Below are 47886 nucleotides of genomic sequence, written 5' to 3'. Positions count from 1 at the left end.
ACCGCCCCCCACCACCAGATCCGGGTCCGGGCCCCCCCGGCCCGGCGCCCCCTGCGCCAACAGCTCACCCCCCCCCCCCCCCCCGGGGCCCCGGGCCCCCGCGCCGGGGCCCGCCGGTCGTCCGACCGGTGTTCCACCAGCACCAACTCGATTCCTCTCCCAAGGAGTTCAGCATGTCCCGTACTTCCGCCCGGCTGCTGGCCGGCAGCGTCGCGGTCGCCCTCGCCGTGACCGGCCTGAGTGGTGCGGCCGCCGCCGACACCGCGCCGGCCGCGCCCACCGGCAACGCCGTGGCGACCGTGAGCACCGCCTTCGTGTCCTCCGCGGCGCAGAACGGTGTGGTGGTCCTCCCGCTTCCGGACGCGGGTGTCTCCTACAGCTCGGCCGACGGCCTCAAGGTCTCCTTCCCGGTGACCGGCGGTTCGGTCAACCTCGTGGGCTACTACGGCGAGGTGCAGCTGGGCGGCAGCCTGCTGTTCATCGACTACTTCACTGGCAAGAGCGTGCGCTTCAAGCAGCTCGCGTTCAGTGCCGACAGCTGGCGGCTCACCGGTGTGCCGGAGGGCGGCACCGCGCCGGTCGAGCTGCTGGCGCCGGCCGGCGTGCTGCAGACCGCGAAGACCGGAACCACCCAGACGCTCAACGCGTCGGACTTCACGGTGGACGCCGTGGGCGCCCAGTACCTGGACACCAAGCTGAACACCAAGTTCTTCACCGACGGCCAGTCCGTGGGCTCCTTCTCCCTGACGGTCAACGGCTGACGCCGTCCGACCCCGAGAGGCCCGCGCCGTCAGGTGCGGGCCTCCCCGTGTGGATCGCCCAATTCCGCCACGGAGTCGCCGCGTTGTGCCCTCGTACACGTGGGCGACCGGATCCGGCCATGTGCGGCGGGCCGAATGGACGTGTACCGGAATCGCCGGTCGCGCCCGCAGCCCGATCCCCCTCGCGCCGCGCACCCGGCGGCGCGGATCCGCACGGAGGTGCCCGTCATGAGAGTCCGATTGCCCGTCCGGAGAGGACCGGGGGGGTGGAGACGCCGACTGCCGGCGATCGCGTCGGTGTGGTCGGTGGTGGTCGCGCTCGGCGTGGTGCCGATCGGCCTGGGCGCGGTGGCACCGGCCTCCGCGGCGACCGGGTCCGCCAAGACGGTGAAGGGCCCGAAGATCTGGATCCCGGCGACCCAGTCGAAGGGGGACAACGGCAGCATCACCGTCTCCCAGACGAAGAACCTGACCAACCAGGTCGTCCAGGTGTCCTGGACCGGGTTCACCCCGACCGTGGACCCCTACGGCTCACCGGTGACGCTGACGCCCGTACTCGACCCCAACGCCAGTTACCCGGTCCGGGTCTACCAGTGCCGGGGTGACGACCCCAGGATCACGGACTGCTACGGGAGCACGCTGTACAACGCGGACCCGGCGAAGGGCTTCAACCAGAAGAAGCCGGAGGCGGGTCTGACCACGCCGGACTTCTCCGTGAGCAACATGGTCATCGCCCCGACCGGCACGGACGGTTCGGGGGTCGCGAACATCGAGGTCTGGACGTCGGTGCAGAGCCCGACGCTGGGCTGCGACGCCGACCACAAGTGTTCGATCGTGGTCGTGCCGAACTACGGCGGGGACAGCATCGCGACCTGGAACCCGGCGGGCGACGTCGACTGCAACAACCACGACTCCGACGTGTACAGCGACTTCGCCCCCACGGCGAGCGACAACGTCAACGCCAGGCTCAACGTCTGGAACAACATGGCGACCAGCGAGCAGTGCGCGTGGGACAACCACATCGCCATCCCGCTGGAGTTCGCGCCCACGCCGGCCGCGTGCAAGGAGCGGACCGCCGACATGACGCTGGCCGGTCTGGAGATGGCGAACCGGGCCGTGCAGCAGTGGCGGGCCGGCCTCTGCCTGGGCGAGGCGCCGCTCGCACTGCAGTACAGCTCGGCCGGTGGTGAACCGCAGGCCAGGGAGGACTTCCTCGGCGGCCGGAAGGACATCGCACTGACCGCCAGGCCGGACCGGCAGGCACCGCCGAGGCCGTACGTCTACGCGCCCCTGGCGACGAGCGGCATCTCGGTGGTCTTCGTGGTGGACGATCCGAAGTCGGGTCGGCAGATCCGTGACATGAGGCTCAACGCCCGGCTGCTGGCCAAGATGCTCACCCAGTCCTACGCCCCGGACGGCGCTGACATCGCCTCCGTGCGGGGCAATCCGGTCTGCGTCTTCGCGGACCCGGAGTTCCAGAAGCTGAACCCCCTGCCCCCGGCTTCCGGCCTGGCCTGGCCGGGTTTCTGCAACACCGGCAACTCCAGCCCGACGGTGGTCGGCGGTACCACGGACCTGGTGTACCAGCTGACCTCGTGGATCGCGTCGGATCCGGACGCCGTGCGGTTCCTGGACGGCGAGGCGGACCCGTGGGGCATGCACGTGAACACCTACTACCTGCGTCCCGCCTTCTCCGGGTACCCGGTCGAGTCCTTCATCCGGCAGGACTCCTCGGGCATCGTCGGGGCCACCAAGGACCCGTTCGACCGGTGGAAGCAGTACGAGTGGAACCCGAACACGATGGGGCTGGGCGACATGGCGCGCAAGCTCCTGCAGAACACGCCCAACTGCACCGTCGCGACGGTCTCCGGTGACGGCACCCACGCCGCCTGCCCCGCCATGCAGAAGGGCGAGCGGACGCTGTTCACCGTCATGGACTCCGGCCAGGCGAAGGCCTTCTCCCTGCCCGAGGCCCAACTGCTCAACCCGGCCGGGCAGTTCGTCTCGCCGGACACCACCGGCTTCCAGGCCGCGGTGACGGACATGCCGACCGACCCGGCCACCGGCGTGCAGCAGCTGCCGTACGGCGCGGCCGACACGGCGTTCTCGCGGGACCAGCGGGCCTACCCGCTGACCACCGTGCAGTATGCGATGGTGCCCACCCAGGGCCTGTCGCCGGCCAAGGCGGGGGCGGTCTCCCAGTTCCTGAGGACGGTGACGACCAGCGGCCAGGTGTACGGCTTCGAGGCCGGCAAGCTGGCGGCGGGCTTCCTCGCGCTGACCGGCGCCCAGCGCCAGCAGGCGCAGGACGCCGCCAAACACGTGGAGACGCAGGACGGCAAGCTGCCCGGCAACCAGGTCGCCCCGACGACCCCGCCGGCCGAGGGCGGCGAGGGTACGAACGGCAACGGGGGCACCACGTCCTCCGGTTCCGGCGAGGGCACCGGCACCACGGGTGACGGCACGACCGGCGACTCCTCGTCCGGGTCCGGCCTCACCGGCGGCTCCTCCGGCGGTCTGACCGGCGGTTCCGACAGCACCGGCGGTACCGGTACCGGGGCGGTCGCAGCCGCCGCGCCCGGCGCGAAGCCCGCCGCCACGCCGTCCGCGAGCGGCAGCCCGCTGGCCGTCGCCCCGGTGGCGGCCGGGACGCCCGCCGCGGACCGCTCGGGCACGGCCCGGTTGCTGCTCCCGGTGGCGCTGATCGGCGGCCTGGTGCTGCTGGTCGGCGGTCCGGCGGCGCTGATCCTCGGCGGCACGCCGGCCGGTGAGCGGGCGCTGAACGGGCTGCGCAAGGGCTGGTCGCGGGTGCGCCGCCGCCCGTGACGCGCACGCCGTCGTACGACCCGGCGGGGCCGCCGTTCCGGCCCCGCCGGGCCACCCTCAGGGCCTGGGCTCCGCCCGGGCCTCCGTACCCGAGCACGGAGATGCAGCCATGACAGCCGCCGCCGAGCCCGCGGCAACGCCCGCCGGGGCGCCGGGCCGACCCGACCGCGCACCCGACACCGACGTCCCCCGCGTCATCACCGCCCCTGCCACCCCGGCCGACCGGGTGTTCCGCGGCGTGCTGCGGGTGGCCGGGCTCTCGGTGTTCGCGATCATGGGCCTGATCGCCTTCTTCCTGGTCCTGCGCGGCACGGACGCCTTCCGGGCGGTCGGCTGGTCCTTCCTGACCGAGCAGAAGTGGCAGACCGCCGCGCACAACTTCGGCATCGCCGCCGTCCTGCCCAACGGCCTGCTGATCGCCGTCATCGCGCTGGTCATCGCCGTCCCGGTGGCGCTGTCCACCGCGATCTTCATCTCCGAGTACGCGCCCCCGCGGCTGCGCGGCGCGCTGATCTCGCTGATCGACCTGATGGCGGCGATCCCCAGCATCGTCTACGGCCTGTGGGGCCTGTTCTTCCTCCAGCCGCGGATCGTCGGCTTCGTCCGCTGGCTGGCCAACCACCTGGGGGAGTACATCCCCTTCCTCAAGGTCCGCACCGGCGACATCGGGACCTCCTACACCTCCTCGACCTTCATCGCCGGCGTGGTGGTCTCCCTGATGATCATCCCGATCATCACCTCGCTCAGCCGGGAGGTCTTCTCCCAGGCCCCGCAGGGGGAACGGGAGGGCGCGTACGCGCTGGGCTCGACCCGCTGGGGGATGGTGCGCACGGTCGTCCTGCCGTTCGGCAAGGGCGGCGTCATCGGCGCGGTGATGCTGGGCTTCGGCCGGGCGATGGGCGAGACCATCGCCGTGGCGCTGATCATCTCGCCGAGCTTCAAGACCATCACGCACGTCCTGGAGAACGGCGCCAACTCGATCTCGGCGCTGATCGCGCTGCGGTTCGGCGAGTCGGACAAGCTCTCGCTCTCCGCGCTGATGGCGGCCGGCCTGGTGCTGTTCGCGCTCACCCTGGTGGTCAACGTGGCGGCCGGCTTCGTGATCAACCGGTCCCGTTCCGGCGCCTCGACGGCGGACTGAGCATGACGGACCGTCCGACCGACCGCCGTCAGACCCACCGCCGTCCGAACCACCGCCGTCCGAACCACCGTGAAGGGACCACCCGATGACCACGCTCGACCTGCCGCCGGTCGCGGCGTCCGGGCCCGCCGCCGGTCCGGAACCGGCCGCGACAGCCGAACCCCGCCCCGAGAAGAAGGTCCGACTCGGCGGCGTCACCTCCGAGGACGTCTTCACCGTGGCCGGCGCCCTGGCCGGCTCGCTCGGGCTGGACTGGCTGCTGTACGAGCGCGTGCTGCCGTTCAGCGGCGCGTCCGGCTTCCTGCTCTGCTGGTACGCGCTGTTCCTGGCGGGCTACTTCGCGCTGGGCCGGCTCCAGTGGGGCCCCCTGATGGTGCGCGAGCGCCTGGTGTCCGTGGTGGCGTGGAGCGCCGGCATCCTGGTCATCGCGCTGATCGCCGACCAGATCGGCTTCGTGACGAGCAAGGGCATGGATGCCGCGCGTCATCTGAACTTCTTCACCGAGTCGATGGAGCGCACCGGCCCGCTCTCCCCGATCGACTCCGGCGGTGCGCTCGGCGCGATCGTCGGCTCGCTCGAACAGCTGGGCCTGGCAACGCTGTTCGCCGTCCCGCTGGGCATCGCCGCGGCGGTCTTCATGTCCGAGGTCGGCGGCCGGATGGCCCGGCCGGTGCGGACGCTGGTGGAGGCGATGACGGCGCTGCCGTCCATCGTGGCCGGGCTCTTCGTGTTCGGCATCGTGATCATCACCTTCGGCTTCGAGAAGAGCGGCTTCGCGGCCTCGCTCGCGCTCACCGTGATGATGATGCCGATCGTCACCCGGGCCGCCGAGGTGGTCATCCGGCTGGTGCCCGGCACCCTGCGCGAGGCCTCGTACGCACTCGGCGGCAGCCAGTGGCGCACGGTGTGGAACGTGGTGCTGCCCACCGCCCGGCCCGGCCTGATGACGGCCGTGGTGCTCGGCATGGCACGCGGCGTCGGCGAGACCTCGCCGGTGCTGCTCACCGCCGGCTTCACCTCGCAGTTCAACGGCAACCCGTTCGCCGAGCACCAGGTGTCACTGCCGCTGTACATCTGGAACTACGTCAAGCAGCCCTACGACGGAATGATCGCGCGCGGCTTCGCCGCCGGCCTGACGCTGATGGTCGTGGTGCTGATCCTCTTCGTCACCGCCCGCGTGCTCGGCGGCCGGCAGCCCGGCCAGCTGACGCGGGCCCAGAAGCGCCGCCTCGACCGCGACGCCCGCCGTCTTGAGGCCACCGCCGCGGCGGCCGCCGCCCGTCCGTTCGCCATCCAGCCGAAGAAGCAGTGATGTTCCGTACAACCACCCTCGGAACCAGAGGAGTTCACATGTCCCGGGAGGCCGCAAGGCGCTCCGTGGCCCGACTGGCGGCAGGGCTGCTGTCCCTGCTGCTCGCCGCGGCCTCCCTGCTGCTGGGGCAGACCGTCCCGGCGTACGCGGCCTCGGTCGCGCTGAACGCGGACGGCTCCAGCTGGGCCGGTCCGGCCATCGACCAGTGGCGCCAGGACGTCGGCCCGCAGGGCATCCAGATCAACTTCAACCCGATCGGCTCGGCGGCCGGCCGCAACGCCTGGAGCCTCGGGCAGGACGACTTCACCGCCTCGGACGTGCCGTTCCGCACGCAGGACGACACCGGCCTCAGCGGCGAGCGCCGCAGCGGCGGTCAGGGCACCCGGGAGAACCCGGTCTACGGCTTCTCGTACGTGCCGATCACGGCCGGCGGGACGACCTTCATGTACAACCTGGTGATCGGCGGCAAGCAGGTCCGCGACCTGCGGCTCGCCCCGCAGACGATCGTGGACATCTTCACCAACAAGATCACCAACTGGAACGACCCGAAGATCGCCGCCGACTACGGCAAGGCCCTGCCGAACCTGCCGATCACCCCGGTGGTCCGCTCGGACGGCTCCGGTGCCACCGCGCAGTTCACCCGGTGGATGCAGCACACCCACCAGGGCCAGTGGGAGGCCTACTGCAAGGGGGTCAACGGCACCACCTGCGGCGACTACACCGAGTTCTTCCCGGCCTCCGGCCGGATGACCGCGCAGAGCAGCTCCGACACCGTCGCCGGCTACATCAAGGACCCGAACAACCAGGGCACCATCGGCTACGACGAGTACGCCTTCGCCAAGCGCAGCAACTGGCCGGTCGTGAAGGTGCTCAACTCGGCGGGCTACTACTCCCTGCCGACCGCCTCGAACGTCGCGGTGGCGCTCACCGCGGCGAAGATCCGCGGCGTCGACGACAACACCCCGGTGACCGACCCGAACTACCTCCAGCAGAACCTCGACGGCGTCTACACCATGGACGACCCGCGCTCCTACCCGATCTCCAGCTACAGCTACGTGATCGTGCCGCGGGCCGGGGCCGCCCAGCCGGTGCCGCCTCGGTTCAACAACGACAAGGGTTCCGCGCTCAGCCGCTTCCTGTCCTACGTGCTCTGCGAGGGCCAGGGCGAGGCGGACGGCCTCGGCTACTCGCCGATCCCGCGCGGCCTGGTCAAGGGCGGTCTGCTCCAGACCAAGAGCATCCCGGGCAACGCCAGCCCGGTGAACCCGGACACCCTCTCCAACTGCGCCAACCCGACCTTCAACTCGGCCGGTGAGCTCACCGTCCTCAAGAACGCGCCGATGCCGAGCCCGTGCGACAAGAAGGACGCGCCGGTGCCCTGCACCGTGCAGGGCGGCCAGGCGGTGAAGAGCGGTTCGGGCGACGGCGGCTCCGGCGGCTCGGGTGGCGCCGGGGGCAACGGCGGCGGCAAGGCCGGCAACGGGGCGGGGGGCAACGGCGCGGGCGGTGCCGGTGCGGCCGCCGGTGACCCGAACGCGGCCGGCGGTGCCGGCGACCCGAACGCCGCCGGCGGCGCGGCCGGCGGTGACCCGAACGCGCCCGGCGCCGGCGACGGCACCGGGGACGTGATCGACCCGCAGACCGGCCAGGTGGTCGCCCGCGGCCGCGGCGGCACCACCGAGGTGGCGGCCAACGTGGTCGAGGTCAGCGGCAAGCCCGAGGACTGGATGCTGTCCTCCCTCACCGCGCTGGAACTGCTCGCCGTGGTGCTCGTCCCGCCGCTGCTCGGCCGCCGTCTGCTGCGCCGCCGCAACCGCCCGGGCGGCACCTCGTGACCGCCCCGGTGCTGGAGAAGCCGGTCACCCGGAGCGCGCCGGCGCAGCCGGCCGCCCCCGCCGCGCCCACCGCCCCGGCCCGGCCCGCGGTCTCCCCCGGGCGGCGGCGGTTCCTCCAGGGCGCCTGGGCGGTCAGCCTGGCGGCCGCGCTGGTGCTCGGCTTCGTCGGGTACCTGTTCACGCTCTCGCACGTCCAGCAGAAGCACTACCAGTCCACCGCGTACAAGACCTTCCGCGACCAGCTGGCCCGGGCGGTCGCCCCGACCGGCGCGGCCGCCGACGGCGACCCGGTGGCACTGCTGGACATCCCGGCGATCGGCCTGCACCAGGCCGTGGTGGTCGAGGGCACCACCGGCCGGGACCTCATGCGCGGCCCCGGCCACCGGCGGGACACCGCGCTGCCCGGACAGCGCGGGGTCGCCGTGGTCTTCGGCCGCGGCGCCACCTTCGGCGCGCCGTTCGCCGAGCTGTCCAAACTGCGGGTCGGCGACAAGATCGAAGCCACCACCGGCCAGGGCAAGTTCACCTACACCGTCAACGTGTACGGCGACGGCGACCACCCGATCGCCGACCCGGCGCGCAACCGGCTGGTGCTGGTCACCGGGGACTCCGACTGGATCCCCGGCTCCACCGTGCTGATCGGCGCCCGGCTGGAGGGCGACCCGGAGCAGAACCCCGGCGGCCGGCCCGCGACCGTCCGGTACGACAAGGCGCTGGCCGCGGACAAGGGCGCGCTGGCCGCGCTCCAGCTGTGGTCGCTCGGCCTGCTCGGGGCGGTGGCCGGCGCCCTGGTGCTGGCCCGGTACTGGCGGCGCTCGGCCGCGTACCTGAGCCTCGCGCCGGTGGTCGGCGCGCTGCTCTGGGCGGTCTACGAGAACGCCGCCGCCCTGCTGCCCAACCTCTACTGACGCGCGCCCGGAGGACCGTTCCGATGACCGACGCACCACTGACCGACACCCCACTGGCCGACCCCTCGCCGGCCGACCCGGTCGCCGACACCATCACCCTGCCCCCGGTCGCCCCCGCCCCGTACGCCGGCCGGCAGTACCCGGACGGCCGGCCCGACGGCGAGCCGCTCGCCGGGCTGGAGACCCGGGAGGTCTCCGCCTGGTTCGGCAGCCGCAAGGTGCTGGAACGGGTCTCGCTGGCGATGCCGGCCGGCGAGGTCACCGCGCTGATCGGCCCGTCCGGCTGCGGCAAGTCCACCTACCTGCGCATCCTCAACCGGATGCACGAGATGGTGCGCGGCGCCGCCCTCTCCGGCGAGGTGCTGCTGGAGGGGGACGACGTCTACCGGCCCGGCCGCCGGCCCGCCGAGGTGCGGCGCCGGATCGGCATGGTGTTCCAGCGGCCCAACCCGTTCCCGGCGATGTCCATCCAGGACAACGTCTCCAGCGGGCTCAAGCTGGCCGGGATCAAGGTGTCCAGGGAGGAGCGCCAACACCTGGTGGAGACCAGCCTGCGCCGGGCCGGGCTCTGGGACGAGGTGTCCACCCGGCTGCACACCCCGGGCGGGGCGCTCTCCGGCGGACAGCAGCAACGCCTGTGCATCGCACGGTCGTTGGCCGTCTCGCCGGACATCCTGCTGATGGACGAGCCGTGTTCCGCACTCGACCCGACCTCCACCCGGCGGGTCGAGGAGACCATCGCCGAACTGCGCGGGCGGCTCACCATCGTGATCGTCACCCACAACATGCAGCAGGCCCAACGCGTCTCGCAGACCTGCGCGTTCTTCCTGGCCACCCACGACACCCCGGGGCGGATCGTCGAGGCCGGGCCGACCGAGCAGGTCTTCGGCAGCCCGCGCGACCAGCGGACCTCGGACTACGTCAACGGCCGCTTCGGCTAGGCCGGTCCGGCGGGCCGGCCCGCTACAGGCCGAGGAGCCGCTCCAGCACCGCCGCGACGCCGTCCTGCTCGTTGCTCACGGTGTGCAGCGCCACCGCCGCCAGCACCTGCGGGTGCGCGTTGGCGACGGCGTACGCGGTGCCGGCCCAGGCCAGCATCTCCAGGTCGTTCGGCATGTCGCCGAAGGCCACCACCTCGCTCCGGTCGATCCCGCGCCCGGCGCACCAGCGGGCCAGTGTGCTGGCCTTGGTGACGCCGGGCGCGCTGATCTCCAGCAGCGGGATCGACGCGGAGCGGGTGATCTCGGCCAGGTGCCCGGCCGCCTCCCGGGCCTCGGCGAGGAACTTGTCCGGGTCGAGGTCCGGGTGCTTGGCCAGCAGCTTGAACAGGCCCCGGACCGGCCCGCCGGCCCCCAGCAGCTCCTCCGCCGGGCCGATTTCGTGCTCGATCTCGTCGCCCCACATCGGCACCGCGTACCCGGCCTCGCGGGCCCAGCCGCCCGGGTGCTCGAAGGCGAACGCGGTGCCGGGCAGCTTGGCCCGCAGCGCGTCGACCACCGCCAGGGTGGTCTCCACCGGCAGCGGGAAGGTCTCCAGCAGCTCGCCGCGCCGCACGTCCACCACCGCGCCGCCGTTGGAACAGATCGCCACCCCGTGACCGCCGATGTGCGGGCTCACCTGCTGCATCCAGCGCGGCGGGCGCCCGGTCACGAACACCACCTGCACCCCGGCCGCCTCGGCCGCCGCCAGGGCCGCGGCGGTGCGGTCGGTGACGGTGCCGCCGGAGCAGAGCAGGGTGCCGTCCAGGTCGGTGGCGATGAGGCGGGGCGCGGTGCGGGGTTCGGTCACCGGACCATCTTCGCCCATCGGCGCGGCCGGGTCACCGCCGCGGGGACGCGGCCACGGGCCGTCCGTGCCGTGATCAAGCCCTTCATGCGCCGTTTCCGGCCGATCCCCCCGCACCCGGGGTGTCCGGTCGGCTACGGCGGGCATGACTGCCCACGGCAACCCCGTCGGCAGGAAGAGCCATGCCCACACGCCAGCTCCGCGACCAGCCGCCCCCGACCGCCCGCCCCGACACCCGTGACCCGCAGGCGCCCGACGCCTCGCGCGACCCGGTCCTGCTCGGCGACGTCCTCTTCCACACCCTCGCCGAGCTCGCCCGCCGCACCTGCGCCCCGTCCCTCCCCGCCCAACGCACCCGCCCGCACCCTTAGCCCCGCCCGTACCGCGGCCGGGCCGGCTCGCTCCGGTTCCTCGCGCGCCGGCTACGAGTGACCGGGCCTGCGGGGCGCGCGCCGCGCTCTGGTGAGTTTCGGCCGCCGGCCGCCGGCGACGAGTTCGCCGAGGCGCTCGCCGATCACGGAGACGCCAGGGCGGGGCTCGCTCTCGTAGTACCAGGGCTTGCGCCGGCGAAGCAGCTCGTCGCCGTGTTCGGTCCAGGTGAATCCGGGCTTCCGCAGCAGCTTCCGGAACACCTCGTCGACGGTCTCCGGGTGGGCGGCGGCCAGCCGGCGGATCGGCAGTGGCGCGATCGACTCCTCGCGCAGGTACACGCGCAGTAGGTCCTGGTGCTGCTTGCGGCCCGGGAGGGCCGGGTCGGCGAAGAGGTCCCGCAGCATCCCGTAGTCCAGGTAGAAGTTGAGCCCGTCGACGTCGTCGTAGATGACGCCTACCGTGTCCGACGCCGCGAGTCCTTGCGGTAGTTCGAAGGCCGGGAAGTCCAGGCCCGGGAGCTGCCTGCCCCGGACTCGGTCAGGATGCCCGGCGACGGCGGCCTGCTGCCGGTGCCGGTAGTAGGAGTCGAGCAGCTCCTCGGCTTCGGCAGGGGGAAGGACCAGTTCGTCGCTGCCGCAGAACTCGATGAACGCGGCCCGGTCCTCCCGCATCGAGTGCCATCCCTGCTCGATCTTCGCGGGGTTGCGGAAGACCAACGAGGGGTGGCTGGTGGCCAGCTGGAGCGCGGCCCGGGCGATCCCGGTGGCACTGGACTTCGGGTAGTGCGACATCATTCCGGAGATCAGCCATGCCCCGTCGGCCGAGTGGACGGGCACCAGGCAGGTGTGCAGGAATCCCCCCTTGGACACTCCGCGGAAGGCCTCCCGCCCGACGTTCGAGTACGTGCGGTATTCGAGGTCGTCGACCAGGTTCAGCAGGACGACGGCGTCCCCGTCCTTGCGCCGGACCTCGAAGATGCCCTCGACCGGGTCACGCCAGCCGAGCAGCATCGCCCGGTCGGCCCCGGTCAGGTCCCGCCGCCCTGCGACGAACCGGTCCACCACGGTCGAACCGTCCGGCAGACGGAACCGCAGGATGAAGTGATCGATGATCCGGATCGCCTCATCCTCGTCCAGCCGTCGCTCAGGGCCTGCTGCTTCCAGTAGGAGTGGGGTCAGCCACCGGTCGAACCGCGTGCTCTGGGCGAACTCGACCAGTTCGCCTTTCAGTTCGGCACAGCGCTCGATCAGGCCTCGCAACGACGCCTCGTCCTCGCTCCCTACAACGACAGTCATGCGAGTCCTCCCGTTCTCGAAGGTTCCGACGCTCACTGCGCCCAGTAGTGGCGATATGCCTCGACCCACTCCGCTCCGTCCGGAGCCGGTTCCGGCAACGGAAGGTCCAGTAGCCCGATCCTCTGCCGGTACCCACCGCGGGTGCACAGGGCGACGATCCTTCCGTCCCGTGAGAGGTCGACGCCGCGCACGGTCACCTCGACGCCCAGCACCGAGGTGTCGAACGGCACCGCCAGGTTCTCCTCGACGGCGACGAACAGAGCCGCCACCTCCTCGTGCTCGTCGTAGGTGTCGACCGTCGCCTCCTCGACCAACGCGGTCAGTTCCCGCCTGCTCAGCGTGCCCATGGCGCCACGCTAGCCGACCTCCCCTCACCGCTGCGCGAGCGGTCCGGAGGTGCGCCGAATGCGCGCGTATCGTCGTTGCATGCGCTTGAGTAGCGTTATCCTCCCCATCCACCGGTGGAGCGAGGGACAGAAGATCTGGCGGCGGGCCGAGGAGCTCGGCTTCCACGCCGCGTACCACCGCGGTCTCGGCCTCCTCCGCCAGGGCACGCAGGACCTCCTCCCGGCGGTCGAGCGGGTCAACGGCACCCTCGTGTTCCACCGGCGCCTCGCCCGCGACCGCGACCACCGGCCCGACCATGCCGCCTCCCGTGTCCACTGGGCACCCACCGCGGGCATGCTCCGCCGCCTCGCCGCTGTGGCACGGCTGTGACAGTCGGCGCACGAAGCCGTGGATCTTCGCGGGATACAACTGGTGCGGAAGATTCACGAACAAGAGCGATATGGACCGGCAGGGAAGCCCTGCCCTTGGGGGGATACACACATGCGCACCACGTCACGCCTGATCGCCGCCGCTGCCGTTACGCTGACCGCCAGCCTCGCGCTGACCGCCTGCGACGGGTCCGGCACCGGCTCGTCCTCGGCGGCGGGCTCCGCATCCTCGGCGCCGGCCCCGGTCGCGTCTGGAACGACGGCCGCGGCGAGTTCGAGCGCCGGCACGACCTCGGGCGCGGCGAGTTCGAGCGCCGGCACGACCTCGGGCGCGGCGAGTTCGAGCGCCGGCACGACCTCGGGCGCGGCGAGTTCGACGACGGGCAGCGGGTCCGGCGGCTCCGGCGCCGCCGCAGGCTCCAAGAACTGCACCAGCGCCGACGTGAAGCTCAGCGTGACCGGCCCCACGTACCACGCCTCCGAGCAGCAGCCCGCCATGGCGACCATCCGCGCGGTCAACACCTCCGGGCACAGCTGCACCCTCACCGGCTTCCCCGGCGTGCAGCTCGCCGACGACCAGGGCAAGTCCTCCCCGATCGACGCTGTGCGTCACCAGGGTGACCCGATCACCCCGGTGACGCTGGCCCCGGGAGCCCAGGCCACCGCGGGTCTGCTCTACAGCGACGTGAACGGCCAGGCCGCCTCCTCCGGCCGTTACGTGTGCGCGGTGACCGGCTCCAAGGTCTCGATCATCCTGCCGAACACCACCCAGCAGATGCAGGTGGCCGTGACCGGCGGCGTCGGCAACGGCACCCTCAACGTCTGCGGCGCCCTCAATGTCGACCCCTTCGCGAGCAGCCAGGGCTGACCAGGGTGCCAAGCGCGCCCGCGCTGATCCCCGATCCGTGGGCGCGCTGCCGACGCGGTGGGCAGGGCTGGAAGCGTGACCTTCATGGTCAACGCGGACACCACCGACCCGCTCGACTTTCGCCGTTATGGCAGACCGAGGCTCGGAGCAGCTCGGGCTGGTGATGGGGCCTCACCTCGTGCTGCCTGCGCCCAGTGAGGTCCAGGTCTCGGGCTGCTCGAAACCTCACCTGCCAGAGCGAACGCGTAGGGTCGGCAGTATGCGTCTGAGTACGGTGATCCTCCCCATCCACCGGTGGAGCGAGGGACAGAAGATCTGGCGGCGGGCCGAGGAGCTCGGCTTCCACGCCGCGTACACCTATGACCACCTGAGCTGGCGGTCGTTCCAGGACGAGCCGTGGTTCGGCTCGCTGCCGACGCTGACGGCGGCGGCGTGCGCCACCGAGCGGCTGCGGCTGGGGACGCTGGTGTCCTCGCCGAACTTCCGGCACCCGGTGACGCTGGCGAAGGAGCTGATCACGCTGGACGACGTGTCCGGCGGGCGGTTCACGCTGGGGATCGGGGCCGGTGGGACGGGGTTCGACGCGACGGCGCTGGGGCAGGAGGCGTGGTCGCCGAGGGAGCGGGCGGACCGGTTGGGGGAGTTCGTGCCGCTGCTGGACGAGCTGTTGCGCAACGACGCCACGACCCGCGAGGGGACGTACTACTCGGCGGTCGAGGCGCGGAACGTCCCCGGCTGCGTGCAGAACCCGCGGGTGCCGTTCTACGTGGCGGCGGCCGGCCCGCGCGGGCTGAAGCTGGCCGCCGAGTACGGGCAGGGCTGGGTGACGTACGGCGACCCGAAGGGCCCGGCGGACGTGCCGCCGGCGGAGGCGCCCGGCGTGATCGCGCGGCAGATCGAGAAGCTGACGGCGGCCTGCGAGGCCGTCGGGCGGGATGTCGCGACGCTGGAGAAGGTGCTGCTCCAGGGCTCGACCGCGGAGAAGCCGTTGCAGTCGGTGGACGCCTTCGTCGACTGGGCGGGCACCTACCGGGAGCTGGGCGTCACCGAGCTGGTGATCCACTGGCCGGTCCCCGACTCGGTCTTCGAGAACGACCTCGCGGTCTTCGAGAGGATCGCCACCGAGGGCCTCGCCCAGCTGGGCTGAGTCCCACCGTCGGCGAGGGTGTCGGGCCGGGGCGCTAGTCTGTCCGCCGCACCACGAAACTGATCATGCGTCACCACGGGGGTTCCTTCGTCATGCCTTCTTCCAGTTCCAGGAGACTGCTCGCCACCGCCCTGGTCGCCGCCGCGGCGTTCGGCCTGGCCGCCTGCGGCCCGGACAACTCCTCGGACCAGGGCGCGGGAAACGGGTCGACCGGCGCCGCCTCCGCCGCACCCACCGGCGCCCCGGCGGCCACCGGGAGCCCGGCGCCGAGCGGTAGGCCCGCGGGGACCGGCAAGCTTGCCGCGACGGGCAAGCCGTCCGCGGCCGGCGAGCCGGAGGGCTTCTGCACCCACGAGCCGCTGCCCGCCGGGCAGAAGTGGGTGTACCCGGCGAAGGGCACCAGCGCGACGACCCTGGTCTACAAGGAGACCAGGGACGCCTGCGGCGTGAACGACGTCGTCTTCGAGCCTGTCGGCGCGGACAAGAGCGCCCCGTTCGCGCCCACCGCCAAGGGGCACCTGAGCTCGGTGCTGGCCCCGCCGAAGGACGTCAACCTGGCCGACCTGGTGAAGCACGTCAACGAGTGCCTCGCCACGCCGCTCAGCGACAAGGGCTCGTACCCGTGCTCGGCCGGCGACTACAAGGTGGCGATCGACGCCTCCGGCAAGGTCACCGAGCTGTGGGAGCGCGCCCACAGCTGATCCGGCGCCAGGAGCGGCGCCGGTCGGTTCACACCTCGGTGACCGACTCGGCGCCGTGCGCGCAGCCCAGTTCCCCTGCAGCCCGCTGGGCGAAGCCGGTCAGGAGCTCGGTCACGTGCGCCCGGTCGGGGATGTCCGCCCGGGGGAAGTCGCGGCTGAACCTGAGCGCGGCCCGGTAGGGCTCGACCTTGCCGTTCAGGGTGCAGCCGAAGGCGACTTCCCCGTCGAGGCCGCTGCCGGGGAACGTGGAGCTGTTCGCCATGACCTGGAGCACCCGCCCGCCCTGGCCCTCGACCCGGCAGTCCATGCCGGGCGTGTTGTCCTGCGTCGAGGCGCGGAACCCGGTCGTCACGAACACCCGGGGCGTGTGCCCCATCATCGCGGAGAACCCCGGGGCGTCGAGGGTGCCCCTGCACTCCCCGTGCGACAGGTCGACGGCCGGTGGCCGGTACTCGGTGTGGCCGAGGTGCACGTGCCAGCCGAGCAGGCCACCGCCCAGCAGGGCCGTCGAGCCCGCGATCACGAGTCGGAAGCGCTTCACCGGCAGACGTCCTTCATGTTCTTCTTCAGGCTGTCCCGGGCGATCCGTTCCAGGTCGGCCTGCTGTCGGTCGGCCGAGCCGGCCCGGACCGCCTCACCGGCGGTGACGACCAGCTGGACATGGCCGACCGGCCCGCCCAGGCAGTAGTCGGAGACGGCCGCGCCGCCGGGCCAGGACGCGGCCACGCTGCCCGCGTCGAAGCTGCGGGCACCCGGGTGCCCGGCGGCCTCGGGGGAGAGGGCGGGCCCGCCGTCCCGGAAGACGGCGGACGTGGTGATCGCGGCGCGCCCGTCCACGCGGACCGCGCAGGACACCGGGTCGGAGGTCCGGCCCGTCGACCTCTCCTCCACGTCCTGCCCGCCCGGCGGCAGCAGCCGTCCGAGCGGGGTGTCGTCACCGGTGGGCAGCGTGCAGAGGTAGGCCTCCCGGCCAGCCGTCTCGACCGGCCGGTGGCCGCGCCAGTCCAGGTAGCCGACCGTCCCGGCCGCCGCGACGGCCGCGGCTGCCGCGGCGGGCAGCACCCAGCGTCCTCCGTACCCCGTCATGCGCTGCCCTTCGCGTGGTTGACGTGGTTGTTGGTGACCCCGCTGCTGTACCCGTTCATCACGTTGACCCCGGCGCTCTCGGCGAGGCGGTTGATGTCCTCGCGGCTCATCCCGGAGGTGCTGCCGGCGTCCTTGATGGCCTGCTTGACGCCGCCCACCGCCTGGTTCTGGCCACCGGCGTTGTCGTCGCGCGCCGTCTGGTCGCCGGCTGCCGTGGTGTCCTGCTTGTTGGCCTCGATCACGCTCTCGGCGATCGAGTCGACGATCTGGCCCGCGATCTCGCCGCCGAGCGGGATCTTGTCCGTCACGGTGCCGATGACGGCGTTGAAGGCGTCCTTGCCGTAGCCGACGTTCTTCTCCAGCGCGTCGTTGAACTCCTTGTCGGACTCGGCGTGCTGGTAGTGCACCTCGTCGACCCGGGCCTCGTTGAGGGTGCCGCTGACGATCCCGCCGGCGTGGGCGACGTTGTTGATGTCGACGTTGAGCCGGGCGAAGTCGGTCTGCCCGCCGTCCATGTGGCCGCGGATGAGGGCGGTGGTGTACGCCTGGTTGGCGTTGACCACGGCGCCGTAGGACTCCGGATCCCGTCCGAGCGCGTCCATCAGCCCCTCCACGGCGGACTTGCCGAGGTTGGCCGGCGAGCCGTTGACCGGAAGCTCGTGGGTGATGGCGAGCGCGTTCTGCACGTCCCCGATGTACTCGGCGGTCATGTGCCCGAGGCTGCCCCGCATGGCGGCGAGCTTGCCGTCGCCCTTGATGTCGTCCAGCCCCCCGTCGTCGCTGTGCCGGCCGAAGGTGTCCACGACCCGCTTCATCAGGTCGGCCTGCTCGGTGGTGTGCCGGTCCGGCGGGACGGGGCCCGGCTCGTCGTACGGGTGGCCGGTGGTGGCGGCCTCCAGGGCGCGGCCGAAGGCGGCCGGTCCGGCCTGCTTGCTGGCGTCCCACACCTTGGAGTCCCGCGAGGTGGTGTCCGGTATCCAGTCCTTGTCGTGGGCGTAGTAGCCGAAGTAGTCCGCGGGCTTGGGCTTGCCGTCCTTGTTCACCGTGCCGTCCTGGTTGTACGCGGTCGGCTGCTCGGTGAAGAACTTGTTGGCCGCCTCCGGGCTGTGCGCGAGCGCCTCCAGGACGGCGGTGGTGGGGCGGAAGCCGGAGCCCGCCTCGTCGCCCCCGGTCAGGTTGAAGCCGTGGATCTTGGAGCCGGGCGGCGGGGCCGGCCAGTACCTGTCCTGGGTGTCGAGCTGGGTGACGTGTTCGGCGATCGGGTTGATGAAGTGGGCGTCGTAGTTGCCGTTCATCAGGATGCCGGAGAGCACCTGGTAGCCGTACGGCACGTAGTCCAGGCCGGAGGCCCGGTACGGCTTGTCCCAGACCGGCTGCGAGCCGGCCTTGCGCAGCGCGGCGGCCCACTCGTCGGACAGGTGCGGCTCGTTGGTGGTGCGGGTGGCGGTGGCGAGGCTGAGCCCGAGGTTCTTCTGGAGGTCCGCGTAGGTCTTCCAGCGCGGGTCCTTGTCGTCGCGGGGGTGCGCCGGGTCGCCGACCATGCTGTTCCAGGACTTGATCAGGCCGTCCGGGCCGAGGTCCTGGTAGAACTTGGTGGAGAACTTCGGGTCGCCGGCGTGCGCGGCCAACAGCGAGTTCAGCTCGGTGAGTTCGGGATCGGTGATGTCCCCGCCCCTGGCCGCGAGCTGGGCGGCGCGCCTGCCGTCCGCCTCCGGGCCGCCGCCGATGGCCTTGCCGTTGAAGGACTTCTGCCCGTCGGTCATGCTGTCGGAGCGCAGCGCCCAGGCGATCCGCTCGTCGGCGGCGGTGGCCTCCGCGACGGCGGCGTCGATCGCCTTGCGGGCGGCCCCCGCCTTGTCGCCCCACTCCTTCTGGTACTCCCGGAGGGCCTCGTAGTCGTGCCGGGTGGCGTTGTCGGCCGGGGGCCAGCTCACGGTGCCGTTGTCGGTGACGGTCAGTCCGGCCGTCCGGGCGTCCGCGACCGCCTTGTCGAGCTTGGTCTTCGCCGCCTTGAACTCGGTCGACGCCTCCGTGAAGATCGAGGCGAAGGCGTTGGCCTCGGTGACGGCGGCGGTCAGCTGCTCGTTGGTGCGCTGGAGGCCGGGGCGGGCCTGGTCGGCCGAAGGGCCGGTCCAGCACGCGGAGTCGACCTTGGCTATGACCGTGGTGTCCCAGTCGTCGTCCAGCGACTTGAGCTTCTGGGCCATGGTGGTCCAGGCGGTGGCGGCGGTGTCCAGGACGCCGAAGTCGGCGGTGCTGAGTTCGTGGAAGTCGACCATCGCTGCGGTCCTCTCAGGCGTCGAGGTCGTGCTGCACGGCCGACTCGTTCTGGCGGTAGTTGGTGGCGGTGGCGCGCAGCGCCTGGGTGGTCTGCCCGATGGTGCTGCCGAGGGCGGCGACGCACTGGTCCCAGGTGCCGGCGGCGCCCGCCGCGGCCTTGCCGGTGCTCCAGTTGGCGAGCGAGGTGGAGACCTTGGCGGTGGCCTCGTCGGCGCCCCGGCCGTCGGTGTTGAGGCGCGCGTGGATCTGGTCGGAGTTGTTCCCCGCGGTGGTGAGCGCGTTGGGGTCGGCGCTGAAGCCGCCCCCGCCCCCGCCGCCTCCGCCGCCCGACGCCGAGGCCGAGTTGATCTGTGTGCGGGCCGCCTCCTGGGCGCGGGCCTGGGCGGTCAGGTTCCCGTCCGCGTCGTAGGCCCAAGGATTCATCATCCGGTCGAACGCGGTCGCCCGATCAGACATGTCGATCGATCCCCTCCCGTGCCGGCACGCTGTTCCGGCACCCCCGTCGGCAAAGAATTCGGCAAGTACGCAAAGAGTTCGACAAAGGGTACAGGTGGGTTCCGCTCTTGCCGACCCCTAGGGGGGAGGGGGGCCCGGCGTCATACCGCAGCAGCAGACGGGCTCGTCATTCGAGCTCATGGCCCTTGCCGCACAAGACCGTTACGTTGGTGCCGTGTCCACAGCTGTCATCAAGACGGACGGCCTCACCAAGAGGTTTCCCCGCGTCACCGCCCTCGACCAGCTCACCGTCGAGGTGCGGCCGGGTGTGGTCGGTCTGGTCGGGGCCAACGGCGCGGGCAAGTCCACCCTGATCAAGATCCTGCTCGGGCTCGCCCCGGCGACCTCCGGCCGGGGCGAGGTCCTCGGCCTGGACGTCGCCACCCAGGGCTCCGAGATCCGCGCGCAGGTCGGCTACATGCCCGAGCACGACTGCCTGCCACCGGACGTCTCCGCGACCGAGTTCGTGGTGCACATGGCCCGGATGGCGGGACTGCCCGCCACCGCCGCCCGTGAGCGCACCGCGGACACCCTGCGGCACGTCGGCCTCTACGAGGAGCGGTACCGCCCGATGGGCGGCTACTCGACCGGCATGAAGCAACGGGTCAAGCTCGCCCAGGCACTGGTGCACGACCCGAAGCTGGTGCTGCTGGACGAGCCGACCAACGGCCTCGACCCGGCCGGCCGGGACGAGATGCTGGGCCTGATCCGCCGGGTGCACACCGACTTCGGCATCTCGGTGCTGGTCACCACCCACCTGCTCGGCGAGCTGGAGCGGACCTGCGACCACCTGGTCGTGATCGACGGCGGCAAGCTGCTGCGCTCCTCCTCCACCGCCTCCTTCACCGAGGCGACGGCCGTCCTCGCGGTCGAGGTCAGCGACCACCCGGAGGACCACGGCCTGGAGCCGGGCCCGGCGGTCCGCGAGCGGCTCGCCGCGGCCGGTCTGTCCGTCCAGCCGGAGGGCTCGCACCAGCTGCTGGTCCGGCTGGCCGACGACTCGACGTACGACACCATCCGCGACGCCGTCGCCGAACTCGGCCTCGGCCTGGTCCGGTTGGAGCAGCGCCGCCACCGGGTCGCCGAGCTCTTCACCGACGCCCACGAGCGGGACGCCCAGGCCCCGCAGGACAGCAGGGGAGGGACGAACGATGTCGCTGCCTCCTGAGACCAGGTCCGCCGACACCGGCGTCATCCACGACATCGGCTACCGCGGCTACACCGGCCCCCGGCTCGGCCGCTCCTACGCCACCCGCGCCCTCTTCACCCAGAGCCTGCGCGCCGCGTACGGCCTCGGACGCTCCGGCAAGTCCAAGGTGCTGCCGATGCTGGTGCTGGGCGTGATCACCGTGCCGGCGCTGATCATGGTGGCGCTCTCGGTCGTGATGAAGCGCGACGAGCTGCCGGTCGAGTACGCGGGCTACCTCTCCATGCTCAGCCTGGTGGTCTCGGTCTTCCTCGCCTCCCAGGCGCCGGTGCTGCTCTCCCGGGACCTGCGCTACCAGACCGTCCCGCTCTACTTCTCCCGCCCGATCACCCGCACCGACTACGTCAGGGCCAAGTTCGGCGCCATGGTCTGCGCCCAACTGCTGCTGATGGTGGCCCCGTTGCTGGTGCTGTACGTCGGCGCGCTGCTCGGCGGGATGGACTTCGCGCACAACACCGGGCACTTCCTGTACGGCCTGGTCGCGGCCGTGCTGTACGCCCTGGTGCCGACCTCGGTGGCCGTGGTGATCGCGGCCGCCACCCCGCGCCGGGGCTTCGGGGTGGCCGCCATCATGGGCTACCTGGCGGTCAGCGCCGCGCTGGGAGCGGCCGCGGTCGGGATCAGCAACCCCAGCACGACCGGCTCCGACGCCGCGCAGTGGATGTCGCTGATCTCGCCCACCGACCTGGTGGAGTCCCTGGTCAACGAGGTGTTCGGCCTCGGCGGGGGGCTCGACCGCCGGCACGCGCCGGGCGGCCTCGGAACGGCGGTGTTCGCGCTCGTCGCGGTGACCATGGTGGCCGGCTCGTACCGGCTGCTGCTGCGCCGCTATCGGAACGTGTGAGAGGGCGACATGGCCACCATCAGCATCGACAAGGTCTCCCGCTGGTTCGGGAACGTGGTCGCGGTCAACGACATCACCATGGCCATCGGCCCGGGCATCACCGGCCTGCTCGGTCCCAACGGGGCGGGCAAGTCCACCCTCATCCACATGATGAGCGGCTTCCTGGCCCCTTCCAGCGGCTCCGTCACCCTGGACGGCGCGCCGATCTGGCGCAACCAGCAGGTGTACAAGCAGATCGGCCTGGTGCCCGAGCGGGAGTCGATGTACGACTACCTGACCGGCTGGGAGTTCGTCCTCGCCAACGCCGAACTGCACGGCCTGCCCCAGCCGGGCGCCGCCGCCCGCCGTGCGCTGGACCTGGTGGAGATGGCCTACGCCAAGGACCGCCGCACCGGCACCTACTCCAAGGGCATGAAGCAGCGGGTCAAGATGGCCTCCGCGCTGGTCCACGACCCGTCCGTGCTGCTGCTCGACGAACCCTTCAACGGCATGGACCCGCGCCAGCGGCTCCAGCTGATGGACCTGCTGCGCCGCTTCGGCGAGGACGGCCGGACCGTGCTGTTCTCCTCCCACATCCTGGAGGAGGTCGAGCAGCTGGCCCGGCACATCGAGGTGGTGGTCGCCGGACGGCACGCCGCCTCGGGCGACTTCCGCAAGATCCGCCGGCTGATGACCGACCGCCCGCACCGCTACCTGGTCCGCTCCAGCGACGACCGCCGGCTCGCCGCCGCGCTGATCGCCGACGGCTCCACCACCGGCATCGAGGTGGACGAGCGGGAGCGGGCGCTGCGGATCGAAGCGGTGAACTTCCAGGGCTTCACCACCCTGCTGCCCAGGGTCGCCCGGGAGGCCGGCATCCGGCTGTACACCGTCTCCCCGGCGGACGAATCGCTGGAGAGCGTCTTCTCGTACCTGGTCTCCGCGTGAGTGCCGCCGCCAGGACCGTTGTTGCCCAGGCCGTTGTTGCCCAGGAAGGGGCCGACCGACCATGAACCCCACCGTCGCCAGGCTGACCCTGCGCGGGCTGCTGGGCCGCCGCCGTGGCCTGCTGCTGCTGGTGGTCCCCGCCCTGCTGCTGGTCATCTCGGCCATCGCGAGCGTGTCCAGCGCCGACCCGCACGAAACGGCCGGCAACATCCTCGGCGCCCTCGGCCTCGGCACCCTGGTCCCGATCCTCGGGCTGGTGGTCGGCACCGGGGTGATCGCCAACGAGATCGACGACGGCTCGATCGTCTACCTGCTCGCCAAGCCGCTGCCCCGGTGGCGGATCGTCACCACCAAGCTGGTCGTCGCGATCGGCGTCACCTGGCTGTTCTCGGTCGTCCCGACGCTGCTGGCCGGGCTGCTGCTGGTCGGCACCCAGGACGGCGTGGCGCTCGGCTACACCGTGGCGGTGCTGGTCGCCGGGGCCGCGTACAGCGCGCTGTTCCTGCTGCTCGGCGTGGTCACCCGGCACGCGGTGGTCGCCGGGCTGGCGTACGCCCTGATCTGGGAGTCGACGGTCGGCAACTTCGTCGAGGGCGCCCGGACGCTGAGCGTCCAGCAGTGGGGCCGCTCGGTGGCCGAGGCGGTCGCCGGACAGAACGCGATCAGCTCGGACGTCTCGCTCGGGGCCGCCGTGCCGCTGCTGCTGGTGGTCACGGTCGCGGCGACGGTGTTCGCCTCGGTGAAGCTGGCCGGGATGACCCTCGCCAGCGAGGAGTGAGCCCGGTACGGCACGGAGCCCCGTAGGGCACCGGACCCGGGTGCACTGAGCCCCGGACACCCGTGAGGGCATCCGGGGCTCAGTGCACCCGGGTCTCGCAGACGCGCGGGAGTGCGGCTCAGAGGGTGCGGTTGCGGCCCGCGCCCCAGCCGGCCGCGCCGACCACCAGGACCAGCACCAGCATCAGCACCAGGGTGGTCTCCCAGCCGCCGGTCAGCTGGTGCAGCGCGCCCGCGCCCACCGGGCCGGCCGCCGCGACCAGGTAGCCGATCGCCTGCGACATCCCGCCCAGCTGGGCGGCGCCGGCCGCGGTGCGGGTGCGCAGCACGATGAACGCCAGGCCCAGACCCAGCGAGCCGCCCTGGGCCACACCGAGGATGGTCGCCGACACCCACGCGGCGGAGACCGGCGCGACCAGCAGCAGGGCGATGCCCAGCCCGTTCAGGGCGGCCATGGTCACCGCCAGCGCGCGCTGGCTGGTCATCCGGCCGGCCATCAGCGGCACCAGGAAGGCGCCCGCCACCTGCACCAGGTTGGAGAAGGCGAAGACCAGGCCGGCCTGGCCGCGCTCCATGCCGTGGTCGGCCAGGATGGTCGGCATCCACGCGACCAGGGTGTAGACCAGCAGCGACGAGATGCCCATGAAGAGGCTGATCTGCCAGGCCAGCGGGGACTTCCAGATGCCCTCGACCGGCCTGGCCGGCGCGCCGGCCGCGGCCACCGCTCCCCGGTGCTGCTCCTGGCGGGAGCGCAGCACCTGCGGCAGCCAGGCCACCGCCGCGATCAGCGCGAGCAGCGACCAGACACCCAGCGAGGCCCGCCAGCCGCCGCCGAGCGCGTGCTCCAGCGGGACGGAGGTGCCGGCCGCGAGCGTGGCGCCGACCAGCATGGTGGTCGAGTAGACGCCGGTCATGGTGGCCGCGCGGTCCGGGAACTCGCGCTTGACCAGGCCCGGCATCGACACGTTCAGCACCGCGATCGCCACGCCGATCACCACGCAGCCCGCGTACAGGGCGGTCACCGAGGGCAGCACCCGCAGCAGCACGCCCGCGCCGAGCACCAGCACCGCGCCGAGCACCACCCGCTCGGCCCCGAAACGGCGGGTCAGCCGGGGGGTGAGCGGGGCGCCGACGCCCTGGAACAGCACCGGAACGGTGGTGATCAGCCCGCTCGCGGTGGCGGACAGGCCGAAGGTCCGCTGGATCTCGCCGACCATCGGGGAGACCGCCGCCAGGCAGGCGCGCATGTTCAGCGCGACCAGCACGATGCCGGTCAGCAGCAGGAGCGGATGGGCCAGCCGGGCTCGGACGGGGAGCGGGGCAGGAGTGGTGACAACCGGCTGCTGGGCACGGGTGACGGCCATGGATGTGCTGTTCTTTCGTGAATGTACGTGGATGCGGACGGCGGAAGGGAGGCTCGCGCCGTCCTACTTCCGGGCCGCGATGGCCGCGAGCAGCTGCTCGACGGCCGCGGTCGGGCCGGAGAGCAGCGCACGGCACGCCACCTCGGCCCGGTCCGGGTCACCGCTCTCGATCGCGTCGACCAGCGCCTCGTGGGTGGCCACGACCGCCTCGGGCATGTCGTGGTCGCCGAAGGCGGAGGTCATCGCCTCGCGTACGGAGGCGCCGAAGTAGCGGTACACCTCGGCCAGCGCGGGGTTGTGCGCGGCCTCGACGACGGCGGTGTGGAACTCCAGGTCGTGCTCGACGGTGGCCTCGCGGCTCGCCCGCTCGGGGTGCGCCGCGAACACCTCGGCCTCACGGGCCAGCGCGGCGCGCATCCGCCGGATGTCCTCGGGGGTGTGCCGCAGCGCGGCCAGTCGGGCGCCCTCGGTCTCCAGCGCGGCACGGACCTCCAGGACGTCCCGGATGCCCGAGCGCTGGACGCCGCGCAGCACGGACGCCGGGTCGCTGGTGGAGCGGACGAACGTCCCCTCGCCCTGCCGGGAGACCAGCATCCCGGCGTGCACCAGCACCCGGATCGCCTCCCGGACGGTGTTCCGCCCGACGTGCAGCTGCTCGGCCAGCTCGTGCTCGGTGGGAATCCGCGACCCCACCGGCCACGCCCCACCCGCCAGCTGCTCCCGCAACTGCTCGATCGCGGTGTCCACCAGGGAGCGCCGCCCGGCCGCCTGCAAACCGCCGCTCATGCCGGACCCCTTCCCACCACACACGCCATCATCGGTCGTCGGTCATCCTACAACCGCTTGTCCGGTCATCCTACAACCCACCCCTGAGCAGCCCATGAACACCCGACCGGCCCTCCTGGCCGGTCCGCTCGGGGAACTGCGCGCGGCGAAAGGCCGCAGCGCGGAGGCCGGGGCCCGCGGGCCTGCGGTCGGCCCTGCCGGAGGCGTCAGCGCTGCGGGTAGAGGCGCTCCAGGACCGCGGCGACGCCGTCCTCGTCGTTGCTGGTGGTGACGGCGTCGGCGACGGCGAGGAGTTCCTCGTGGGCGTTGGCCATGGCGACGCCGTGGGCGGCCCAGCCGAACATCGGGACGTCGTTGGGCATGTCGCCGAAGGCGATGGTGTCGGCGGCACGGACGCCGAGGCGGCGGGCGGCGACGGCCAGGCCGGTGGCCTTGGACAGGCCGAGCGGGAGCAGCTCGACCACGCCGGCGCCGGCCATCACCACGCCGACCAGGTCGCCGGCGGCGTGCCGGGCGGCCTCGGCGAGGGCGTCGTCGGTGAGGGCGTGGTGCTGGATGTACAGCTTGCTGAGCGGAGCGTCGAACAGCTCGCTGCGTTCGACCCGGACGACCGGCAGGTCGGAGCCGATCAGCAGTTCGTAGCCGGGGCCGGCCAGCACCTGGCCGTCGAGGCCGTCCTGGCCGGCGGCGATGGCGAGCGGGCCGGTCCGGGCCTCGATCTTCTCGATCGCGATCGCGGCGAGCCGCCGGTCCAGGGTGAGCGAGGTGAGCAGCTTGTGCGCGCCGGCGTCGTACACCTGGGCGCCCTGGCCGCAGACCGCTATCCCCGTGTAGCCGATCTCGTCGAAGATCGGGCGGGCCCAGACGGCCGAGCGCCCGGTGACGATGATGTGCAGCGCGCCCGCGCCGGTGGCCGCGGCGAGGGCGGCGCGGGTGCGCTCGGAGACGGTTTCCCCGCTGGTGAGCAGGGTGCCGTCGAGGTCGGTGGCGACCAGCCGGTAGGGCAGGTCGCCACCGTCGGGGGAGGCGGGGCTGGGGCTGATGGTGCTCATGGGCCGTACGTCTCCCGGGAGTTGCAGGTCGTGCTGGGCGGGTGCGGACCGGGTCTACTTGACCGGTTCGAGGACGGCCCGCCCGCCGAGGAACGGCCGCAGCGCCTCGGGCACGACGACCGAGCCGTCGGCCTGCTGGTGGTTCTCCAGGATCGCCACGATGGTGCGAGGGACGGCGACCAGGGTGCCGTTCAGGGTGGCGAGCGGGCGGGTCTTGCCCTCCTCGCGCATCCGGATCGACAGTCGGCGGGCCTGGTACTCGGTGGTGTTGGAGGTCGAGGTGACCTCGCGGTACTTGCCCTGGGTGGGGATCCACGCCTCGATGTCGAACTTGCGCGCGGCCGAGGCGCCGAGGTCGCCGGAGGCGACGTCGATCACCCGGTACGGCAGCTCCAGCGCGTTGAGGAAGTCCTTCTCCCACTGGAGCAGGCGGCGGTGCTCGTTCTCCGCGTCCTCGGGGGTGGTGAAGACGAACATCTCCACCTTCTCGAACTGGTGGACGCGGATGATGCCGCGGGTGTCCTTGCCGTAGGTGCCGGCCTCGCGGCGGAAGCAGGACGAGTAGCCGGCGTAGCGCAGCGGCAGCTTGTCGGCGTCGAGGATCTCGTCCATGTGGTACGCCGCGAGCGGGACCTCGCTGGTGCCGACCAGGTACCGGTCGTCCTCGGCGAGGTGGTACACGTTCTCGGCGGCCTGGCCGAGGAAGCCGGTGCCGTCCATGGCGGCCGGGCGGACCAGGGTCGGGGTGATCATCGGGGTGAAGCCGGCCGCGGTGGCCTGGGCGATCGCCATGTTGACCAGGGCGAGCTCCAGCAGCGCGCCGACGCCGGTCAGGTAGTAGGAGCGGGCACCGGCGACCTTGGCGCCGCGCTCTGTGTCGATCGCGCCGAGGATCTGGCCCAGCTCGACGTGGTCGCGGGGCTCGAAGCCCTCGGCGGCGAAGTCGCGCGGGGTGCCGATCTCCTCAAGGGTGACGAAGTCCTCCTCGCCGCCGACCGGGGCGGCCGGGTCGATGAGGTTCGCCAGCGAGCGGAGCAGGCGGTCGGCCTCCTCCTTGGCCGCGCTCTGCTCGGCGTCGGCGGCCTTGACCTCGGCGGCCAGGTCCTTGGTGCGCTGGAGCAGGGCGGCCTTCTCGTCGCCCTTGGCCTGGGCGACCTGCTTGCCGAGCACCCGCTGCTCGTTGCGCAGTTCGTCGAAGCGGCTGCCCGAGGACCGGCGTCGCTCGTCGGCGGAGAGGAGGGCGTCGACCAGGTCGACGTCCTCGCCACGGACGCGCTGCGAGGCGCGCACTCGGTCAGGGTCCTCACGGAGCAGGCGAAGGTCAATCACAGGCCCAAGCGTACCGGGAGACCGTTCCTCCACCGGTACGGCTTTTCCCCTGGGGATAACTCGCCCGATCCTGTGGATAACCCGCGTGGGGAACTCTCCGTCACCGGGTTATCCACAGGCCCGGCCCCGGGCCTGTGGATCAAAAGGGAGGATCGCCTTCCGCGTGAACGAACCAGGGGATTGAGGTTTCAAACCTCAATCCACCTTCCCGAGTGAGGGAATTGAAGCACTCGGACGGGTGATTTGCTGGCAACCGGGTGACTCTGGTCCGATTGGTCATCTCTGCGACGCAAACCGATGGTCCGACCTGTTCTGAGCAATGGCTATACCGGTTTGTCGACTCGCCCCCAGGCCTGTGGATAACTTCCGGCTGTGGACAGCGGGGAGCCCTGTGGACAGCGGTCTCCGGCTCCGGGCCGCCTGTGGATGACGGGTGGGGCCACCCGCCCCGCCCGATCGGCCCGGTCCGGAACTGTCGGAAAAGGTCGGAAAGACAAAAGATGTGGCCAGGATGTCCGGAGGAGTCCGGATGCCCCGGGGGCTTCGGCCGGCCCGCGGGCTATGGGCGCCCCGCGGGCTACGGACGCCCCCGCGGGCTATGGGCGCCCCGCGGGCTTCAGATGTCCCCGCGGCCGTCGAGCGCGCGGGAGAGCCAGTCCGCCGCCGAGGTGAAATCCGCGTCCGAGGTCCCCGGCCGCCGGTGGGTGGACTCCTGCCGGTCGGCGCGCGGATAGGAGCCGAGGTACCGCACCTGCGGGCAGATCCGCTTGAGCCCCATCATCGCCTCGCCGACCCGGCGCTCGGACAGGTGGCCCTCGCAGTCGATCAGGAAGCAGTAGCTGCCCATGCCCTCGCCGGTCGGGCGGGACTCGATCCGCATCAGGTTGACCCCGCGCACCGCGAACTCCTGGAGCAGCTCCAGCAGCGCACCCGGGTGGTCGTCCGGCAGCCAGACCACCATCGAGGTCTTGTCCGCGCCGGTCGGCGAGGAGACCCGCCCCGGGCGGCCGACCAGGACGAACCGGGTGGCCGCGCTCTTCGCGTCCGCGATGTCCTTGACCAGCGGCTCCAGCCCGTAGATCGGCGCCGCGAACTCGCCCGCGAACGCGCCGTCGTAGCGGCCCTCGGCGACCAGCCGGGCGCCGTCCGCGTTGGAGGCGGCCGACTCCCAGTTCGCCTCCGGCAGGTTGGCCGCCAGCCAGCGCCGCACCTGCGGCTGGGCCACCGGGTGGCTGGTCACCGTCTTGACCCCGGACAGCTCGGTGCCCGGCCGCACCAGCAGCGCGAAGGTGATCGGCAGCAGCACCTCACGGTAGATCATCAGCGGTGCGCCGGAGGCCAGTTCGTCGTTGGTCGCGGTGACCGCGCCCTCCACCGAGTTCTCGATCGGGACGAACGCCCCGGCCGCCTCCCCGCCGCGCACCGCGTCCAGCGCCAGCGCCACCGAGGACAGCGGCACCAGCTCCCGGGTCGCCGCTTCGGGCAGGGTGTGCAGGGCCGCCTCGGTGAACGTGCCGGCCGGTCCGAGGTAGGTGTAGCGGGTGGCCGACATGACGCCTCCGTGGGATCTCGGTGCTGCGCGGGCAGGGTGAGCCGAAGCAGTCACCATAACGATTCCGCGGCCCCGGCAGGAAAGCGTTCCAGAGACCGGGACCGCGGCGGTGAATCCCGGGGGTCCTTCTTCGAACCCCCGGGGAACTACCCCTCCAACAACTGCTGGCCGAGGTAGCCGCCGGGCGGCGCACTCGGCGGCAGCGCGTACAGGCCGCCGGCCTCGTGCCGCAGGAAGCGGGACAGGCCGTCGCCCCGGGAGAGCTTGCGCTGCACGGGGATGAAGCCCCTGCGCGGGTCGGCCTGGAAGGCGAGGAAGAGCAGCCCGGCGTCCGGCGAGCCGTCCGGCAACAGCCCGTCGTGGTACGAGAAACCGCGCCGCAGCATCGCCGCCCCGCCGTTGGCCGCCGGGGCGGCGACCCGGATGTGGGCGTCGGCGGGGATCGTCAGGGTGCCGTCCTGGCCCTGCGCGGTGAGGTCGACCGGGGACCGCTCACCGGCCCCGGCGGGCGCGCCGAGCGGGGCGCCGTCCGACTTGCGCCGCCCGATCACCCGCTCCTGCCGGTCCACCGGCAGCGCCTCCCAGTGGTCCAGCAGCATCCGGATCCGCCGGAACACCAGGTACGAGCCGCCGGTCAGCCAGGCCGGCTGGTCGCCGCCGGTGGCGCAGAACACCTTGGCGGCGAAGCCCTCCTCGTCCGGCCTGGGGTTGTTGGTGCCGTCGATCTGGCCCATCAGGTTGCGTCCGGTCACCGGCTGCGCGGCGGCGCCGGGGGTGCGGGCGAAGCCGGCCGACTGCCAGCGCAACGCCGCCGTACCGGTTGCCAGCCGCTGGAGCACCCGCAGGGCGTGCACCGCGACCAGGGCGTCGTCCGCGCCGATCTGGACGAACAGGTCGCCGTCGCCGCGGGCCGGGTCGAGCGCGTCGCCGGGGAAGGCGGGCAGCGGTTCGAGCCCGGGCGGGCGGCGGTCGGCCAGCCCGGCCCTGTCGAACAGCGCGCCGCCGAAGCCGACCGTGACGGTGAGCGAGCAGGGCCCGGCGTCCAGTGCGACCTGGTTGTCGAACTCCTCGGCCGGCTCCCCGGCGGTCAGCCGGTCGGCCGCCTTCGTCCAGCGCTGCAGCAGGGTGCGCAGCCCGTCCCGGCCGACGCCCTCGGCCAGGTCGAAGGCGGCCAGCTGGACCCTGGCCTGCTGCGGGTCGGTGATCCCGGCCTGGTGCTCGCCGCGGAACGGCACCCGGGCCGCGCCCAGCGCCCGGCCGGACGGGCCCGCCGCAGCCGCCGTCCCGCCGGGCCGCCCGTCCACCGCGACCGCCCCGGCGACACCCGCGCCGGCACCGGCCAGCAGCCCGGCCCCGGCGGTGCCGAGCAGCGCCCGCCGGGTGAAGCCCGCAGGCCCCGTCGAATCGTGGTCCATCGACACGTCCGCCACCCCGCTCATCCGATCTTGAACTGCTGGGTCGGGGTGGTCTGGTCGATGTCGGAGGAGCGGATCTGCACCGACACCACCCAGTTGCCCGCCAGCGGCAGCTGCGCGGTGCCGCTCCAGCGGCCGGTGCCCTCCGGGGTGAGCGCGACCGGCAGCGGGCCGAGGTCGCGGTCCGGCAGGGTGAAGGCGAGCTGCACCTCCGGGACGTCCACCGGCTGACCGTCCGCGCCGTCCAGCGCCAGCTTCACCTCGTTCGGCCCGGTCCGGGCCGGGTTGAGGGTGACGACCGCGGTGCCCTTGGCGTTCGGCGTCCGGCCCTTGGTGTCGTACGGGAGCTTGAGCTCGACGGTGCGACCCGGCTCGGTCTGCGGAGCCGCCGCGGCCCCGCCGGCGGCCGGAGCGTTGGCCGCCCCGGCCTTGACCTCGCCCGCCACCCGCCCGGGCGGGGAGTTGGTGAGCATCGTGGTGACCACCAGCACCGCCACCGCGACCAGCGCCTCGACCAGCACCGAGCGGCGCAGCCCGGCCCGGGTCGGGGTCAGCCCGCGGTCGCGACCGGCGCTCTGCCGGGCTGCCAGCTGGCGCTCCAGCTGCGCCTGCCGGACCGGGTCCTCGCTGTGCGCCGCCACGGCGACCGGCTCCGGCCGTTCGGCCGGGGCGACCTCCACCGCCTCGGCCGGGGCCGAGCGCAGCCGGGCGAGCCAGGAGCGGGAGATCCAGGCGACGCCGAGCATCGCGACCACGCAGCCGCTCTTCACCAGCAGCAGCCGCCCGTACTCGGTGCCGGTCAGCGCGCCCCAGCTGCCCAGGCCCCGCCAGGACTGGTAGATCCCGGTCGCAGCCAGCACGGCCACCGAGCCGAAGGCGATCTTCGAGAAGCGGTCCACCACCTCGGCGCCGACGCCCTCGCGCAGCGCGACCAGCAGCGCGGCCAGCCCGCCGAGCCAGAGCGCCATGGCGATCAGGTGCAGGACGCCGAGCGGCAGCGCCAGCCAGACCTGGATGCCCACCGAGGCGTGGTCGGCGCCGACCCAGGTCGCCGAGAGGGCGACCGCCAGCACCAGCCCGGCCACGCCGAGGCCGAGCCGGACCTCGTGCTGCGGCCGTTCGGCGGCCCGCCGCTCCAGCGCGCGCAGCTCGGCGGCCTCGGCGTCCTCCTCGGAGCCGTTCTGCTCCCCGCCCAGCGGCTCCGGGACGACCGGCCGCGGCGGCTGGCCCAGCTGCCCGACCAGCAGCGACAGGAACACCCCGCCCGCCGCGAGCAGCAGCAGCCGGGCGGCCAGCGCGGTGCCGATCCGCTCGTCCAGCGTGGCCCGCACCAGCGACAGGTCGAAGGCCTGCCCGACCCCCGAGCCGCGCTCGTACGGGCCGCGCAACATCAGCACCGCGACGGTGGAGACCAGCAGCGCCGTCCAGCCGGTCATCAGCAGCCGTTGCACCCGGCGCCGGGCGGTGCCGGCCGGCCAGCAGACCAGCACGAAGGCGGCGACGCCGACCAGCAGCGCGAAGGCCGTGTACGCGACGGCGCGGCCGGTGCCGTACAGCGCCGCGACCACGCCGTCGGCGTCGGCGCCCTGGAGCGCGGTGGCCGACACCGAGGTGTCCGAGGGCGCGCCGATCGAGAAGGTGAACGCCCCGCCGACCGGGTGCGAGTCGTCCGAGACGGCCCGCCAGGCCACCGTGTACGTGCCGTTGGAGAGTCCGCTCCGCAGCCCGACCCGGGCGGTGTTGCCCTTGCCGTCGGCGTGCGCCGGGTTGCCGGTGTCCGCGGCCTTGCCGGCCGGGTCGAGCACCCGGACGGAGTCGCCGGAGAGCGAGACGGACTCGCTGAAGGTCAGCGTCACCGCCTGCGGGGCGGTGGCGAGCACCGAGTTCTGCCGCGGGTCGGTGGAATCCAGGGTGGCGTGCGCGGAGGCCGGCCCGGCGCCCGCGAGCATCAGCGCGAGCAGGGCGCCGAGCACTCCGAGCACCCCGGCGATCCGGCGGTGGGTGGCCTTCTCCAGGCCGGCCGACAGCATGGTGGTGGTCCTCTTAACTCTGGCCGGGTCGGTAGGTGAGCTCCTTGACCGGCACCTTGACGGAGATGGTGCCGGACTTGGCGAAGGTGAGGTCGAGCTCCAGCTCGTCGCCGAGGACGGGGGCCTTCTGCCATCCCATGATCATGAGGTGGTTGCCGCCGCGGGCGAGCTGCAGGGCGCCGTGAGCGGGGACGTCCAGGCTGTCCACCTGCTCCATGGTCGACGCGGTCGAGCGGTGCATGGTGACCGACTCGGCGGCCGGGCTGGTCACCTTGAGCAGCTGGTCCTGCCCGCCGTCGTTGCGGACGGTCAGGTAGCCGGCCGCCATGCCGCCGGCCGGGGGCAGTGGGATGTAGGAGTCGGCGACGCTGAGCCTGGCCGGGCCACTGGGGGTGCCGTCCTGGCCGCCCGTGCCGCCGCCCGTCCCGCAGGCGGCCAGGATGGCGCCGCCGCCCAGGGCCGTCGCGACGACGGCGCCGAGCAGGGCGCTGCGGCGGAAGCGGCGGGTTCCGGTCTGCACCGAGGTCACGCCGCGACCCCCTTGGCGAGCAGCGGCAGGTCGTGCTCGTAGGTCTTCTCCTCGGTGCCGCTCATGTAGAGCACGTGAGCCTTGTCGTCCGAAGGGAGGAAGGCCAGCACCTGCGCGCCGTGGGTGGAGGTGACGGTGCCGTCCGTGTTGACGACCGGGTCCTCGATCATGATGCCGAGCGACTTGGCGGCGGTCTTCACCTTGGCCAGGTCCCCGGTGAGGCCTATGAAGTCGCTGCCCATCGAGTCCAGCCAGGTGCGCAGCACCTCGGGGGTGTCGCGCTGCGGGTCGGTGGAGACGAAGACGACGTTGATCTTCTGCCGGTCCTCCGGGGAGAGCGCCTTCATCGCGACGCCGATGTCGCCCATGGTGGTCGGGCAGACGTCCGGGCAGCTGGTGTAGCCGAAGAACAGCAGGGTGGCCTTGCCGCTGGTCTGCTGACGCAGGTCGAAGGGCCGGCCGGAGGTGTCGGTCAGCTGGAGGTCCGGCTTCTCGAAGTTCTTGGCGAGCTTGGTGCCCTGGTACGGGGTGTCCTCCTTCTGCCGGGTGACCTTGGCGGCGGTGGAGTCGCCGCCGGAGGAGCCGCAGGCGGAGAGGGTCAGGGCGGCGGCCAGCGCGAGGGCGGCCGCGCCGGCCAGACGGGTGGTGCGGGTGAGCATGGGAGTTCCGATCGTGCGCGGTGGACCGCCGGCGGGGCCGCACCCGGAAGGTGGGCACGGCCCGTCGGCACGGGGGATCAGGAGGCGGAGCCGCCGCTCTTGCGGCGCAGGCCGAGCACGCCGACGGCGGTGCCGATCACACCGACCACGATGCCGACCACGCCCAGGGTGCGGGCGGTGGAGTCGCTGGACTTGGCGTCGCCGGAGGCGGCGGTGTGGTCGGAGCTGTCACTGTGGGCGCCCGCGGCCGGGGAGGCGGTGACGCCGTGGCCGTCGCCCTCGGCGGCCTTGGTGAGCTTCAGGACGGGCGCGGGCTTGGCCGGCTCCGGCTGGCCGTCCTTGCTCTCGTCGATCCAGCGGGCGACGTCGCCGTTGTCGTAGGTCTGGAGGGTCTTGAAGACCAGGTTGTCGGTGTCGGTCGGCAGCGGGCCGAGCGAGACCCGGAACTCCTGGAACTGGCCGGGGGCGATCTTGGTGCCGGCGTCGGCGGTCCAGGTGATCTTGGAGACGGCCTCGGTGACGTCGTTGCCGTGCACCTTGATCGGCTTGTCGAGCTTGGCCTTCTCGACCGTGGCGGTCCAGCCCGGCAGCGGCAGGGTCCGGACCGAGGCCAGCGGGTGGTCCAGCGGGAGGTTGACCTCCAGCTTCACCGTGCCCGCCGTGTCGCTCTCGTTCGGCACCCGGAAGTCGACGGCCGTGTAGCCGCCCTGGGCGGCCGCGCCCGGGTTCACGGTGACGTGCGCGAAGGCGGGGCCGGCCAGTGCCACCACGGAGGCGGCGGCGGTGAGGGCGACGGCGGCGAGACGGCGGGCGGGAAGGGAACGCATGATGCGGGGTCTCCGATCGGAGCTGGCGGCAGCCGGTACCGGGCGACGGACGTGAGCCGTGCCGCGGGGGCCGCGCGCGGGGACGTGGGGGCAGAGCCTCGGGCCGTCCCGGTGGTCGGGGGAACGGCCGGACGGTGCGCACACCGGGCACCCGGTACGGCCGCAGGGCCGCCAGGAATCGCCGGTCAGTACGCGAGGGCCCCGCACGGCGGGCCGCGCCGCACCACGCTGTGCCGCAGCACGGCACCCGCCGGGAGCGGGCTCTCCCCGCCCCGGGTGCCGAACCGGCGGGCCGGGCCGGCCACGCCGAACAGGCCGCGCAGCAACACGGCCACCAGCGCGAACGCCGTGCGCAGCGGCGTCGCCCAGTGCTCCCGGGCCGCCTCGGCGGCCACCCGCAGCAGTCGCCACAGCGCCGCCTCGCCGCGCCGCAGCCACCAGCCCGCGACCAGCGCGGCGCCCAGGTGCCCGGCCAGCATCGACGGCGTCATGCCGAACACGCCGGCCTGCCACCAGGGCGCGGCGGCGAACGCGTGCGGGTCCAGGCCCGCGGAGGAGACCAGCTGCTCCGGGGACGGGCCGCCGGACAGGCCGATCAGCGTGCCGGGGCGGGCCTCGTTGCAGATCAGCCGGCCGGCCACCTGCGGCACGGTCAGCGGACCGGAGCCGCCGTGGTGCATGCCGGGCATGGAGCCGTTGAAGCCGTGGAAGAGGCAGTGCAGTCCGAGCTGCCCGGCACCCAGCGCCCCGGCGATGGCCGCCAGCGAACGCTCCCGCCCGCCGCAGACCGCCGCGAACGCCAGCACCGCGGCGAAGCCCGCCGCCAGCGCGGTCGGCGGCACGTTCCCGCCACCCGCCAGGGCGTGCCCGGCGGCCGCTATCAGGGTGCACACCAGAGCGAACGGGACCGCCCGGGCAAGCCGCAGGTCCCAGGCGGCGGACCCCACCGGCTGGGCCGGTCCGGGGGCGCCCGGGAGCGGGGCGGCGGCGAGGGCAGTCATGGCCGGGCCATCCTCTCATTGCGTACGCCGCGGACACGGGCAGGGTGGGAAATCCCTACGAATGCCCCTTTCGGCGGCGGCGTGCGAGGGGGCGTACGCGTCGCCCGGCACAGACCCCGTCCCCCGGTCCATCCGCCGAACGGGCGGTAGCGGCCCCCGGGCACGGTTCACCCGGGAATCGCCCGGAGATACCTAGTTGTATGTGGAGTCGCAGCCAGGAGGGACCTCCCGTGGACATCTGGTGGACTCTGCACCTCAAGCGCGACCCGGCCAGCGTCCCGCTGGCCCGGCGCATCCTGCTCGGTGCGATGGCGACGGCGGGCGTCGACCCGCAGGTCGCGGACGACCTCGGCGTCGCCCTCACCGAAGCCTGCGCCAACGCCGTCGAGCACGGCGCCACCGGGCGGCCCGACGACGGCTTCCAGGTCACCGCCTCCATCTGCGGCGACCGGCTGCGGATCGAGGTCACCGACTCCGGCCCCGGCCTGCCCACCCCCGCCGAGCCCGTCCGCCGCCCGTCGGCCGCCGCCCAGGCCCGTCCGGTGGTGGCAGGCCGTGCGCTCCGCCGCACCCGCCGCGGCCGCGCCACCGTCCCGGCCCGCGTCCTCGCCGCCCACCGCCCCCGCCGCGACGGCCACCCGTACGACACCCACGTCCTGCCCTGCCGCCCCAGTACCCCCACCCTGCGCCCGGTCGACCTGGACACCCTCCCCGACCTCACCGCCGAGTCCGGCCGCGGCCTCTTCCTCATCCACGCCCTCACCGACCACGTCCAGCTCCGCAACCACCCCCTGCGCGGGGCGATCGTGAGCTTCGACAAGATCCTCAAGTGGCAGGACGGCGCCCTGCTCCGCGCGGCGTCCTGACCTTCTGCGTACCGGCCACAGCCGCGGCCGGCGGACGGGAACACGGCGTTTCGTCGGGGGATCCGAGCCCCTGAGCCTCCGGTTGCCGGGGGTGGGAGGGGGCCGGACGATGGGGGCATGATGCACCAGATGCGAGCGGAGTACGGCGCCGGCGGTGCGGCCGCGGGGGTGCGGCTGTGGCACATGGTCCGGGGCGAGGCGGACGTCGCGATGTGCGGGCGGGAGCTCGATCCGGGATCGCAGGTGCGGGAGGCGGTGGACTGGGGGAAGACCCCGGAGCTGTGCTGCCACACCTGCGGGGCGTACTTCCTGCGCGAGGCACCGTACCTGGCGGCCGAACACCTCCCGTGAGCCGGTCTACTGTGACCGGCATGGAGGAACCCCTCGTCCGGCCGCGGCCGTTGACCGATGAGGCCGCCGGGCTGCGCGCCGGTGTGCCGGAACTGTCCGAGTACGTCGACCGGTTGTGCGCGCTGGTCGAGCGGGTGGACCCGCTGATCCACGCGTTCGTGCCGGAGCCCGGGCGGCACGAGCGGCTGCGGTCGCAGGCGCGGGAGGTGGCCGCGCGGTACCCGGAACCGGGCGGGCGGCCGCCGCTGTACGGGGTGGCGGTGGGCGTCAAGGACATCGTGCACGTGGACGGGCTGCCCACGCACGGCGGTTCGGCGCTGCCGCCCGGGGTGCTGGCCGGGCCGCAGGCCGTGGTGGTGGACCGGCTGCGGGCGGCGGGGGCACTGGTCGCGGGCAAGACCGTGACCGCCGAGTTCGCCGCGAGCGCCCCGGGCCCGACCCGCAACCCGCACCATCCGGGGCACACCCCGGGCGGCTCCAGCAGCGGTTCGGCTGCGGCGGTCGCGGCCGGGCTGGTGCCGCTGGCGATCGGCACCCAGACGGTCGGCTCGGTGATCCGCCCGGCCGCGTACTGCGGGGTGGTGGGCTTCCGGCCGACGTACGGGCGGATCCCGATCACGGGGGTGATCCCGAACGCACCGAGCTTCGACACCCTGGGGACGTTCACCGCGGACCTGGCGGGCGCGGCCCTGGCGGCCCCGCTGCTCTGCGACGGCTGGCGGGCGGAGCACGGCGGGGCGGCCGCGCCCGTGCTCGGGGTGCCGGACGGGACGTACCTGGAGCATGCCGAACCGGCCGCGCTGCGCGCCTTCGAGGAGCAGCTGGCCCGGCTGGCGCGGGCCGGGTTCACGGTGCGCCGGGTCGAGCTGTTCCCCGACTTCGCCGAGATCGCCCGGCGGTTGCAGGCGGTCAACCGTTTCGAACTGGCCCGCAGCCACGCCGACTGGTTCGCCCGCTTCGGCGGGCTCTACCGGCCGGAGACGGTGGCGTCCATCCGGGCCGGCCAGGGCGTCGCGGCCGAGGACCGGGCGGCCGCCCTGGGGTTCCGGGAGCGGCTGCGCGCGTGGGTGGCCGAGGCGGGTGCGGCGGCCGGGGTGGACCTGTGGCTGGCGCCCTCGGCGACCGGTGGGGCGCCGGAGGGCCTGCACAGCACCGGGGACGCGGTGATGTCGCTGCCGTGGAGCTTCCTCGGGCGGCCGGCGCTGAGCCTGCCGGCGGGGCGGACCCCGGAGGGGCTGCCGCTGGGGCTCCAGGTGGTCGGTGCGGCGGGCGGTGACGAGCGGCTGCTGGCCCAAGCCGCCTTCCTGGAAAAGGTGGTGGCGGAGGGTTAGGCGAGCGTCGGGTCCGCCGGGTCGGTGGCCTCGGCGCGCAGCAGGCGCAGCCCGCCGGTGGCCCGGGCGCCGTCGAGGGCCTCGGCGACGATGTCGTACCACTCCCGGGCGCGGGAGTGGGCGAGCCCGGCTCTCGCAGAGGGCGCGGGCCCTCGCGCGAACCGTCGGACCTGCCCTAGGAGGCCCGGGGAGCCCCGGTGCCCCGGGAAGTCCCGGTGCCCCGGGAAGTCCCGGTGCCCCGGGGGTCGGGGCCGCGCTTCTCGTCGGGGAAGCGCGGCCCGCCGATCAGGTAGAACAGTGCGGCGGTCGGGAAGCCGAGCGAGGCGGCCAGCAACACGATGAACTCCCAGAACATCTTCCGCTCCTCGTCAGTCGCGGGCCGCCCGGACACCCGAAGGTGATCCCAAACCCGACCCGCTCCGATTGGCCGAATCGTCCGGTCACTGTCCGACGGTATGGCCGAATCACCCCGGCTGCCACCGGGCGCCGCGCCCCGGCCCGCGCCGCACCGGCGCACGGGTCTGGGCGCGGGCCGGGAGCGGCGGCCACACTGTCGGGATGCAGCTACAGCTCGCAGGGGAAGCACGGCGGCCCGACCGCGAGAGCGAGGACTTCGTGGCGGCCTCGCCGGAGGCGCTGGTCCTGCTGGACGGCGTGAGCTCGCCGGCCGGCCTGGAGTCCGGGTGCCGGCACGGGACGGCCTGGTACGTGCGGCGGCTGGGCGTGCACCTGCTCGCCCGGCTCACCGACCGGGCGGACCGCTCGATCGCCGAGTGCCTGGCCGACGCCATCGTGGAGACGGCCGCGCTGCACGGCGGCCGGTGCGACCTGGCCCACCCCAACACGCCCGCCGCGATGGTCGTCGCGGCCCGGCGGCACGGCGAGGCGCTGGAGTACCTGGTGCTCGGCGACTCGCTGCTGGTGCTGGAGTTCAAGGACGGCCCGCCGAAGGTGATCGGGGACAACCAGCGCTTCCCCGCCGGGGAGGAGCTGCGCCGCCAGGTGTGGGAGACCGTCCCCGGCTCGGCCGAGCGGGCCGCGCTGCACCTGGAGTACGCGCTGGCCGTGCGCGCCGTCCGCAACCGGGGCAACGGCCCGTGGATCGCCGCGGCCGGCCCGCGGGCGGCCGAGCACGCCGAGACCGGCTTCGTCCGGCTGGACCGGCTGCACGCGCTGGCCGCCCTCACCGACGGCGCCTCGCGCTACACCGAGCGCTTCGGGCTGGGCAGTTGGGCCGATGCGCTGCGGCTGCTCGCCGATTCGGGGCCGAGCGAGCTGATCGCCCGGGTCCGGGCGGCGGAGCGGGCGGACGCCGACTGCGAGCGCTGGCCGCGCGGCAAGACGCACGACGACGCCTCGGCCCTCTACGCGCTGCTGTAGGGCCCGGGCCCTCGTGCCCGGACACGAGGCGACGGAGACGGCGGGGGCGGTCGCGGGTGGGCCCGCTACCGCCCCCGCCGTGTCGGGGCCCGGCCCTCCGTGCGGGGGATCAGGCCGTCCAGGCGGGGAGATCGAGGATCTCGATGACGAAAGCGGTGCAGGTGTAGCCGGCGCCGCCGCCCCAGATCAGGACGTGGTCGCCGGGGGCGACGGCGCGGGTGCGGAGCAGGTGGTCGAGGCCGGCGAACTGGTCGCCGCTGGTGAGGTGGCCGACAGCGGCGCCGAACGCCCAGGTGGTGCTCTCCTCGGGTACGCCGAGGAGGTCGTGGAGCTCGTGCCGGCCCGAGCCCTGACGGGTGTGCGGGATCACGACCCTGGCGATGTCGGACATGGTGAGGCCGGACTCCGCCAGGATGCCGTCCAACGCGTCGTTCAGCGCGGTGGCCAGACGCCGGCCGGCGTCCGGCAGGTCGAGGGACACCCGGGAGCGGGCGCGGTCCTCCAGGTCCACCCAGGGGCCCGGGGCGGGCGGCTGCGGGGTCAACTCCTCGGTGCCGCGGCCCAGGGCTTCGAGGGAGTTGTCCGCCACGGTGTACGAGGCGACCAGACGGGCGAAGCCCGAAGTGCGGGAGACCACCACGGCGGTGCCCGCGTCGCCGTAGAAGGAGATGCCGAGGGTGTTCCAGCGGTCGATCCGCGGGGCGCTCATCCGGTCGCCGGTGGTCACCACGGCGGCGGTCCTGGAGTCGGTGGCGGCGGTGAGCCGGCTCGCGGCCAGCTCCAGGGCGCCGAGCCCGGCGTTGCAGCGCTGGATGACCTCGAAGGCGGGGGCCTGGCGCAGCCCGCTCTCCTGGGCGACGTAGCTCGCGGCGGCCCACACGTCCAGCCCCTGCCACCAGTTGGAGCAGTGCAGCAGGAGGGCGACATCCTCCGGGGCGGTGCCGGCCCGGTCGAGCGCGGTCCGGGCGGCTTGGGCGGCCATCCACGGCGGCGCGTGCTCTTCCCCGGCCACCGCGACGGAGACGAACTCCCGCTCCTCGGCCCGGCGGGGGTCGAGGAGGCCGTCCGCGACCGCTTTCCCGACCGGCATCAGGTCTGGTAGCCAGACGCCCGTTCCGGCGAGGTACAAGTCGTCATAGCGCATCGGGTGAGTGTCCTTCCTCGGTGCGGATGTGTCACAGGAGTTGTCTCCGGCGACGGCGGAGGACAGGTGGAGAACGGCTGGTCCACCCGGCTCCAACAGGACTTGAGCCGCGTTCGAGGGACTCTGCCCGCGGGTGCGCTGGAGTGGGCGGAGCCAGCTGAGCCCTGCCTTGGAGGCCGCTACGATGAAGGTTCTGTTCACGATCTCGCCCTGGGCCGGGCACTTCTACCCCATGGTGCCGCTGGGGTGGGCCCTGCAGGCGGCAGGGCACGAGGTGCGGGTGATGTGCACCCCGTCCTCGGCCGACTGGGTCCGTGGCGCGGGCCTGGTACCCGCCCCGATCCTCGACGACCACGACAACCCGCTCTTCTGGGCTCGGCTGTTCCACCAGCAGCGGGTGATCCGGGGCGTCGCGCGGGACAACGGTCTGCCGCTGCTGCACCCGGTGACCGGTGAACGGATGGCTTCCCCGGACGAGTTCGACTGGCCCGCGTACAAGCGGAAGTACGAGAACGAGTGGGGCCAGGCCTGGCTGCGCAAGATGGAGCGGGTGATCGTCTACACCGGCACCTTCGCGCCCGACCTGGTGGTCCACGACATGATGAGCGCCGAGGGGCCGTTCGCTGCGGTGATCCACGGGCTGCCGTCGGTGCTCCACCTGTGGGGCCCGGTGGGTACGGCGGAGACCGACCCGCGGGTGGACATCGTGCCGGAGTACAACAACGGCATCCTGCGCTCGCTGGGCGTCAAGGGCAAGGGTCGTGAGCTGATCACGCACGTCATCGACCCCTGCCCGGAGGCCATCGCCCCGCCCACCGCCGCCGAGCGGCTGCCGATGCGGTACGTGCCGTACAACGGGCCCGGTGAGGCGCCGGTGTGGGTGTACGAGAAGCCGGAGAAGCGGCGGATCTGCGTGGTCTGGGGGCACACGCTCAGCCGCTTCGGGCCGGAGGCGTTCCTGGTGCCCAAGGTCCTGGAAGCGCTCGCCGACCTCGATGCCGAGGTGGTCGTCGCGATCAACCCCAAGGACCGGGAGTACGTCGGGGAACTGCCCGCCAACGCCCGGATCCTGGAGCAGTTCCCGATCAACATGCTGCTGCCCACCTGCGACGCGGTGGTCCACCACGGCGGCGCCGGCTCGGTGATGAGTGCCGTGGTGGCGGGGGTGCCGCAGCTGGCGATCCCGTTCGAGGAGGAGCAGCACGCCAACGGGCAGCGGGTGGCGGCGGCCGGCGCGGGGATCCACATGCTCGGGAAGGAGGCCACCGTGGAGCGGATCCGGGAGCACGTGGACGCGCTGCTCGGCGACGACTCCTACCGGCGCGGCGCGGAGAAGCTGGTGGCGGAGCTCGCCGAGCGGCCGACCCCGGCCCAGCTGGTCCCCGTGCTGGAGGAGATCGCCGCCGAGCGGACCCCCGCGGTGACGGTTGACTGGGACTCGATCGACACCACCGGCTACGACCAGGGCCTGGTCAAGCGATAGTCGGCGTGGCACGCCCGACCGACCGGCGGGCGCGCGGACATCCGAGGGACACGAGAGGGGAACGGCATGCACGCTGGTGGCGATGGAGGCGGGACGTTCGTTCCGGGCGGCCAGGGCAAGGGGCCCAAGGGGGCGATCGCGGGCATCATCATCGTTCTGGTGGTGGTCGGCGTCGTCTATCTGATCAACCGCTGAGAGCCCAGTGAGCGGTAGATGAGCGAGAGTTGATCGGGCGTCCGGTTCGGTCGTGAGGGCGGTCCCGCCGGTGCGGCGGTGCCGCCCTCGCGTGTTCCGCCGGGGCCCGGCGCCCTCTCCAGCCGGATTCCACCAGGACTCCCGGAAGCCCCGACGGCCCCTGCCTAACCTGCAACCACAGGTACGGACACAGACACCGCGCAGGGCCGAGCCGTGATCGCACCGGCTCCCGACCACGCAGGGGAACAGATTGAAAGCGCTTGTTCTGTCGGGCGGGATGGGGACACGGCTGCGCCCGCTGACCCACTCCATGCCGAAGCAGCTCGTCCCGATCGCCGGCAAACCGGTATTGGTCCACTGCCTCGACCGGATCCGGGAGGCTGGAATCACCGACATCGGCATCGTGGTCGGTGAGCGGGCGAAAGAGATCGAGGCCGCCCTGGGCGACGGCTCGGAGCTCGGGGTCCGGATCACCTACATCCAGCAGGAGGCCCCGTTCGGGCTGGCCCACTGCGTGCTGATCGCCCGCGAGTTCCTGGCCGAGGACGACTTCGTGATGTACCTCGGGGACAACGTGCTGGACGCCGATCTCGGCGCGCTGATGGAGCCGTTCCTGGCGCACCGGCCGGCGGCCCAGCTGGTGGTGACCAAGGTGTCCAACCCGAGCGAGTCGGGGGTCGCCGAGGTCGACGCCGAGGGCGTGGTGCTGCGGGTGGAGGAGAAGCCCAAGGAGCCGCGCAGCGACCTGGCGATGGTCGGGGTCTACTTCTTCACCCCGGAGGTCCACCGGGCCGTCCGGGAGATCCCGCTCAGCTGGCGGAACGAGTGGGAGATCACCGACGCGATCCAGTGGCTGATCGACGACAGGCAGCAGGTGCGGGCCAGCGTGCACGGCGGCTTCTGGAAGGACACCGGCCGGGTCGAGGGCATCCTCGACTCCAACCGGGTGATGCTCGACGAACTCGCCGGGAATCAGCGCGAGTTGGATCCGGGTGTGCTGGACGGGGAGAGCACCCTCAGTGGCCCGGTGCTGATCGGGCCGGGGGTGCGGCTGATCCGCTCGCACGTGGTCGGCCCAGCGGTGATCGGGGCCGGGACGGTGGTCGAGGACAGCCGGATCGGGCCGTACACCGCCCTCGGTGAGCGCTGTGTGCTGCGGCAGGCCGGTATCGAGGACTCCATCACGCTCGACGAGGTCGAGGTGTACGGCATCACCGGGATCCGCGAGTCCCTGATCGGCAGGTCCGCGCAGATCACGCAGCGGCCCAGCGACCCGGGCGTCAACCGTCTGGTCGTCGGCGACCACACCCGGATGGAGGTCGGAGCATGAGGATCCTGGTCACCGGTGCGGCCGGCTTCATCGGCTCCCACTACGTGCGCTCCCTGCTTGCCGACGAGTACCCGGGCTACGAGGGCGCGCACGTCACGGCGCTGGACAAGCTCACCTATGCGGGCAACCTCGCCAACCTGCCGGTCGGGAAGCCGCGGCTGACCGTGGTCTCCGGGGACGTGTGCGACCGGGACCTCCTCGCCGGGGTGCTGCCCGGGCACGACGCGGTGGTCCACTTCGCCGCCGAGTCGCACGTGGACCGCTCGGTCGCCGGCGCCGAACCGTTCTTCCGTACCAATGTGATGGGCACCCAGAACCTGCTGGACCGCTGCGTCGAGGCGCGGATCCCGCGGGTCGTGCACGTCTCCACCGACGAGGTGTACGGCTCCATCGCCGAGGGCTCCTGGGACGAGGACCAGCCGCTGCTGCCCAACTCGCCCTACGCGGCCTCCAAGGCCTCCTCGGACCTGGTCGCCCGCAGCTACTGGCGCACCCACGGGCTCGACCTGAGCATCACCCGCTGCGCCAACAACTACGGGCCGTACCAGTACGTCGAGAAGGTCATCCCGCGGTTCGTGACCAGCCTGATCGACGGCGGGACCGTGCCGCTCTACGGCGACGGCGGCAACGTCCGGGAGTGGCTGCACGTCTCGGACCACTGCCGGGCCCTCCAGCTGGTGTTGGGCGGTGGGCGGGCGGGCCGGATCTACAACATCGGCGGCGGCATCGCGCTGACCAATCGCCGACTCACCGAGCGCCTCCTGGAGCTCTGCGGGGCCGGCCCCGAGCGGATCCGGCAGGTGCCCGATCGCAAGGCCCACGACCTGCGCTACTCGGTGGACGACAGCCGGATCCGCGAGGAGCTCGGCTACCGGCCGCAGGTCGACTTCGAGCAGGGCCTCAAGGAGGCCGTCGAGTGGTACCGCGACCACCGCGACTGGTGGGAGCCCGCGCTGACCGCGAACCGAACGGAGACAACCCGATGACCGCTTCCCAGCGTGTCGAGATCCAGGACCAACTGCCGCTGCTGCGCGAGGTGGTGGGCCACCACCGGCCGGTGCCGTTCATTCTCGCCCGGGAGATGTTCGGCGGCCTGCCAGTCGAGCTGGCCGGCGCCGAGATCAGCTCCCTGGTCGACCAGCCGGTCGCCGAGACCCATGTGCACAGCGTCCCGGAGATCTACCTGCTGTTCGCGCCCAACCCGGGCGACGCCGAGATCTCCGTCGAGGTCGAGGACGAGGAGTTCCTGCTGACCGCCCCCGCCGCGCTGTACGTGCCGGCCGGCAAGCGGCACCGCTTCGTCACCCGCAAGGCCGTACCCGGCAGCTTCTGCTTCGGCCTCTTCGTCCACAGCCCCGAGCGGGGCGAGAAGGAGGAACGATGACCGCCCAGCCGCCCAGGCCGGCGATCCGGTCGTACAACAGCGACGCGCCCGCGTCCGCCGACCTGTTGCGCCTGCACCTCAACGAGACCCCGTACGGTGGTCCGGCCGGGGCGGTCGCGGCAGCCCGGGCCGAGCTGGACGAGCGCTGCTCCGTCTACCCGGAGAGCGAGTGCGCCGAGCTGCGGGCCAGGATCGCCCGGCACGTCGGGCTGGCGCCGGCCAACGTCGCGGTCGGCAACGGCACCGACGAGCTGGTGCTGCTCACCGCGCTGACCTTCCTCGGACCGGACCGCGCCGCGGTGGTCACCGCGACCAGCTTCCCCGGCTACCGAACCTCCGCCGCGGTCGCCGGCGCACCGGTCACCGAGGTGCCGCTGGAGGCCTACCACGTGCCGGCCGCCGCCGTTGCCGCGGCGATCGACGAGCGCACCGGCGCGGCCTTCGTCTGCAACCCGCTCAACCCCACGGGGACGGTGCTCGACCGCGGTGGGGTCGAACGGATCATCGCCGCGGCCGAGGCAGCCGGCGCCGTCGCCGTCTTCGACGAGGCCTACCTGGACTTCGCGGACCCGGAACTGGGCCACGCGCTGGACGCGGTGCGCGCGGGACGGCCGGTCGTGGTGCTGCGGACCTTCTCCAAGGCCTGGGGCCTGGCGGCGCTGCGGGTCGGCTACGCGGTCGGCCGGGAGGACCTGATCGCCCGGCTCTGGCAGACCCGGCAGGCGCTGCCCTTCGACGTCAACCGGCTCGCCCAGCGGGCGGCCGTCGCGGCCCTGGACGACCCGGACTTCATCGCCTCGGTGCGCAGCCGCACCCAGGAGGCGCGGCGCCGGCTCTACCGGGGGCTGGACGCGCTCGGGATCCGTTACATCCCCTCGGTCACCAACTTCGTCCTGGTCGAGGTCGGAGACGACCCCGGCACGGTCGCCGCGCGGCTGGCGGACGAGCACGGGATCCTGGTCCGCGACCTGGCCGTCTTCGGGCTGCCCGGGCGGCTGCGGGTGACCGTCGGCACCCCCGGCCAGGTGGACCGCTTCTGCGCCGCGCTGGCGGCCGTCCTGGAGGTAACGACCGGGGCCGGGAACGGGTCCGGCCTGGCCCCGCACTGGGAGAAGGCGGCGCCGACCTTCGCGCCGATGGAGTTCCCGAGCCTGTTCAACGGCTACATCGGCGCCCAGACCGCCTTCGCCCTGGCCGAGTTGGGGGTGTGGACGGCGCTCGACGAGGGGCCCCGCCCGGTCGCCGAGCTGGCCGTGGTCGCCGATTCCACCGTTCCGCGCACCCGCGCCCTGCTGAACACCATGGCGCTGCTCGGCTACGTCGAACTGCGCGACGAGATGGCCTTCCTGACCACGGCGGGGCGCGAACTGATCCGCCACCGCGGGTTCCTGATGTGGGGCGTCGGCGGCTATGGGGCGATGATGTCCTCGCTCGCCGACCTGGCCACCGGCCGGGCGGTGTACGGGCGGGACGTCCGCCGCGACGAGGGACGGATCGCCAAGGGCGCCGGCGAGGTCGGCTCCGAGCTGATGCTGCCGGTTGAGCAGCGGATCCTGGAGGGGCTGGACTACGGCGACGTCGCCGACCTGGGCTGCGGGGACGGCACCCGGCTCATCCGGTTGGCCGGCAACCGGCCCGAGCCGCGGCGCGGGGTCGGCATCGACATCAGCGAGGCGGCCTGCGCGATAGCCGAGAAGCGGGTCGTCGAGGCCGGTCTGGCCGGCAACCTGGAGATCGTCTGCGGGGACGTGCTGTTCGGCGAAGAGCGGCCGGTCTTCCCGGGGATCGACCTGGTCGGCAGCTTCCTGCTGCTGCACGATCTGTTCGCCGCCTCCGACGAGCCAGCCGGGATGGTGCGCGCGCTGCGCCGGGCCTTCCCGGACGCCCGCTACTTCCTGCTCGCGGACACCAACGCGCAGTCCTGGGAGCGGCACGAGGGCCCGCTGCCGGCCTTCTCGCTGGAATTCGAGCTGATGCACGCGTTCATGGACACGCCGCTGCTGAGCCGGGACGCGTACGAGGCGGCCTTCGCGGCGGGAGGCCTGCGGGTGCGGCGGCGCGAGCAGTTCGGTGCTCCGTCGACCTGGATCTGGCTGCTGGAGGTCGAACCGGCTGAGTGAGCGGTGCCGTACGACGGGGGGTGGCCCGGACCGAATGGTCCGGGCCACCCCCGTTTTCATGTGCGCCGTCCTGCTGCGACAACGGCTTCTCACACGCCGAAGAGGGCTTCGGGGCCGGCGTTGAGGGTGGCGAGGTAGAGCTCGGCGACCTGGTGCGTGAAGGAGAGCGGCAGGACGTCCGTCCGCACGGCCACGTTGAGGCTGGGTTGGGCGAAGGTCAGGTCGACCTCGACCGAGAGCGGACTGGGCACGTCCTGGGCGAGTCGCTCGGGGATGAGCCTGGACTCGCAGTCCGGGAAGCGCAGTTCGGGTCGCTGGTGGTCCTGGAGGACGAAGATCGGCAGCGTGCCGATGTTCATCAGCGTGGGATACGGCAGCGTGCCGATGGTTTCGGTGAAGGGGAGGTCTTGGTTTGCGAGGGCTTGGTTGATGGTGGGGGTGGGGTTGTGGTGGGGGGTGGTGCGGAGGATGAGGG

At 72.9% G+C, this 47886-nt stretch carries 48 protein-coding genes; 26 read left to right on the top strand and 22 right to left on the bottom strand.

Going from position 1 to position 47886, the window contains the following annotated elements; genetic code table 11:
- Positions 1-173 precede the first annotated feature (173 nt).
- The 7 genes from ACIRRH_RS38900 to ACIRRH_RS38870 all read left to right on the top strand — a co-directional run bounded on the left by ACIRRH_RS38900 (position 174) and on the right by ACIRRH_RS38870 (position 9724).
- Positions 174-761, top strand: coding sequence for a hypothetical protein (locus ACIRRH_RS38900; protein ID WP_403077261.1), 588 nt, complete (start codon positions 174-176; stop codon positions 759-761).
- A 306-nt stretch (positions 762-1067) separates the two neighbouring features.
- A complete protein-coding gene (locus ACIRRH_RS38895) occupies positions 1068-3587 on the top strand; it encodes a hypothetical protein (protein ID WP_403077260.1) in 2520 nt (839 codons plus the stop codon).
- Between the two features lie 109 nt (positions 3588-3696).
- Positions 3697-4728 (top strand): phosphate ABC transporter permease subunit PstC, encoded by a 1032-nt coding sequence (gene pstC / locus ACIRRH_RS38890; RefSeq protein ID WP_403077257.1) that lies wholly within the window; start codon positions 3697-3699, stop codon positions 4726-4728.
- Positions 4729-4813: 85 nt separating this feature from the next.
- A complete protein-coding gene (gene pstA, locus ACIRRH_RS38885) occupies positions 4814-6040 on the top strand; it encodes a phosphate ABC transporter permease PstA (protein ID WP_403077255.1) in 1227 nt (408 codons plus the stop codon).
- A 38-nt stretch (positions 6041-6078) separates the two neighbouring features.
- Positions 6079-7875: a substrate-binding domain-containing protein gene (locus ACIRRH_RS38880; protein WP_403077252.1), complete on the top strand. Its 1797-nt coding sequence runs from the start codon at positions 6079-6081 to the stop codon at positions 7873-7875.
- Positions 7872-8783: a class E sortase gene (locus tag ACIRRH_RS38875; protein WP_403077249.1), complete on the top strand. Its 912-nt coding sequence runs from the start codon at positions 7872-7874 to the stop codon at positions 8781-8783. Before ACIRRH_RS38880 ends, ACIRRH_RS38875 begins: the two co-directional genes overlap by 4 nt.
- A 23-nt stretch (positions 8784-8806) precedes the next feature.
- Positions 8807-9724, top strand: coding sequence for a phosphate ABC transporter ATP-binding protein (locus ACIRRH_RS38870; protein ID WP_403077247.1), 918 nt, complete (start codon positions 8807-8809; stop codon positions 9722-9724).
- A gap of 22 nt (positions 9725-9746) precedes the next feature.
- Here the strand turns inward: ACIRRH_RS38870 and ACIRRH_RS38865 are convergent, their stop codons facing one another.
- Positions 9747-10589: an HAD family hydrolase gene (locus tag ACIRRH_RS38865; protein ID WP_403077245.1), complete on the bottom strand. Its 843-nt coding sequence runs from the start codon at positions 10587-10589 to the stop codon at positions 9747-9749.
- A gap of 161 nt (positions 10590-10750) precedes the next feature.
- On the opposite strand from ACIRRH_RS38865, the gene ACIRRH_RS38860 reads away from it, so the two are divergent.
- Positions 10751-10939 carry a hypothetical protein gene (locus ACIRRH_RS38860; protein ID WP_403077243.1) on the top strand — a complete coding sequence of 63 codons (189 nt, stop codon included), beginning with the start codon at positions 10751-10753 and terminating at the stop codon, positions 10937-10939.
- Between the two features lie 51 nt (positions 10940-10990).
- Here ACIRRH_RS38860 and ACIRRH_RS38855 read toward each other — a convergent pair whose 3' ends face one another.
- Together ACIRRH_RS38855 and ACIRRH_RS38850 are read right to left on the bottom strand one after the other, a co-directional pair.
- On the bottom strand, positions 10991-12235 hold the full coding sequence (locus ACIRRH_RS38855; RefSeq protein WP_403077240.1) for a hypothetical protein: 1245 nt from the start codon (positions 12233-12235) through the stop codon (positions 10991-10993).
- Positions 12236-12267: 32 nt separating this feature from the next.
- Complete coding sequence (locus ACIRRH_RS38850) at positions 12268-12582, bottom strand: hypothetical protein (RefSeq protein WP_403077238.1); 315 nt, start codon at positions 12580-12582, stop codon at positions 12268-12270.
- Between the two features lie 79 nt (positions 12583-12661).
- Here ACIRRH_RS38850 and ACIRRH_RS38845 point away from each other — a divergent pair, with 79 nt between their 5' ends.
- Positions 12662-12952, top strand: a complete 291-nt coding sequence (locus ACIRRH_RS38845; RefSeq protein WP_403077293.1) for a hypothetical protein — start codon at positions 12662-12664, stop codon at positions 12950-12952.
- A 53-nt stretch (positions 12953-13005) separates the two neighbouring features.
- Here the strand turns inward: ACIRRH_RS38845 and ACIRRH_RS38840 are convergent, their stop codons facing one another.
- Entirely contained in the window at positions 13006-13419 is a 414-nt protein-coding gene (locus ACIRRH_RS38840; RefSeq protein ID WP_403077235.1) for a hypothetical protein, read from the bottom strand.
- Here ACIRRH_RS38840 and ACIRRH_RS38835 point away from each other — a divergent pair.
- From ACIRRH_RS38835 to ACIRRH_RS38825, 3 genes are all read left to right on the top strand, one after another.
- On the top strand, positions 13406-13819 hold the full coding sequence (locus ACIRRH_RS38835) for a DUF4232 domain-containing protein (RefSeq protein WP_403077232.1): 414 nt from the start codon (positions 13406-13408) through the stop codon (positions 13817-13819). The genes ACIRRH_RS38840 and ACIRRH_RS38835 overlap by 14 nt on opposite strands.
- A 259-nt stretch (positions 13820-14078) precedes the next feature.
- A complete protein-coding gene (locus ACIRRH_RS38830; protein WP_403077229.1) occupies positions 14079-14966 on the top strand; it encodes an LLM class flavin-dependent oxidoreductase in 888 nt (295 codons plus the stop codon).
- Between the two features lie 92 nt (positions 14967-15058).
- A complete protein-coding gene (locus tag ACIRRH_RS38825) occupies positions 15059-15667 on the top strand; it encodes a hypothetical protein (RefSeq protein WP_403077226.1) in 609 nt (202 codons plus the stop codon).
- Between the two features lie 28 nt (positions 15668-15695).
- Here ACIRRH_RS38825 and ACIRRH_RS38820 read toward each other — a convergent pair whose 3' ends face one another.
- The 4 genes from ACIRRH_RS38820 to ACIRRH_RS38805 are packed head-to-tail and all read right to left on the bottom strand — an operon-like array spanning position 15696 to position 19489.
- Positions 15696-16208, bottom strand: coding sequence for a hypothetical protein (locus tag ACIRRH_RS38820; RefSeq protein WP_403077224.1), 513 nt, complete (start codon positions 16206-16208; stop codon positions 15696-15698).
- Positions 16205-16753: a hypothetical protein gene (locus tag ACIRRH_RS38815; protein ID WP_403077221.1), complete on the bottom strand. Its 549-nt coding sequence runs from the start codon at positions 16751-16753 to the stop codon at positions 16205-16207. The genes ACIRRH_RS38820 and ACIRRH_RS38815 overlap by 4 nt, the downstream gene beginning before the upstream one ends.
- The gene (locus tag ACIRRH_RS38810; protein WP_403077219.1) at positions 16750-19032 is read right to left on the bottom strand and encodes a hypothetical protein; all 2283 of its coding nucleotides are present in this window, start codon (positions 19030-19032) and stop codon (positions 16750-16752) included. The genes ACIRRH_RS38815 and ACIRRH_RS38810 overlap by 4 nt, the downstream gene beginning before the upstream one ends.
- Positions 19033-19045: 13 nt before the next feature.
- A complete protein-coding gene (locus ACIRRH_RS38805) occupies positions 19046-19489 on the bottom strand; it encodes a hypothetical protein (protein WP_363386794.1) in 444 nt (147 codons plus the stop codon).
- A gap of 214 nt (positions 19490-19703) precedes the next feature.
- Here ACIRRH_RS38805 and ACIRRH_RS38800 point away from each other — a divergent pair, with 214 nt between their 5' ends.
- The 4 genes from ACIRRH_RS38800 to ACIRRH_RS38785 all read left to right on the top strand — a co-directional run bounded on the left by ACIRRH_RS38800 (position 19704) and on the right by ACIRRH_RS38785 (position 23284).
- The gene (locus ACIRRH_RS38800; RefSeq protein ID WP_403077217.1) at positions 19704-20696 is read left to right on the top strand and encodes an ABC transporter ATP-binding protein; all 993 of its coding nucleotides are present in this window, start codon (positions 19704-19706) and stop codon (positions 20694-20696) included.
- The gene (locus ACIRRH_RS38795; RefSeq protein ID WP_224280791.1) at positions 20680-21579 is read left to right on the top strand and encodes an ABC transporter permease; all 900 of its coding nucleotides are present in this window, start codon (positions 20680-20682) and stop codon (positions 21577-21579) included. Before ACIRRH_RS38800 ends, ACIRRH_RS38795 begins: the two co-directional genes overlap by 17 nt.
- 9 nt (positions 21580-21588) lie before the next feature.
- Positions 21589-22506: an ABC transporter ATP-binding protein gene (locus tag ACIRRH_RS38790; RefSeq protein WP_403077214.1), complete on the top strand. Its 918-nt coding sequence runs from the start codon at positions 21589-21591 to the stop codon at positions 22504-22506.
- 61 nt (positions 22507-22567) lie between these two features.
- Positions 22568-23284 carry an ABC transporter permease gene (locus ACIRRH_RS38785; RefSeq protein WP_403077212.1) on the top strand — a complete coding sequence of 239 codons (717 nt, stop codon included), beginning with the start codon at positions 22568-22570 and terminating at the stop codon, positions 23282-23284.
- A gap of 118 nt (positions 23285-23402) precedes the next feature.
- Here ACIRRH_RS38785 and ACIRRH_RS38780 read toward each other — a convergent pair whose 3' ends face one another.
- From ACIRRH_RS38780 to ACIRRH_RS38730, 11 genes are all read right to left on the bottom strand, one after another.
- Positions 23403-24647 carry a CynX/NimT family MFS transporter gene (locus ACIRRH_RS38780; protein ID WP_403077209.1) on the bottom strand — a complete coding sequence of 415 codons (1245 nt, stop codon included), beginning with the start codon at positions 24645-24647 and terminating at the stop codon, positions 23403-23405.
- 63 nt (positions 24648-24710) lie between these two features.
- On the bottom strand, positions 24711-25433 hold the full coding sequence (locus ACIRRH_RS38775) for a FadR/GntR family transcriptional regulator (protein ID WP_403077207.1): 723 nt from the start codon (positions 25431-25433) through the stop codon (positions 24711-24713).
- Between the two features lie 206 nt (positions 25434-25639).
- On the bottom strand, positions 25640-26485 hold the full coding sequence (locus ACIRRH_RS38770) for an HAD family hydrolase (RefSeq protein WP_224280796.1): 846 nt from the start codon (positions 26483-26485) through the stop codon (positions 25640-25642).
- Positions 26486-26539: 54 nt separating this feature from the next.
- Positions 26540-27814: a serine--tRNA ligase gene (gene serS, locus ACIRRH_RS38765; RefSeq protein WP_224280797.1), complete on the bottom strand. Its 1275-nt coding sequence runs from the start codon at positions 27812-27814 to the stop codon at positions 26540-26542.
- A 616-nt stretch (positions 27815-28430) separates the two neighbouring features.
- The gene (gene pheA, locus ACIRRH_RS38760; protein ID WP_403077203.1) at positions 28431-29366 is read right to left on the bottom strand and encodes a prephenate dehydratase; all 936 of its coding nucleotides are present in this window, start codon (positions 29364-29366) and stop codon (positions 28431-28433) included.
- Positions 29367-29512: 146 nt separating this feature from the next.
- The gene (gene efeB / locus ACIRRH_RS38755; RefSeq protein ID WP_403077201.1) at positions 29513-30781 is read right to left on the bottom strand and encodes an iron uptake transporter deferrochelatase/peroxidase subunit; all 1269 of its coding nucleotides are present in this window, start codon (positions 30779-30781) and stop codon (positions 29513-29515) included.
- 20 nt (positions 30782-30801) lie between these two features.
- On the bottom strand, positions 30802-32811 hold the full coding sequence (locus tag ACIRRH_RS38750) for a FixH family protein (RefSeq protein ID WP_403077198.1): 2010 nt from the start codon (positions 32809-32811) through the stop codon (positions 30802-30804).
- 13 nt (positions 32812-32824) lie between these two features.
- Positions 32825-33340 (bottom strand): copper chaperone PCu(A)C, encoded by a 516-nt coding sequence (locus ACIRRH_RS38745; RefSeq protein WP_403077196.1) that lies wholly within the window; start codon positions 33338-33340, stop codon positions 32825-32827.
- Positions 33337-33999, bottom strand: a complete 663-nt coding sequence (locus ACIRRH_RS38740) for an SCO family protein (protein ID WP_403077193.1) — start codon at positions 33997-33999, stop codon at positions 33337-33339. Before ACIRRH_RS38740 ends, ACIRRH_RS38745 begins: the two co-directional genes overlap by 4 nt.
- Before the next feature lie 77 nt (positions 34000-34076).
- Complete coding sequence (locus ACIRRH_RS38735) at positions 34077-34826, bottom strand: YcnI family protein (RefSeq protein WP_224284530.1); 750 nt, start codon at positions 34824-34826, stop codon at positions 34077-34079.
- A 185-nt stretch (positions 34827-35011) separates the two neighbouring features.
- Entirely contained in the window at positions 35012-35827 is an 816-nt protein-coding gene (locus tag ACIRRH_RS38730; protein ID WP_403077190.1) for a hypothetical protein, read from the bottom strand.
- A gap of 230 nt (positions 35828-36057) precedes the next feature.
- On the opposite strand from ACIRRH_RS38730, the gene ACIRRH_RS38725 reads away from it, so the two are divergent.
- The 3 genes from ACIRRH_RS38725 (at position 36058) to ACIRRH_RS38715 (ending at position 38375) form a co-directional block, all read left to right on the top strand.
- Positions 36058-36693: an ATP-binding protein gene (locus ACIRRH_RS38725; protein ID WP_403077187.1), complete on the top strand. Its 636-nt coding sequence runs from the start codon at positions 36058-36060 to the stop codon at positions 36691-36693.
- Between the two features lie 117 nt (positions 36694-36810).
- The gene (locus ACIRRH_RS38720; protein WP_403077185.1) at positions 36811-37044 is read left to right on the top strand and encodes a hypothetical protein; all 234 of its coding nucleotides are present in this window, start codon (positions 36811-36813) and stop codon (positions 37042-37044) included.
- Between the two features lie 20 nt (positions 37045-37064).
- Complete coding sequence (locus tag ACIRRH_RS38715) at positions 37065-38375, top strand: amidase (RefSeq protein ID WP_403077182.1); 1311 nt, start codon at positions 37065-37067, stop codon at positions 38373-38375.
- Positions 38376-38550: 175 nt separating this feature from the next.
- Here ACIRRH_RS38715 and ACIRRH_RS38710 read toward each other — a convergent pair whose 3' ends face one another.
- Positions 38551-38730: a hypothetical protein gene (locus ACIRRH_RS38710; protein ID WP_403077179.1), complete on the bottom strand. Its 180-nt coding sequence runs from the start codon at positions 38728-38730 to the stop codon at positions 38551-38553.
- Positions 38731-38933: 203 nt separating this feature from the next.
- On the opposite strand from ACIRRH_RS38710, the gene ACIRRH_RS38705 reads away from it, so the two are divergent.
- Positions 38934-39755 (top strand): integrase, encoded by an 822-nt coding sequence (locus ACIRRH_RS38705; protein WP_403077176.1) that lies wholly within the window; start codon positions 38934-38936, stop codon positions 39753-39755.
- Between the two features lie 109 nt (positions 39756-39864).
- Here the strand turns inward: ACIRRH_RS38705 and ACIRRH_RS38700 are convergent, their stop codons facing one another.
- A complete protein-coding gene (locus tag ACIRRH_RS38700) occupies positions 39865-40899 on the bottom strand; it encodes a ketoacyl-ACP synthase III family protein (protein WP_403077174.1) in 1035 nt (344 codons plus the stop codon).
- A 184-nt stretch (positions 40900-41083) separates the two neighbouring features.
- Here ACIRRH_RS38700 and ACIRRH_RS38695 point away from each other — a divergent pair, with 184 nt between their 5' ends.
- The 6 genes from ACIRRH_RS38695 to ACIRRH_RS38670 all read left to right on the top strand — a co-directional run bounded on the left by ACIRRH_RS38695 (position 41084) and on the right by ACIRRH_RS38670 (position 47411).
- Positions 41084-42382 carry a nucleotide disphospho-sugar-binding domain-containing protein gene (locus tag ACIRRH_RS38695; RefSeq protein ID WP_403077172.1) on the top strand — a complete coding sequence of 433 codons (1299 nt, stop codon included), beginning with the start codon at positions 41084-41086 and terminating at the stop codon, positions 42380-42382.
- A gap of 66 nt (positions 42383-42448) precedes the next feature.
- Entirely contained in the window at positions 42449-42577 is a 129-nt protein-coding gene (locus ACIRRH_RS38690) for a hypothetical protein (RefSeq protein ID WP_403077170.1), read from the top strand.
- A gap of 250 nt (positions 42578-42827) precedes the next feature.
- Positions 42828-43907: a glucose-1-phosphate thymidylyltransferase gene (locus ACIRRH_RS38685; RefSeq protein ID WP_403077169.1), complete on the top strand. Its 1080-nt coding sequence runs from the start codon at positions 42828-42830 to the stop codon at positions 43905-43907.
- The gene (rfbB, locus tag ACIRRH_RS38680; protein WP_403077167.1) at positions 43904-44893 is read left to right on the top strand and encodes a dTDP-glucose 4,6-dehydratase; all 990 of its coding nucleotides are present in this window, start codon (positions 43904-43906) and stop codon (positions 44891-44893) included. Before ACIRRH_RS38685 ends, rfbB begins: the two co-directional genes overlap by 4 nt.
- On the top strand, positions 44890-45291 hold the full coding sequence (locus ACIRRH_RS38675) for a cupin domain-containing protein (protein WP_403077164.1): 402 nt from the start codon (positions 44890-44892) through the stop codon (positions 45289-45291). Before rfbB ends, ACIRRH_RS38675 begins: the two co-directional genes overlap by 4 nt.
- Entirely contained in the window at positions 45288-47411 is a 2124-nt protein-coding gene (locus ACIRRH_RS38670; protein WP_403077162.1) for an aminotransferase class I/II-fold pyridoxal phosphate-dependent enzyme, read from the top strand. Before ACIRRH_RS38675 ends, ACIRRH_RS38670 begins: the two co-directional genes overlap by 4 nt.
- Positions 47412-47500: 89 nt before the next feature.
- Here the strand turns inward: ACIRRH_RS38670 and ACIRRH_RS38665 are convergent.
- Positions 47501-47886, bottom strand: a 386-nt coding sequence (locus ACIRRH_RS38665; protein ID WP_403077161.1) for a hypothetical protein, incomplete at its 5' end; no start/stop codon positions are given.

This window comes from Kitasatospora sp. NPDC101235, from assembly GCF_044767505.1.
Taxonomy (GTDB): domain Bacteria; phylum Actinomycetota; class Actinomycetes; order Streptomycetales; family Streptomycetaceae; genus Kitasatospora.
Note: the sequence above shows the minus strand (reverse complement) of the source record. Positions and strands in the feature narration are given on the sequence as shown.

Bases quoted from the DNA above. Each gene is read 5' to 3' on its own strand.
- ACIRRH_RS38830 (WP_403077229.1), top strand. From the start codon at position 14,079: ATGCGTCTGAGTACGGTGATCCTCCCCATCCACCGGTGGAGCGAGGGA.
- ACIRRH_RS38695 (WP_403077172.1), top strand. From the start codon at position 41,084: ATGAAGGTTCTGTTCACGATCTCGCCCTGGGCCGGGCACTTCTACCCC.
- ACIRRH_RS38880 (WP_403077252.1), top strand. From the start codon at position 6,079: ATGTCCCGGGAGGCCGCAAGGCGCTCCGTGGCCCGACTGGCGGCAGGG.
- efeB (WP_403077201.1), bottom strand. From the start codon at position 30,781: ATGGACCACGATTCGACGGGGCCTGCGGGCTTCACCCGGCGGGCGCTG.
- ACIRRH_RS38670 (WP_403077162.1), top strand. From the start codon at position 45,288: ATGACCGCCCAGCCGCCCAGGCCGGCGATCCGGTCGTACAACAGCGAC.
- ACIRRH_RS38740 (WP_403077193.1), bottom strand. From the start codon at position 33,999: ATGCTCACCCGCACCACCCGTCTGGCCGGCGCGGCCGCCCTCGCGCTG.
- ACIRRH_RS38790 (WP_403077214.1), top strand. From the start codon at position 21,589: ATGGCCACCATCAGCATCGACAAGGTCTCCCGCTGGTTCGGGAACGTG.
- ACIRRH_RS38900 (WP_403077261.1), top strand. From the start codon at position 174: ATGTCCCGTACTTCCGCCCGGCTGCTGGCCGGCAGCGTCGCGGTCGCC.
- ACIRRH_RS38690 (WP_403077170.1), top strand. From the start codon at position 42,449: ATGCACGCTGGTGGCGATGGAGGCGGGACGTTCGTTCCGGGCGGCCAG.
- ACIRRH_RS38855 (WP_403077240.1), bottom strand. From the start codon at position 12,235: ATGACTGTCGTTGTAGGGAGCGAGGACGAGGCGTCGTTGCGAGGCCTG.
- ACIRRH_RS38750 (WP_403077198.1), bottom strand. From the start codon at position 32,811: ATGCTGTCGGCCGGCCTGGAGAAGGCCACCCACCGCCGGATCGCCGGG.
- pstC (WP_403077257.1), top strand. From the start codon at position 3,697: ATGACAGCCGCCGCCGAGCCCGCGGCAACGCCCGCCGGGGCGCCGGGC.
- ACIRRH_RS38780 (WP_403077209.1), bottom strand. From the start codon at position 24,647: ATGGCCGTCACCCGTGCCCAGCAGCCGGTTGTCACCACTCCTGCCCCG.
- ACIRRH_RS38860 (WP_403077243.1), top strand. From the start codon at position 10,751: ATGCCCACACGCCAGCTCCGCGACCAGCCGCCCCCGACCGCCCGCCCC.
- rfbB (WP_403077167.1), top strand. From the start codon at position 43,904: ATGAGGATCCTGGTCACCGGTGCGGCCGGCTTCATCGGCTCCCACTAC.
- ACIRRH_RS38825 (WP_403077226.1), top strand. From the start codon at position 15,059: ATGCCTTCTTCCAGTTCCAGGAGACTGCTCGCCACCGCCCTGGTCGCC.
- ACIRRH_RS38715 (WP_403077182.1), top strand. From the start codon at position 37,065: ATGGAGGAACCCCTCGTCCGGCCGCGGCCGTTGACCGATGAGGCCGCC.
- ACIRRH_RS38805 (WP_363386794.1), bottom strand. From the start codon at position 19,489: ATGTCTGATCGGGCGACCGCGTTCGACCGGATGATGAATCCTTGGGCC.
- pheA (WP_403077203.1), bottom strand. From the start codon at position 29,366: ATGTCGGCCACCCGCTACACCTACCTCGGACCGGCCGGCACGTTCACC.
- ACIRRH_RS38785 (WP_403077212.1), top strand. From the start codon at position 22,568: ATGAACCCCACCGTCGCCAGGCTGACCCTGCGCGGGCTGCTGGGCCGC.
- ACIRRH_RS38850 (WP_403077238.1), bottom strand. From the start codon at position 12,582: ATGGGCACGCTGAGCAGGCGGGAACTGACCGCGTTGGTCGAGGAGGCG.
- ACIRRH_RS38810 (WP_403077219.1), bottom strand. From the start codon at position 19,032: ATGGTCGACTTCCACGAACTCAGCACCGCCGACTTCGGCGTCCTGGAC.
- ACIRRH_RS38700 (WP_403077174.1), bottom strand. From the start codon at position 40,899: ATGCGCTATGACGACTTGTACCTCGCCGGAACGGGCGTCTGGCTACCA.
- ACIRRH_RS38775 (WP_403077207.1), bottom strand. From the start codon at position 25,433: ATGAGCGGCGGTTTGCAGGCGGCCGGGCGGCGCTCCCTGGTGGACACC.
- pstA (WP_403077255.1), top strand. From the start codon at position 4,814: ATGACCACGCTCGACCTGCCGCCGGTCGCGGCGTCCGGGCCCGCCGCC.
- ACIRRH_RS38870 (WP_403077247.1), top strand. From the start codon at position 8,807: ATGACCGACGCACCACTGACCGACACCCCACTGGCCGACCCCTCGCCG.
- ACIRRH_RS38815 (WP_403077221.1), bottom strand. From the start codon at position 16,753: ATGACGGGGTACGGAGGACGCTGGGTGCTGCCCGCCGCGGCAGCCGCG.
- ACIRRH_RS38730 (WP_403077190.1), bottom strand. From the start codon at position 35,827: ATGACTGCCCTCGCCGCCGCCCCGCTCCCGGGCGCCCCCGGACCGGCC.
- ACIRRH_RS38705 (WP_403077176.1), top strand. From the start codon at position 38,934: ATGCAGCTACAGCTCGCAGGGGAAGCACGGCGGCCCGACCGCGAGAGC.
- ACIRRH_RS38795 (WP_224280791.1), top strand. From the start codon at position 20,680: ATGTCGCTGCCTCCTGAGACCAGGTCCGCCGACACCGGCGTCATCCAC.
- ACIRRH_RS38770 (WP_224280796.1), bottom strand. From the start codon at position 26,485: ATGAGCACCATCAGCCCCAGCCCCGCCTCCCCCGACGGTGGCGACCTG.
- ACIRRH_RS38845 (WP_403077293.1), top strand. From the start codon at position 12,662: ATGCGCTTGAGTAGCGTTATCCTCCCCATCCACCGGTGGAGCGAGGGA.
- ACIRRH_RS38710 (WP_403077179.1), bottom strand. From the start codon at position 38,730: ATGTTCTGGGAGTTCATCGTGTTGCTGGCCGCCTCGCTCGGCTTCCCG.
- ACIRRH_RS38865 (WP_403077245.1), bottom strand. From the start codon at position 10,589: ATGGGCGAAGATGGTCCGGTGACCGAACCCCGCACCGCGCCCCGCCTC.
- ACIRRH_RS38735 (WP_224284530.1), bottom strand. From the start codon at position 34,826: ATGCGTTCCCTTCCCGCCCGCCGTCTCGCCGCCGTCGCCCTCACCGCC.
- ACIRRH_RS38720 (WP_403077185.1), top strand. From the start codon at position 36,811: ATGATGCACCAGATGCGAGCGGAGTACGGCGCCGGCGGTGCGGCCGCG.
- ACIRRH_RS38675 (WP_403077164.1), top strand. From the start codon at position 44,890: ATGACCGCTTCCCAGCGTGTCGAGATCCAGGACCAACTGCCGCTGCTG.